The following is a 57,671-nucleotide window of genomic DNA, read 5'->3' on the forward strand; positions in this document are numbered from 1 at the left end:
GTTGGGGTCGTACGCGCCCGCGGGTGCGCTGTGCGGCAGCACCTGGGTCGGGTCGGCGGAGCCGTCGGCGCCCGGGACGGCCGCGGGGGCCGGGTCGGGGGTGAGGATGTGGCCGACGCCCTCGGCGGCGGCGATCTGCATCGAGTTCGCGTGCACGCCGGTGCCCTCGGCGACGATGCGGAGCGCACGCGCGAGGGACTGCGCCCCGGGGCGTTCGGCGGGGTTCTTGCGCAGGCAGCGCTCGATGACCGTCCACAGGGGTTCCGGGACGGTGGAGGGGCGGCGCGGTTCGGCGCTCAGATGCTGGTGGAGGACTTCGAGGGCGGATCCCCCGGCGAACGGCGGGCGGCCGGTGACCAGTTCGTACATCAGGATGCCGGCGCCGTAGATGTCCACCGCGGACGTCTGCGGGCGGCCCTCGGCGGACTCCGGCGCGACGTACGCGGGCGTGCCGACGAACTCGCTGGTGCGGGTGAGGCCCGGGGAGTCGGCGAGGCGGGCGATGCCGAAGTCGGTCAGCAGGGGGTGCATCTGGCCGTCGTACTGGCGCAGCAGGACGTTGGCGGGCTTGAGGTCGCGGTGGACCACGCCGTCCGCGTGGCTCGCCGCGAGCGCGTCGGCCACCTGCGCGGTCAGCAGGGCGGCGGCGACGGGGCTGAAGGGGCCGTTCTCGCGCAGGTAGCGGTGCAGGTCGGGGCCCTCGACGAGGTCCATGACCAGGGCCAGGAGGTCGCCCTCGACGACCAGGTCGCGGACCCGGACGATGTTCGGGTGGGTCAGGCGCAGCAGCACCGAGCGCTCGCGCAGGAACCGCATCACGATGTCCGGGTCGCTCGCCAGCTCCTCCTTGAGGACCTTGATGGCGACGGTCTCGCCGGGCTGTCCGGCGACGGCTGCCTCGGCACCCGCGGTCTCGCGCTGGCGGGCACGCCAGACGGTGCCCGTGGCGCCGCGTCCGAGCGGCTCCTCAAGCAAGTACTTGCTGCCGACTGGCCGCACGTCACGCGCTCCCTGGTGATTGCCGATGTGCCTGCATATGTTCCGACCACTGTAGTGCTGAGACCCGGTGACGGGGCTGTCGTCCGGCTATGGGTACGGGCGTCCTCCCGCGCGCGTTCGAGGGCCTGTCAACATCCTGACGCCGAATGACCGGGTAAGACCGGGAAGTCCTCCGGCTTCACCGGAAAGACGCGTTCCGCGGTCCGATGGTTGCCGGGCCCGAAACGTGACGGATCTCAAGTGATCATCGACGGACCGTCCGTCCGGCACTTTTGCGGGCAGAGCCGACCAATCAAGATCACTCGGCGGTCGGGGGCGGGCACGTTGTCAGTGACAGGTGCGAGGATGCCCCCAGTACTGGCCGACGCGCTCGTGCGGGGCGGGGGAAGCCCGCGCCCGGGGCAGAAGGGACCGCTGACGGCGATGCAGATCCGGCTGACCGTCGTAGACCCGCAGGCCCCGGTCTCCGAGGCCCGGGGCCGGACCGCGAGCAGCGACGTGCTGGTGACGGCACCGGCGGGCACGGCCCTGGCCGCGGTCGCCTCCGCGCTGGCGTCGGCCGTGACCGGCGAGGCCCCCGGAAGCGGGGCGGTCGTCCTGTACGCGGGCGAGCAGCGGCTGGACGCGACGCGTGCGACGCTCGGCGAGCCGCCCCTCACCGACGGCGCCGTCCTCTCCCTGGCCGTCCCGGCCGCTCCCGAGGCGCACCCCGAGATCGACGCCGCACCCGCGCGCCTGCACGTGGTCGCGGGGCCCGACGCGGGCGGGGTGCATCTCCTGCACGGCGGGCAGATCCGCGTCGGCCGCTCCACCGAGGCGGACGTCCCGCTCGACGACCCGGACGTCTCCCGCGTCCACTGCGCGGTCACCCTCTCCCCCGACGGCCTCGTCACCGTCACCGACCTCGGCTCCACCAACGGCACCACCCTCGACGGCACGCGCGTCACCGACCGCGCCGTCCACTTCCCGCCGGGCGCGCTCCTGCGCATCGGCGAGTCCGCCCTCCGGCTGGCTCCGCCCGGGGAGGCGGCGTCGCGGATGCCGACGACGCCGGACGGCGAGGGGCATGTGCGGGTCGCGCACGCGCGCGTGGAGGGCGAGCGCGGGACGGGGCACGCGTACGGGGATGTCGATCCGGCGTGGGGGTCCTCGCGCGCGGGGGCGGGGTCCCACGGAACGCCGGGCGGCGCTGAGGGTTCGGGAGGGGCCTCGCGCGCGGGGGCTTCGGTTCCGGGCCAAGGGGGTGCGCCGGGGATCGAGAGGCGTGCCGGGGGTGAGGGTCACGCGGGCGCCGAGAGGCGTCCGGCGGCCGAGGGACGGCGCGCCGAGTTCGACGGCACGCTGCCCAAGGGTGCACGGCCCGTCCTCAGGCCCGCCTCCGGCTCCTCCACCGAGACCCACGGCGGCCGTTCCGGCATCGGCTCCCCCACGACGTCCCCGGACGAAGCGGGGAACACGCGCGCGGGCGACGGTGTCCACGGCGCTCCCGAGGACGTCCCGCAGAGCGGCCGGCGGCGCGGTGGCCTCTCCGCGTGGGCGCGGCGGCTGACCGGGAACCGGAACACGCCGGGGGCGCAGGAGGAGGACGACGCCGAGGACCGTACGTCCGAGCGGGCGCCGTCGGTCGTCGCTCCGCCCGGCCCCGAGATCTGGCCCGACCCCGCCGCCCTGCTGCTGACGGCGCTGGGTCCCGGCCCGCGCCTGTGGGAGCGCGCCCCGGGGCACTCCGAGTTCCTGACGGTCCGCCTGGCGACCGCCGACCGTACGACGGCCGAGGGGTCCGTCCTGCCCGCCGTACCGGTCACCGCCGGTCTGCGCGAGGCGGGGGCGCTGGGGCTGGCCGGTCCCCGGCCTCGGCTGGCGGGGCTGGCGCGCGCGGTCCTCGCGCAGTTCGCCGCGCTGCACTCGCCGGACACCCTGGAGATCGTCCTCCTCACGACCGACCGCGCCCGCCCGCCGGCCGACCGCGCCGCCGAGTGGTCGTGGCTCGGCTGGCTGCCGCACGTGCGCCCGGCCCACTCCCAGGACTGCCGGCTCCTCCTGGCCCACGACCACGAACAGGCGACGGCCCGCGTGCAGGAGCTGCTGCACCGGCTGGACGAACGCGACGCCTCGCGGGCGGGCGGGCGGTCCGGCACCAGCCCCGCAGCGGGCGGCGCCGACACGCCCGCCGAGCCCGGCATGTCGCTCCCGGCCCAGTCCCGTGGCTCGCACCACGCCCACGCGTCCGCCGACGTCCCCGGGGAAACCGCCCGGTCCCGGCCCTCCTGGGCGCAGGAGGACCGCGCGCCCGTGTTCCCGGGCCCGTACACGGTGGTCGTCGTGGACGGCGACCCCGGCACGCCCGCGCTGCGTGAGGCGCTCGGGCGGCTGGTGCGGCGCGGGCCCGAGGTCGGGGTGCATGTGCTGGTGCTGTCGGAGACGGACCCGGGGTCGCTGACGCTGCCCGTGGCGGGGGCGTACGAGGCCGCGTGCGCGGTCGTGCCGCTGCTGCGGGAGTGCGGGGCGGTCGGGCTGCTCGGCGGGGACGTGGCGACGGTGCTGCGGCTCGTGCGGGTCGCGCCGGGCGGTGGTCCGGTGGGTGAGGGGACCGTGGGCGCGGTGGACGCCGTGTCCGCCGCGTGGGCCGAGCGGTTCGCGCGGGCGCTGGCGCCGCTGCGGCCGGACGCGGCCCCGGGCGAGGGGCACGCGCGCGTGGCGGTGCCCCTGCCGCAGTCCGCGCGCCTCCTGGACGAACTGGGCCTGGCGCGGGCCACCCCGGCCTCGCTGATGGCCCGCTGGGCGGACGCGGCGGACGACACCGACGCGGTCGGCGGGCGCGCGCTGGCCGTCCTCGGCGCGGGCGCGCGCGGGCCGGTCGTCGCCGACCTGGTCGCCGACGGCCCGCACCTGCTGATCGAGGGGCCGGACGGCAGCGGCCGTACGGAGCTGCTGCGGGCGATCGTCGCGTCGCTGGCGGCGGCCGAGCGCCCGGACCGGCTGAGCGTCGTCCTGATGGACGGCCGCGACAGCCTGGGCCGCTCCGGCGAGGGCCTGCGCGTGTGCACGGACCTCCCGCACGTCACGACGCACCTGACCGCCAACGACCCGGTGGTCATGCGGGAGTTCGCGCAGTCCCTGACGGCCGAGCTGAAGCGGCGCGCCGAACTCCTGGGCCGCACGGACTTCACGGACTGGCACACCCACCGCACGCTGTCCGGCCACCTGGTGAACCAGCGCGCGACGAGCCTCCAGGCCCCCGCGCGCCAGGCCGCCGCGCCGGGCCCGGCAGCCCAGCACGCCGCACCCGGCCACACCGTCCCCGCGCAGAGCGCCCCTGCGCACACCGGCGCGGTCCAGGCCGCCGCAGGCCCGGGCACCCCCGCTCCCCGAGGCACCGGCGGCACCCTGACCTCCCAGACCGCCACCCCGCCCCGGGGCACCGCGACGGACCCCGCCCCCGCGTTCACCCCCCACTCCCCCGGCGCCACCGACCTCGAAGCCCCGCCCAGCACCACCCTGCGCCTGCGCCCGAGCGCGGCGAAGTCCCGGCCCGAGGCGGACGCCGCGCCCCCGCTGCCGCGCCTGGTCGTCGTGGTCGACGACCTGGACGCACTGTTCTCGCCCGCCCTCGGCTCTCCCGGCCGCCCCTCGGCGGGGTCGGTCACGCGCGCGCTGGAGGCTGTCGCCCGGGAGGGCGCGCGGCTCGGCGTGCACCTGGTGGCGGCGGCCGGTCCGGGCGGCCGTACGGCGGAGTCGGAGCCCGCGCGCCGGGCGACGCTCAGGATCGTCCTGGAGGCGCCCGGGACGGCCGCTGACGGTCCGTCGGCGGGCCGGGGGCGGCTCGGCACGCCGGACGGCCGTACGGCGCCGTTCCAGGGCGGCAGGGTCACCGGCCGTATCCCGCGCACGGCGACGCTGCGGCCGACCGTCACGCCCCTGGAGTGGCACCGCATGGGTGACCCGCCGGCCCGCCGCCCCGTCCGCGAGTTGGGCAACGGGCCGACGGACCTGGCGCTGCTGGCGAGCGCGCTGGAGCGGGCGGCGAAGGAGGTGTCGGCGGCGGAGGTGCCCTCCCTGCTGGCGACCTGAGAGCACCCTCCGTCATCACGACGCCGTCACAATCACCCGCTTGACACCGTTTGCGCTCTTGCCGACCCCATCCACCCGGCGTAGACCCGTAGGACCAAAGTCCATGAGTCAGCAAACACACGGGACAACGCTCGACGTTCGACGACGAACGAAGAACGGGGCAGTGATGCGCAGCAGAACCGTGAAGACGGCCGCCACGACCTTTCTCGCGGGAGCCCTGACGCTCTCGCTCACCTCCTGCGGCGGCAGCGACGACAAGCCGTCCGGCGACGGCGGCAGCAGCGGGACGGAGACGACGGGCAGCGGTCTCACCCTGCCGAAGCTGGACGGCACCACGCTGGAGGTCGCCGCCGTCTGGTCGGGCGGCGAGCAGGCCAACTTCAAGAAGGTGCTGGCGGAGTTCGAGAAGCGGACCGGGGCGAAGGTGACGTTCGTCCCGGCGCAGGACCCCATCGTCAACTTCCTGGGGTCGAAGATCGCGGGCGGCAAGCCGCCGGACATCGCGCTGCTTCCCCAGCCGGGCGCGATCAAACAGGCGGTCGACAAGGGCTGGGCCAAGCCGGTGACGGGCCTGGCGCTCAAGGAGGTCCAGAAGAACTACTCGCAGGGCTGGCAGAACATCGGCAAGGTCAACGGCAAGCAGTACGGCGTCTATTACAAGGCCGCCAACAAATCGCTGGTCTGGTACAACGCGAAGGTCTTCGAGAACGCGGGCGCGACAGAGCCGAAGACCTGGACCGAACTCCTCGCCACCGCGCAGACGATCTACGACTCAGGGGTCACTCCGTTCTCGGTGCCCGGCGCGGACGGCTGGCCGCTCACCGACTGGTTCGAGAACGTCTACCTCTCGCAGGCGGGTCCGGAGAAGTACGACCAGCTCGCCAAGCACGAGATCAAGTGGACGGACCCGTCCGTGGCAACCGCGCTGAAAACGCTTGCACAAATCTGGGGGAAACAGGACTATCTGGCGGGCGGCGCGAGCGGCTCGCTCCAGCTCCAGTTCCCCAACTCGGTGACGCAGACGTTCACCGGCGGCGACCAGCCGAAGTCGGCGATGGTCTACGAGGGCGACTTCGTGCAGGTCAACATCGGCCAGACGAAGGCGAAGATCGGGACGGACGCGAAGGTGTTCCCGTTCCCGAAGGTCGGCGACACCGCGCCGGTCGTCTCGGGCGGTGATGCGGCGGTGGTCTTCAAGGACTCGCCGGGCGCACAGGCGCTCGCGGCGTTCCTCGCCTCGCCGGACGCGGCAACCATCCATGCGGGGCTGGGGGGTTACCTATCGCCGAACAAGAGCGTGCCGTTCTCGGCGTACCCGAACGACGTGCAGCGGACCATCGCCGAGGCGCTCATCAAGGCGGGGGACGACTTCCGCTTCGACATGTCCGACCAGACGCCGCAGGCGTTCGGCGGGACACCGGGGAAGGGCGAGTGGAAGGACCTCCAGGACTTCCTGATGAAACCGTCCGACGTGGCCGGGGCGCAGGCGAAGCTCGAAGCGAACGCCGCTGCGGCCTACGGGAGTTGACGCGGTGACGGCGCAGCCCGCCCCGTCGCCGGGAAAGAGCGTGACCGGCACCAGGAAAACGGTTGCGGCACTGTTTCTGCTGCCCGCCCTGGTGCTGCTCGGCGCGCTCGTGGTGTACCCGATCGGGTACTCGGTCGTCAGGAGTTTCTACGACCAGTCCGGCGATTCCTTCGCCGGCTTCGACAACTACAAGTCCCTGTTCTCGGACGACGGCATCCGAACCGCCCTGAAGAACAACGTCATCTGGGTGGTCTTCGCGCCGACCCTGACCACGGCGCTCGGTCTGGTCTTCGCGGTGCTGACCGAACGGGTGAGCTGGGGAACGGCGTTCAAGCTGGTCGTCTTCATGCCGATGGCGATCTCGATGCTGGCCGCCGGGATCATCTTCCGGCTGGTGTACGACCAGGACCCGGACAAGGGGGTCGCGAACGCGGTCTGGGTGGGGGTGCACGACACGTTCGCGCAGTCCTCCGCGTTCCCGAAGGCGCACCCCGGCCGGAACTCGCCGCTGACCGCGGACGGGGGCGGGTTCATCACCAAGTCCCCTGTACAGGCGGGCACTCCGGTCGCTCTCCCGCTGGTCGGCGTGGCTCCCGACCAGATGCCGGACGACGCGAAGGCGGCCGTTCTCAAGCCGTCGGCGCGGGGTGAGATCACCGGCACCGCCTGGCAGGACTTCACCCGCGGCAAGGGCGTCGGACGCCTCGGGAAGCCGGACGCCTCGGAGTTGGGGTACGCCGGCATGAAGATCGAGGCGGTGAAGGACGGCGAGGTCGTCGCCTCGGCCAAGGCGGGGGACGACGGCTCGTTCACGCTGCCGGCCTCCGCCGACGGTGCTCGACTCCGGCTCCCCGCAAGCAACTTCAAGGAGGCGTACAACGGACTCGACTGGCTGGGACCGTCGTTGGTGACCCCGGCCATCATCGGCTCGTACATCTGGATGTGGGCCGGGTTCGCGATGGTGCTGATCGCGGCCGGACTCGCCGGTGTGCCACGGGAGTTGCTGGAGGCGGCGCGCGTCGACGGCGCGAACGAGTGGCAGGTGTTCCGGCGGATCACCGTACCGATGCTCGCGCCGGTGCTCGCGGTCGTCACCGTCACGCTGATGATCAACGTGCTGAAGGTGTTCGACCTGGTGTTCATCATCGCGCCGGGCTCCTCGCAGGACGACGCGAACGTCCTCGCGCTGGAGCTGTACCGCAAGGGCTTCTCCGAGGACCAGCCGGGTGTCGCGAGCGCCATCGCGGTGTTCCTGCTGCTGCTCGTCATCCCGGTGATGTGGTTCAACGTACGGCGGCTGCGGCGGGAGGTGCGGCGGTGATCGCGAAACTGGTCGAGAAGGTCAACAGCGGTGCCGTACGCGTCTTCCTGATCGTCGTCGGGCTGTTCTGGCTCGTGCCGACGATCGGGCTGCTGCTGTCGTCGCTGCGGACGCCGGAGGAGATGAGCGCGAGCGGCTGGTGGAAGGTGTTCGCCGAGCCGTCCAAGCTCACCTTCTCCAGCTACCAGAAGCTGCTGGAGAACAGCGACATCACGAACTCGATCCTCAACACCGTGCTGATCACGGTGCCGGCGACCGTGCTGGTCGTCGTCATCGGGGCGCTCGCCGGGTACGCGTTCGCGTGGATGGAGTTCCCGGGGCGGGACTGGTGGTTCCTGGGCGTGGTCGGCCTGTTGGTCGTGCCCGTGCAGGTGGCGCTGATCCCGATCGCCGAACTCTTCGGGAAACTGGGCCTGTTCGGGTCGGTGTTCGGGGTGATCCTGTTCCACACGGGGTTCGGGCTGCCGTTCGCGGTGTTCCTGCTGCGCAACTTCTTCGCGGAGATCCCGCGCGAACTGCTGGAGGCCGCGCGGCTCGACGGCGCGGGTGAACTCCGGTTGTTCGCAAGGGTCGTGCTGCCGCTCGGCGGTCCGGCGATCGCGAGTCTCGGCATCTTCCAGTTCCTGTGGGTGTGGAACGACATGCTGATCGCGCTGGTCTTCACGGACGCCGACAGCCAGCCGATCACGGTCGCGCTCCAGACGCAGGTCAGGCAGTTCGGCAACAACATCGACGTGCTGGCGCCGGGCGCGTTCATCTCGATGGTGATCCCGCTGGTCGTGTTCTTCGCGTTCCAGCGGCAGTTCGTGTCGGGGGTGATGGCGGGGGCGGTGAAGTAGGCGGTGCCGGAAACAGGAGTGCAAACGGTTGCACAACAAACGGTGCAAGCGGTTGCACAACTTCGGGGGACGCGTCGGGCCGTTCGGGTGCGGCGTGTCCCCCAGATGCCGTAACCCTGCGTAACCATCGCACGTCGGGCCGCGTTGCCGGGCAGAACGCCCGCGCCGACCCATGGATGTCCCCGTTGCCCAGGTTCAGTGTCATCGTCCCCGCGTACAAGGTCCAGGCGTATCTCCACGAGTGCCTCGAATCCGTACTGTCCCAGTCGTACCGGGACTTCGAGCTGATCGCCGTGGACGACGGTTCGCCGGACGCCTGCGGCGAGATCATCGAGGAGTTCGCGGCCCGCGACGCCCGGGTGAGCGCGCTGCGGCTGCCGGAGAACACCGGTCTCGGCGCGGCCCGCAACGCCGGGATCGCGCGGGCGTCCGGCGACTACCTGGTCTTCCTCGACGGGGACGACACCCTCACCCCGGACGCGCTGCGGGCGATCGCCGACCGGCTGAAGGAGACGGGCGAGCCGGAGGTCCTGGTCTACGACTACGCGAGCGTCCACTGGAGCGGTGAGCGCGAGCGGGACACGTTCGCCGGGCAGCTCACCGAACTCGGCCCGGCGCCTTTCCGGTTGGCGGACCGGCCGGGCTTGCTGCGGGTCCTGATGGTCGCCTGGAACAAGGCGGTACGCCGCGACTTCGCCGCCCGCGAGGGCCTCGCCTTCCCGCCGGGCTACTACGAGGACACGCCCTGGACCTACCCGGCCCTGCTGGCGGCCGAGTCGATCGCGACGCTGGACCGGGTCTGCGTGCACTACCGCAGGCGCCGGCAGGGCAACATCCTCTCCACGACGAGCCGCAAGCACTTCGACGTCTTCGACCAGTACGACCGTGTCTTCGCGTTCATCGACCAGCGCCCTCAACTAGCGCACTGGCGGCCGGTGTTGTTCCGCCGCATGGTCGACCACCTCTCCACGGTGTTCACCCGGCCGGGCCGCCTCCCCGAGGAGGACCGCGCCGAGTTCCTGCGCAACGCCCGTACGTATTACCGCCGTTACCGCTCCCCGGGCGCCAAGATTCCGCTGCGCTCCCGGATGCGCCACTGCCTGGTCCGCTTCGGCCTGCACCGCACGTACCGCGCCGCCCAGTCGGCGATGGCCCTGCGCGGCCGTACCCGCGCCCTCTCGGCGCGGGCCCGGCGCGCGCTGCGGGCGGCCCTCCTCCAACTCCACTACCGCATCCAGCTGAAGCTCCCGCTGCGGCCCGACTCAGCGGTGTTCTCGGCGTATTGGGGACGCGGCTACGGCTGCAATCCGGGCGCGCTGGAGTCCGCGTTCCGGGTCTTCGCACCGCACGTCCGTACGGCGTGGATCGCCGACTCCGAGTACCAGCACACGATTCCGGCAGGTCCGCGCCGCATCGCCCCCGGCACGGCCGCCCACTGGACGGCGCTCGCGCGCTCCAAGTACCTCGTGAACAACGTCAACTTCGACCGCAGGCTCGTCAAACGGCCCGGCCAGGTCTTCGTGCAGACCCAGCACGGCACCCCGCTCAAGCACATGGGTCTCGACCTCCAGGACCATCCGGCGGCCGGCCGGGACGTGGACTTCGCGGAGCTGCTGCGGGGCGTCGACAAGTGGGACTACGTCGTCTCCGCGAACCGGCACACGACGCTGACGTGGGAGCGGGTCTACCCGGGCGGCTACGAGACGCTGGAGACCGGCTACCCGCGCAACGACCTTCTGCTGCAAGCCACTTCGGACGACGTCTCACGCATCCGCGCCTCGCTCGGCATCCCGCACGACACGGTCGCGATCCTCTATGCCCCCACCCACCGCGACTACCGGCGCTCGCAGCGCGTCTCCCTCGACCTGGAGCGCGTCCTCGCCCGGCTCGGCGAGGGGTTCACGGTCCTCGCGCGCGCCCACTACTGGCAGCCGGACGTCCTGCCGCGCGGGGGCCGGGTCATCGACGTGACCGACCATCCGAGCGTCGAGTCCCTGTGCCTCGCGGCGGACGCGCTCGTCACGGACTACTCGTCGATCATGTTCGACTACGCGGTCCTCGACCGGCCGATCGTCGTCCACGCGGACGACTGGGAGGCGTACGAGGCAGCGCGGGGAACCTACTTCGACCTGCGCGCCTTCCCGCCCGGCGCGGTCGCGCGCAGCGAGGACGAGCTGATCGACATCTTCGCGACCGGCCACTGGCGGGGCTCGCGCTCGGCCGAACTGCGGGCCGCGTTCCGGGAACGCTTCTGCCCGTACGACGACGGCCACGCCGCCGAACGCGTCGTACGGCGCGTGGTGCTGGGCGAGGAGCCCGCCGCGCTGCCGCCGGTCGTTCCGCTGGACCGGCGCACACCGGCGGCCTCGACCCGGTCGGGCATCCCGCGCCCGGCGGGCAGCAACTCCCTCTCTCCTCAGGGACGTTGACCTCTAAGGGTGTTGATCTGAGACGACGTCAGCCGCCTGCCCCGGTCGGCGGCGGCACGACCGCAGCACAGAAGGACCCGCATGCCCCGCTTCAGCGTCATCGTCCCGTCCCACGGCGTCGCGGGCCGGCTCGCCCTCGCGCTGGACTCCGTACTCGCCCAGCGCTTCCGGGACTTCGAGCTGATCCCGGTCTGCGACGGCCCCGACTGCCCAGCGGCTGCCGTGGCCGCCGGGTACGCCGAGCGGGACGCCCGGATCGTCCCGGTGCACTCGCCGCCGTCCGCCGGGCTGGCCGGAGCCCGCAACGCCGGTCTGCTGCGGGCGCGGGGCGTGTACGTCCTTTTCCTCGACGGGGACGACGAGTTGGCGCCGGACGCGCTCTCCGCCGTGGCCGCGCGGCTGAAGGAGACGGGCGAGCTGGACGTCCTGCACGTCGAGCACGAACGGCTGCCCTGGTGGGAGGGCGAGCCGGCCAACCCGGCCGCCAAGCTCCGGGCGCCGAAAGGGGTCTTCGCACCGGCGCGGGCTCCGCACCTCACCGGCGTACAGATGCCGGCGTGGAGTGCTGTGTACCGGCGCGGGTTTCTGAGTGAGCATCAGATCGTTTTCCCCGGCGGCCACTTCACCGATGTCGGGTTCGGTGGGCTGGTGGCTCTGCACGCCGAGCGGGTCGCGGTGTTGCGGAGGGTCGTCGTGCGGCATCTGCTGCGGCGGCAGGGCGGGCGGCTGAATCTGCCGGGTGAGCATCACCTCCACCTCCTCGACCAGGCCGAGCTGGTGCTGTGGCGGGCGGTGCAACTGAGGCTTCCCGCCGAGCGGTTGAGGCCGCTCTTCGGCCAGCTCTTCGCCGCCGTCCTCAAGACCGCCGCGCATCCCGACCGGTTGGCCGGGTGGCAGCGGCGGGCGTTCTTCCGGCGGGCGGGGCGGATGTACCGGCGCTACCGGCCCGCCGGGTTCCGCAGGCCGGGCGGAAGTCTCGGGGTGCAGCATCTGCTGCTGGCGGCGGGCGCGTTCACACTGTTCCGGGCGTTGCGGCGGGGGTACCGCAAGGCGGGGGCGTTCACACTCCCCCGCCGTTCCCCGTCGCCTCTCAAACTCCCGCTGGACCCCAACCTGGCGGTGTACTGCGCCTATTGGGGACGCGGCTACACCTGCAACCCGGCCGCGATCCACGCCAAGGCCCGTCAACTCGCCCCGCACATCAGGTCGGTGTTCCTCGTCGAGCCCGGCCGGGAGCGCACCGTCCCCGAGGGCGTCGAGCACGCGACGCTCGGCGGCCGGCGCGCCACGGAGCTGCTGGCCACCGCCACCTACCTGGTCAACAACGCCAACTTCCCGGCGGCCGTGGTGAAGCGCGAGGGCAGTGTCCACCTCCAGACCCAGCACGGCACCCCCCTGAAGACGATGGGCGTCGACCAGGCGAGGTACCCGGTGGTCGCCTCGGTCACCGGCAGCTACACCACCCTGATGCGCAAGGTGGACCGCTGGGACTTCAACCTCTCCGCCAACAGCCACTCCACCCAGATCTGGGAGCGCGCCTTCCCCGGCACGTACGAGCAGTTGGAGTACGGCTATCCGCGCAACGACGTCTTCTACACGGCGACCGCCAACGAAGTCGCCGCGATCCGGCGCGAGTTGGGTGTCCCGGACGACAAGACGGCCGTTCTGTACGCCCCGACATACCGTGACTACCGCTCCGGGTTCGAAACCGGCCTGGATCTCGCCGAGTTCTGCGCGACGGCCGGTGACGACGTCGTCGTCCTGCTGCGCGCGCACTACTACTACGACCAGGGTCCACGGCTGGAAGCCGGACGGGTCATCGACGTGACCGGGCATCCGTCGGCCGAGGAAGTCTGCCTGGCCGCCGACGTGTTGGTGACGGACTACTCGTCGATCATGTTCGACTACGCCAACCTGGACCGGCCGATCGTGGTGTACGTGCCCGACTGGGAGGTGTACGCCGAGACCAGGGGCGTGTACCTCGACCTGCCGGGGACGCCGCCGGGGCCGGTGGCGCGGACACCGGAGGAGCTGGCGCGGATCTTCGCCGAAAAGGCTTACGGGTCAAGGGAGTCGGCGGGGCTGCGGGCCGCGTTCCGGTCCCGTTTCTGCGAGTTCGACGACGGGATGGCCGCAGAGCGGGTCGTACGGCGGGTGTTGCTCGGGGAGCCGCCGGAGTCGCTGCCGCCGGTGGTCCCGCTGTCCGAACGCACCCCGGCCCCGGCCCTGAGGAGTTGACGTGCCTCGTTTCAGCGTCATCGTGCCCTGTTTCGACGTCCGGAGTTTCCTGCGCGAGTGTCTGGACTCGCTGCTCACGCAGTCGTTCCCGGACTTCGAGGTGATCGCCGTCGACGACTGCTCGCCGGACGACAGCGGGCGGATCCTCGACGAGTACGCGGCCCGCGACGAGCGGGTACGGGTGCTGCACCTGCCGGAGAACGTCGGCCTCGGCCCCGCGCGCAACGCCGGGGCGGCGCAGGCGTGCGGCGACTACCTGTTCTTCCTCGACAGCGATGACACGCTCACGCCGGGCGCGCTCGCGGCGATCGCGGACCGGCTCGCGGAGAGCGGCGATCCGGACGTCCTGGTCTTCGACTACGCGCGCTCCTACTGGTGGGGCGGGGTCCGCCGGAACGTTCTCGCGCAGGTGCTGGCGAGGACGGACGAGGTGTTCTCGGCGTCCCAACTCCCCGAAGTCCTCGACCTGATGATGGTGGCGTGGAACAAGGTGCAGCGCCGCGACTTCGTCGAGCGGCACGGTTTCGCGTTCCCGCCGGGCTACTACGAGGACACGCCGTGGACGTTCCCGGTGATGTTCAGCGCCGAGCGGATCGCGCTGCTCGACCGCGTCTGCGTGTTCTACCGCCAGCGCCGCCAGGGCAGCATCCTGTCCACCACGAGCCGCCGCCACTTCGAGGTCCACGAGCAGTACGGCCGGGTCTTCGCGTTCCTCGACTCCCGCCCGGACCTTGCCAGTTGGCGCCCCTTCCTGCACCGCAAGCTGGGCGAGCACTGCCTCGACATCCTCGGCAAGCCGAACCGGCTCCCGCCCGCCGACAAGGCCGAGTTCTTCCGCCGTACGGCCGAACTGTTCCGCGCGCACCGGCCGGACGAGGAATCGATTCCGCCGAACCTGCGGGTGCTATACGGGAGTTGGGCGGCCTATCTGGCCCGGCAGCGCGTGGAGGCCGTCCGGAAGCGGCTGCGCGGGGCGGCCGTGCCCCGCGCCCGCCGGACCGCCGCCAAGGCACGCTCGAACCGGCCGCTGGATCCCGACTTGGTGCTGTACTCGGCGTTTTCGCACCGGGGTGTCCTCGGCGACCCCGCCGCGATCTATTACGCGGCGCGTGAGATCGCCCCGCACCTGCGCGGCGTGTGGGTCGTGCGGGACGAGGTGACGGGCGTCCCCGACGACGTGGAACGCGTCCTGCCCGACTCCCGCGCCTACCGCCAACTCGCGGCCAGGGCCTCGTACTTCGTCAACAACGTCACCTGGCCCGGCGCTCTCGTGAAACGTCCCGGGAGCACGCACATCCACACCCACCAGGGCACCCCGCTCAAGTACATGGCCGCCGACCTCCTCACCAAACCCGGCGCCCGCTACGGACTCGACGTACCGCGCATGCTGCGCCGGGCCGACCGCTGGGACCACAGCCTGGTCGCCAACCTGCACTCGGAGCTGGTGTGGGAGCGGGCGTACCCGTGCCACTTCGCCTCGGCGCGCACCGGCAGTCCCCGCAACGACGTCCTGGTAACCGCCTCTCCCGACAGGAGAGTCGAGGTGCGCGAGCGGCTCGGCATCCCCGCCGGGGACACCGTCGTCCTGTACGCGCCGACCCGCCGCGACCATGTCCGGGGCGGGCACGCCGACCGGATCGACCTCGCCCGGTTCGCCGCCGGCCTCGGCGAGGGCCACACCCTCGTCGTGCGGCTGCACCCCTCGCTCGCGGCGGGGCCCGTGCGCGGGATGGGGCTCGCAGAGCTGCACCGGCGCGGGGTGCTGGTCGACGCGACGGACGAACTCCACGTGGAGGAGGTCATGTTGGCGTCCGACGTCCTCGTCACCGACTACTCGGCCCTGATGTTCGACTACGCCAACCTGGACCGGCCGATCGTCGTCCACGCCGACGACCTCGCCACGTACACCGCCGCGCGGGGACTGTACTTCGACGTCACCGCCGAGCCGCCCGGCCATGTCACGCGCGGTCAGGGGGAGTTGGCGGAGCTGTTCGCCTCGGGTCGCTGGCGGGACGAGGAATCCGCCCTGCTGCGCAAGGAGTTCAGGGCGCGGTTCTGTGCGTTCGACGACGGACACGCCGCCGAGCGCGTCGTACGGACCCTGCTGCTCGGCGAGCCGGCGGCGGGCGGGTGAGGGCTCGGGCGTGGGCGTGGGTGCTGGCGGCGCTGTTCGCCGTGTGCCAACTCGCGGGCGTGACCGGGCGGGACACGCCCGACTCCAAGAACTACCTGTCGTACGCGCTGTCGTTGCGCGGCGACGGGAAGCGGGCCGCGGCCTCGGCGACGATCGACTACGTGTGCGCCGGGCGGGGGTCGATCGCCGCTCGGCGGCAGGGTGTTGATGTCACGCGGTTCCGTGGGCCCAGTCCTCGTGCGCGTGTTGTCGCCGCGTGTCGGGCGAAGGAGTGGCGGGGTGTCGAGGCGCGGCTCCGGGGCGGTCAGGTCGAGGGCCGTACCGTGCCGTTCGCGTCCGCGCGGTTCATGCGGATCTTCGAGGCGCGGCCCGGGTATCCGGCGTATCTCGTGCCGTTCCTCGCGGTGTTCGGGGTGACGTGGGGGGTGTGGGCGGCGAGTGTGAGCGTCGCCGTGCTCGGTGGGGTGCTGGTCTTTCTGATCCTGCGGACGCTGCGCGCGCCGCCTGTCGCGTGTCTGACGGGGCAGGTCCTGTACTACGTCCTGCCGGTCGGGACGACCGCGATGCGGCCGATGGCCGAGGGGTTGATGCTGGCGCTCACGCTGGCGGCGTTGTGGGGGTGCGCGCTGGTCGTGGAGCGTGGCCGGGTCGGCGCCGGTGTCGCTCTGATCGGCTGCGCGCTGGCCGCGTTGTTCGCCGTCAAGCACTCGCAGGCGCTGTTCCTGGCGCTGTGTCTGGCTGTTGCTGCAACCGGTTTCTGTTTTTTGCGGCCCCGGTGCGGGGTGGGCGCGATCGCGGGCGTGAGTTTCGGTGGGGTGCTGGGGGTGGTGCTGCTGGCCCGGGTGCTGCACTTCCCGTCGGCCTCCGAGAGTGTTCAGGATCTGCTGACCGGGCATTTCGCGTATCCCGACCGGGCGCGGCCGTGGGGCGAGCTGCTGCGGCTGGAGGCGCGGTTCTGGGTGGAGTGGCTGCGGCGGCAGTTGTGGGAGCCGTTGCTGCTCGTTTCTGTCGCCGCCGGGGTGTGGGGGGTGGGGCGGCGGCGGGGGTTCGGGGTGTTCGCGGTGGCCGTCGCGTGTACGGGGGTGGTGACGCAGGCGGGGCATCCGGACATCGGGATCTGGGGCGGGCGGCTGGTGGTGCTGGTGTGGGTGCTGCCGGTGGTGGGGGTGCCGCTGCTGCTGGAGCGGGTGGGGTGGGTGCCGGGGCCTTCTGGTGAGGCGGCCTCGGCGGAGGTGCGGCCCGTACCGGAGGGCAGGTGGAGCGGAGGGCGTTCCCGCCGGAGGCCGTTCGTGTGATCACCCGACCGGGTGATCAGCAGTAAAGCCGCCCGTCCGGCCGGGAAGATACCCGGAATGCCGCTGATCCCCCTCTTGTCCCCCGCCCGGTGAGCGCCGGCGCCCTGACCCGTCGTCCCGCGCGCGGGGTGACGGCGTTGCGTGGTGGCCGTGTGTGGCGGCCGAGCCCCTATCAGGTGGTCGGATTCGGGTTCTTCCTGGTGATGACGCTGGCGTGCTGGCGGGTGCCCCCGTGCTGCGACGCCGGGCAGCACGCGGCGGTGATCGAGCGGCTGAAGGCGAACCTGCTGGAGCCCCGGCACCCCACCGCCGATCTGCCGGGTGCGGGGAGCCCGTACTACTCGCCGTACGCGCTCGCGCAGGCCGTGTTCGCGCGGGTGACCGGGCTGACGGGGTGGGAGGTGCTGCGGCTCGCCGCCCCGGTGAACCTGCTGGTGCTGCTCACCGGGGTCGGGCGGTTCGTGCGGGTGCTGACGCCGCGCCCCTGGGCGCCGGTTCTCGCGCTGGCCGCGATGACGCTCCTGTGGGGGACGGACCGCGCCTGGTGGAGCGGCTATCTCGGGCTGATGTCGATGACCGGGACCCTGCCCTATCCGTCCGCGTTCGCCGCCGGGCTGACGTTCTGGGCGTGGGCTCTGACCGGCGCACGCGCGCGGGATGCCCGCCGGGTGCGTTTCGTCGGCCCGCGCGGGATGCGCGGTTTCGCCGGGTACGCCGCGCTGGGCGCCCTCTACGGGGTGATCCTTCTGGTGCATCCGATCACCTCTGTGGCCGCGTTCCTCGGGGGTGCCGCTTTCGTCCTCGGGTGGGAGCGGGGGTGGCGGGACGGCGCGCTCGCGCGGTGGGTGACGGCCGGGGTCGTCGCGGTCGCCGTCGCGGGGAGCTGGCCGTACTTCGACGTGTTCGCGCTCGCCGGGGACACCGGGGTCGACGGTATGCACCGGCGCCTGTACCTCGATCTGTGGGGACACTTCTGGCTCGCGCTGCTCGGCGTGCCGGCCCTCTACGCGCGTGCGCGGCGCTCCGCCCGGGATCCGCTGGTGCTGCTGTTCGTCCTGGAGTGCGGGGTGGTGGCGTACGGGTGGGTGAGCGGGCACTACACGTACGGGCGCGTGTTCGGGCTCGCCCTGGTTCCCCTCCAGTTCGCGCTCGCCGTGGAGTTGTCGGCTCCCCGGCCCTGGGCGTCCGGTCGCCGGGTCCTCGCGGGGTGTGCCGCTGTCGCCGCGTGCCTGGGGTTCTGGACCGTCCAGGCCGGTGCCGTCGTCCCGCGCGCGCTGGATCCCGTCGGCTTCGACCAGCCGCCCGACTGGCCCTCGTACGACTGGGCCGCCCGTCACATCCGTCCCGGCGAGGTCGTCATCACCGACGGGTACCACGCGGTCCATGCGATCGCCGGGTACGGGGCGAACCTTGCCGCGCCCGCGTGGCCGGACGCGTCGGTGGCGGAGGGGGTGCGCAGCGCGCGGCTCGCGGATGTGCGCGCGTACCTGTCGCCTGCGGCGGGTCCCGCCGAACGGGCCCTGCTGGGACGCCGGTACCGGGTGCGGTGGCTGCTGCTGACCCGGTGGCATCGGGTGCCGGAGGAGGCGGTGGTGGTGGCCTGGAGCCGGCGGACGGGGGAGGTGCTGGCTCGGGTGCGGTACTAGGCGGGCCGGGTGGCGACACGCCGACGGCCCCTCAGGCCGCCTGGAGGGCCGTTCCGCCCAGCCGGGGGTAGCGGGGGCGGAACGAACCCACCGGACGGCCCGAGGGGCCGCTGGGGGTGTTTGCGGGGCCTTCGGGGGTCCCGGGCGGGGTGAGGCCGATGGGTCACCCTTGGGTGAAACGGTTACTCGACGATGAGGTCGACCTCGATGTTGCCGCGGGTCGCGTTGGAGTAGGGGCAGACCTGGTGGGCCGTCTCGACGAGCTTGCGGCCCGTGGCCTCGTCGACCGTGTCGGGGAGTTCGACGCGGAGGGTGACCTTGAGGCCGAAGCCCTCGCCCTGCTTGCCGATGCCGACCTCGGCGGTGACGGCGGCGTCGCTGACGTCGACCTTGGCGTTGCGGCCGACGAGGCCGAGCGCGCTGCCGAAGCAGGCGGCGTAACCGGCGGCGAAGAGCTGCTCCGGGTTGGTGCCCTCGCCGTTGCCGCCGAGCTCGGTCGGCAGGGCCAGCGCGACGTCGATCTTGCCGTCGTTCGTGTAGGCCCGGCCGTCGCGGCCGTGCGTGGCGGTGGCGACTGCGGTGTAGATCGCGTCCATGGTTCGAACCATCCCTCTTGGAGAGTCGTGACGGGGGTGGCCGGTCCTTTCGCGCCTGCGCTCCGGGACCGCCTCACGGAGATGATTAGAGCACACAATTGAATTGTGCACAACTGAATGGCCCGCAAGAGCTACCCTGGTGCCATGAGCCCGACGACGCCGACGCCCGCCGCAGCCGAGGAGAACTGGCTGCGCCTGGACCACCAGATCTGCTTCTCCCTGCACGCCGCCTCGCGCGCCTTCAACGGCGTCTACCGAGCGATCCTCAAGGACCTCGGCCTGACCTACCCCCAGTACCTGGTGATGCTGGTCCTGTGGGAGGAGGGCACCCTCCCGGTCAAGAAGCTGGGCGAGCACCTGCGCCTGGACTCCGGCACCCTCTCCCCCCTCCTCAAACGCCTGGAGGCGGCCGGCCTGGTCCGCCGCGAGCGCAGCGCGCGCGACGAGCGCTCGGTCGAGATCCGCCTCACCGACGAGGGCACCGCCCTGCGCGCGCAGGCGCTCCAGGTCCCCCGCCGGATCGTCTCCGCGACCAGCTTCGACCTGGAGGGGATCCGCGCCCTGAAGGGCCAGCTGGACACGCTCACCGCGGCCCTGGACGAGGCGGCGCTGGAGGAGCGGCGCCCCTAGGAGGCCCGGTCCTTGCGCACGTACAGCCGGACCACCGTCCCGCGCAGGACGGCGACCTGGCGGGGCTGCGCCGCGACGAAGTCGTCCTTGACGATCTCCAGCTTGGCCTTCTCGACCGGGTCGGAGGGCGACCACGTGCTGCCCTTCCACAGGACGTACGACTGGGAGACGACCCAGAGGCGGTCGACGTCCTGGAGGTTGCGGCGCACCCGCGCGGGCGACAGCTCCGTCCCGTAGAGGGTCCCGGACTCGGGTCCGGGGACGTCCAGCGTCATGTCGCGGGTGCCCCGGAAGTCGGCCGGGTAGGTGACCGCGGGGCGCCGGGCGATCGCCGGCAGGTACATCACGGCGTCCCCGGGCCGCATCATCCGTGCGGCGGCGGAGGCGGTCTCGGCGAGGTTGTCCCCGCGCGAGGCGGTCGTCCGCTCGAAGCGCTGGACCGGCAGCTGGAAGGCGAAGGCCCCGGCGACCGCCAGCGCGCCCGCGAGGGCGACGGCCCCCCGCAAGGCCGTACGCCCGCGCGCACGCTCCGGCGAACTCCCCGCCGCGGGCGCCCCGGTGGGCGTCTCCAAGGGGGTCTCCGGTACGAAGGCCAGGCCGCCCCCGTCGGATTCGCCGCGCCCGCCCGCGGGGACGGCGTCGAGCCGCAGGGCCAGGGTCTGCGCGTCCACGCGCGCGGGCGGAGTCCCGACGGCGTCGCCCTCCGCCTCCGCGCGCGGGGAGATCTTCCGGGCTGCGAGGGACAGTCCCCGCAGTATTCGGTCACCGCCCGCGGCGGCGAGCAGCGGCGCGCCCGCGAGCGCGTACAGCACGTACCGGTCGTCGTACATGGGCCGCTCCTGCGACGCGAGCAGCAGCACGGCGGGCGGGACGACCAGCAGGGGGGCCGCGAGCGTCGCGACGGACAGCCGGCGCCGGCTCGGGAGGGCGATCACGGCGAGCAGGACGCAGGTCCAGAAGACGGCGCCGTACTCGCCCATGAACAGGTGCGCCAGGTTCTCGACGCGCTTCATGTCGGGCCGGGTCAGCCAGGACACCTGCTTGGACTGGCCGTTGGAGACGTAGACGAGCGGCAGCAGGACCAGGACAGCGGCGCCGGACGACGCGATCCAGCGCGTCCAGGCCCGTCTGGAGGCGCCGCACAGGACCAGGGTGACGCCGTGGGCGAGCAGGACCAGGACGGCGAACTCGTGCAGCAGGCAGGTGACGGCGACGGCGAGGCCGTAGGGCCACCAGGGGCGGCCGTCCAGGGCCCGCAGCAGCAGGAGGGTCGCCACGAGCGCGCCGGCCGTCACAAGGGCGTACGAGCGGCCTTCCTGGGCGTAGTGGGAGACCATCGGCGTGCAGGCGAACAGCAGGCCCGCCCAGAGGCCGACGCGCGGCCGGGCGAGCCGGGTGCCTATCGCGGCGACCGCTCCGGCCGCGACCGCGGCGCCGACGACGGACGGCAGCCGCAGGGTGACCTCGCTCGCATGCACGGACAGCACGACGTGCATGAACAGGTAGTACAGACCGTGCACGGCGTCGACCTCGTGCAGCAGCTTCCAGATCTGCGGCAGCGACCGCTGCCCCACCTCGTAGGTCACCGCCTCGTCGCGCCACATGCCGCCACGGTCGATGTGCCACAGCCCGAGAGCGAGCATGACCACGACAGGGACAGCCACGGCGAGGGTGGCGGGAACACGTGCGCGCGCGAAACGAGTGGTCGTCACGGGCCGATTCTGCGGCATCTGAGCCATAGGGGCGGTCTTACCTGCGCTTCACTGTGTTTTAGATGTCCATTAGTGCAGGAACGGGAAACAAGCCGCTTACGATCCGGCAAATGCCCCTTCCTTCCTCCCGCCCTCCGGACGGTGTGAAGAAACGTCACCGCCTCCACCGCCTCCTCCTTCTCGCCGCCGGCTGGCTCGGTACGCGCGCGCTGATGCTCTGGCTGCTCACGCACGCGGACTCGCGCTGGCTCGGCGAGGGCGACGTCACGCGCGAGGTGTGGCGGCTCTACCACGACTGGTACCTGGTCCTCGCGCACGGCACGTTCCCCACCCACGACGCGCTCTGGCAGTACCCGCCGGGCGCGGGCGCGGTGATGCTCTCCCCCGCGCTGCTGCCGTTCCTGTCGTACTTCCAGGCGTTCGTCGTCCTCACCCTGGTCTGCGACGCGGTGACGACGGCCGCCCTCGCGCGCGCGGGGTCGGCGCCGGGCCGTTCGCTGGCCGGCGCGGCCCTGTGGGTGTGCGGTCTGCCGCTGCTGCTGCACACCCCGCTGGCCCGCTACGACGTCCAGGTCACCATGCTCGGCGTGCTCTCCCTGGTGACCATGGCCCGGCGCCCGCGCGTGGCAGGTGCCTTCGCGGCGCTGGGGGCGCTGGTGAAGGTGTGGCCGGCGCTGCTGCTCCTGGGCGCGCCGAAGGGCCGTGCCACGCGCGCGGCGTGGGCGGGGGCGACCGTCACGGCGGTCACCGTCCTCGCCGTCCTGGCGGCGGCCTTCGACCACCCGTTCTCGTTCCTGCGCGAACAGGGCGGGCGGGGCGTGCAGATCGAGTCCCTGGGCGGCACGGTCCTGCTGTTCGCCACGCACGCGGGCTGGCCGGGCGCGGTCCGCTACCAGTACGGCGCCATAGAGTTCGTCGGCCCGTACGTCGCCGACGTCGCCGACGCCTCCCTGGCGCTGACGGCCGTCGCGTTCGCGCTGCTCCTGCTGTGGCGGCTGCGCTCGCGCCGGCACACGCCCGCGACGCCGTTCGACGCGGCCCTGTGCGCGGTCCTGCTGTTCACCGTCACCAGCAGGGTCATCAGCCCCCAGTACATGATCTGGCTGGTCGGCCTGTCGGCGGTGTGCCTGACCTCCCGGCACACCGTCCAGCGGCCGGTCACCGCGCTGGTCCTGGCGGCGACGGCGGTCAGCGCGGTCGTGTACCCCGGTCTGTACGGCCAGGTCACCGCCTGCACCTGGCTCGGCTGCGCCCTGATGCTGCTGCGCAACGGCCTGCTGCTGACGGCCGCGGTGCTGTCCTTCGTCCGCCTGTGGCGCACGACCACGGGCCGTGCCGAGGGTGGCACGGGGAGTTATCCACAGGCTCGGCGGCGGGAGCCGGCACCTGCTTGACTGGGGGTGCAGCGAGGACGGGACGTGGAGGGGAAGGCCGTACATGACGTGGCTGATCACGGGGGGCGCCGGGTACATCGGGGCGCATGTCGTGCGGGCGATGGCCGGGGCGGGCGAGCGGGTGGTGGTGTACGACGACCTGTCGTCGGGCATCGCCGGGCGGATCCCGGCGGAGGTGCCGCTGGTGGAGGGCTCGACGCTGGACGCGGAGCGGCTCGCGGGGACGATCGCCGGGCACGGGGTGACGGGCGTGGTGCATCTGGCGGCGAAGAAGCAGGTCGGCGAGTCGGTGGAGCGCCCGCTGCACTACTACCGGGAGAACGTGGAGGGGCTGCGCGTCCTGCTGGAGGAGGTGACGAAGGCGGGCGTGGGGTCGTTCGTGTTCTCCTCGTCGGCCGCCGTGTACGGGATGCCGGACGTGGACCTGGTCACGGAGGAGACGCCGTGCCTGCCGATGTCGCCCTACGGGGAGACGAAGCTGGCGGGCGAGTGGCTGGTCAGCGCGACCGCGCGGGCCACAGGGCTGTCGGCGGCGTCCCTGCGCTACTTCAACGTCGCGGGCGCGGCTGCTCCCGCCCTCGCCGACGTGGGCGTGTACAACCTGGTCCCCATGGTGTTCGAGCGCCTCACGGCCGGTGAGGCGCCGCGCGTCTTCGGCGCCGACTACCCGACGCCGGACGGCACATGCGTGCGGGACTACATCCACGTCGTCGACCTCGCCGACGCCCATGTCGCGACGGCCCGCGCGCTGCGGGCGTCCCCCGGGCGCACCCTGACCCTCAACATCGGGCGGGGCGAGGGGGTGTCCGTGCGCGAGATGATCGACCGCATCGCCGCCGTCACCGGCTACGACCTCCCGCCGACCGTCGAACCCCGTCGCGCCGGCGACCCCCCGAGCGTGGTCGCCTCCGCCGAGCGGATCGCGACGGAGCTGGGCTGGAAGGCGAAGCACGACGTGCAGGACATGATCGCGTCCGCGTGGGAGGGGTGGCTGAGGCTGCACCCCGAGGCGGGGCGAAGGTAAGACCTCGTCTCCCGGGGGCGGGCGGCGGACGGGATTGCAGGAGAACGGTAGGAAGAACGGGGGGATTCGATGCCGGCTCAGCAGACGGCCTCGCGACTGTCCCGCGCCATCGGCGCCGTCCTCGGATCGGCCGTCGGTGACGCCTTGGGCGCGCCCTTCGAGTTCGGCCCCGAGGGAGCGTTCTCCGCGCGGTTCCCTGCGGGCGCCCCGGCCGAGGAGATGTGCGGCGGCGGAGGCTGGGATCCCGGCGAGGCCACGGACGACACGCAGATGGCCGTCCTGGTCGGGGAGTCCCTCCTGGAGCGTGGCGGCCTCGACCTGGCGGACGTGTTCGGCCGCTTCCGGCGCTGGGCGGCGGCCGACCCCAAGGACATCGGGCTCCAGACCGAGGCGGTGCTCACGAGCGGGGACCCCTGGGACAGTGCCGCCGCGATCCACTTCCAGGTGAGCCAGCGGGCCGCCGGGAACGGGGCGTTGATGCGGGCGGCGACCTCTGCGGTGTACTTCGCGGGCCAGGGGCAGGGGGTCACCCTCGACGCCGCCCGGCGGCTCTCCGCGCTCACCCACGGCGACGCCGCCGCCTGGGAGGGCACCGCCGCCCTGCACGAGCTGATCCGGGCCGCCCTCGCCGGGGACGACCCCCTGAGCGCCGTACCGCGCACGCTGGGTCTCCTGGACGCCGGCCACCGCGCGCGGTACGCCAGCGTCCTCGACCCCGGCTGGCATCCCGACCTGGCGACCGAGTTCAACGGCGCCGTCTGGCCCTGTCTCGGTTCCGCCGTGTGGGCGCTGCGGACGACCGGCACGTTCGCGGGCGCGCTGCGGGCGGCCGTCGACCTCGGGGGTGACACGGACACGGTGGCTGCCGTCACGGGGGCACTGGCGGGGGCCGTGTACGGGATGGAGGCGGTGCCGGAGCGGTGGGCACGGGCGGTGCGCGTGCCGTTGCCGGGGTTCGGGGGGCGGGTGCTGGGGGCGGGGGAACTGGTCGAGTTGGCGCGGCGGTTGGAGGCTCAGGGACGCCGGGAGGGGGTGGCGCCGTCCTCGGCGCGCGGGGCGGCGCACGGTGGGGGCGGGGCTTGAGGGGCAGCGCCTCGGGGACTGCCGGAAGAGGTCTCCCAGAGCCTGGCCTCTCGGCCCGCCTGCCGGGAGGAGGGCAACCGGCTGTCGGGCGCAGTCGGGAAGTTCGAGAACTTCACGGCCCAGGACAGCCGACCGCTCGCCCTCGGGCAGCCGGTCGCACGAAGCTCGCGCGGGAGGCCCGGCGCCCACAGCCCTACCCCGACTGCCGCGTGCCGCCCCCTCACCTGTTGTTCAAGTACGCCAGTACCGCCAGCACCCGGCGATGTCCGCTGTCGCTCTGTGGCAGGCCCAGTTTCAGGAACACGTTTCCGATGTGCTTGCTCACCGCGCGCTCGGTGACGACCAGCGTGCGTGCGATGGTCGTGTTGTCGCGGCCCTCCGCCATCAGCTTGAGCACCTCGCGCTCGCGCGGGGTCAGCTGGTCCAGCGGGGAGTCGCGGCGCCGGGTCATCAGCTCGGTGATGACCTCGGGGTCCAGCGCGGTGCCGCCGGAGGCGACCCGGTCCAGCGCGTCGAGGAACTCGTCGACGCGGCCCACCCGGTCCTTGAGGAGGTAGCCGACGCCGCTCGCGCCCCCGCCGAGGAGTTCGGCGGCGTACGACTCCTCGACGTACTGCGAGAGCACCAGGACCGGCAGCCCCGGGATCTTCTCGCGGGCCTGGAGCGCGGCCACGAGCCCCTCGTCACGGAAGTTCGGCGGCATCCGGACGTCGAGCACGGCGATGTCCGGCCGGTGCTCCAGCAGCGCGGGCAGAATCTCGGGCCCGCTCCCGGCGACCGCGACGACCTCGTGCCCGGCGGACGCCAGCAACAGGACCATGCCCTCCCGGAGCAGAGCGTTGTCCTCGGCGATCACGACTCTCACGCGGCCACACACCTCACAGCAGACCCGCCCCGCCCGGCACCCACGCTCCGCATGGCGACCACAGCCCTCTCGACGCCCACTCCCCTCACACCAGCCACCACTTGCTCCCCGGCCACACCCCTCTCTGCGGACCCACCCCTCACGCCGGACACGAACCTCACAGCACCCATGCCCCGCATGGCAACCGCACCCCTCACAGCGCCCGCGCCTCGCATGACGGCCACCGCCCGCTCCCCGACAGGCCCGCCCCTCACCCCGGACCCGAACCCCACAGCACCCGCCACTCTCGCGCCAACCGCACCCCACACGCCGCCCTCCGCCCCCAACCCCCTCACAGCGCCCTCAACCCCGCCGCCGTAGCCCGCGCCAGCTCCGCCTGATACTTCTTGTCCACGCCCTGCCGGACAACCAGCGCCCGCCAGTACATCGGCCCGGAGACCAGGTCGAGCGCCAGCTCGTCGTCGAAGTCGCGGCCGATCTCACCCCGCTCCACCGCGGCCGACAGGATCTTGTTCGCGACCCCCTGCTGCCCGTCCCGCAGAGCCTTCTGCACGGCCGCCGCGATCTCCGCGTTGCGTGCCGACTCGGCCTGGAGGTCGGGGACGATCTGCGAGACGACGGGGTGGCGCAGCGCCCGGGACATGAACTCGTACAGGATCCGCAGATCGCCCTCCAGGCTCCCCGTGTCCGGCACCGGCAGCCCCTGCACCGCGACGGCCGAGACGATCTCCAGGACCAGGTGCAGCTTGGACTTCCAGCGCCGGTACACCGCCGTCTTGCCGACCCCGGCGCGCCGCGCGATCCCCTCGATCGACATGCGCGCGTAGCCGACGGACGCCAGCTCCTCGAAGACGGCCGCCCTGATGGCCTCCGTCACGTCCTCACGGAGCACCGCGGCCCCGGCCGGTGCCCTACGGCGCGTACGTGCCCCGGCACCCTCGGCGTTCGTCGTCATGCGCCCCAGCATAGAGCGTCACGACGATACGGTCCCGTCCCCACGCTGATCGTCACGACGAAACCGTACCGTCGCAACGCCACCGGCACATCGACGCCACCTCACATCGACCCCGCCACCCCATCAACACCACTCCCGTCACCTCAACGACGCCACGGCCACGTATCGACGTACCCGTCACGACGAAACGCCCCCGTCCGACGCACCAGCCGCACCCTCCCCGCCAACACCCGCCCAACACCCCGCACACACCCTGTAAACGCCCGGCCAAACCCCGCCGGCACCCGCCAACTCCCCGCGACCCTACCGCCCCCTGCCCCACCCCCAACGCCACGACGATACGGTTGCGTTCCGACGCCCCCACGCCCTACGCTCGCGTTGCGACGATACGGTTCCGTCCCGTCGTAAGGAAACATCAAGAGAACCGTAAGAAAACACGGCTCCCCGGACGTTCCCCCAGCGTGGACGGCGACAGTGAACGAACCCCGCGCCCGGATCGCGCACCCCCACCCCCGAAAGAAAGCAGCGGATGTGAGCCAGGCACTCGACACACCGCCCCGGACCACCCCCACCCCGCCCCCGAACCTGAGGGCGCTGGCCGAGCGCCACGGGCTGTCGGTGAGCGGGGCGCGTCCGTCGCTGCCGCAGTACGTCCGTGACCTGTGGGCGCGCCGGCACTTCATCACCGCGTTCGCCACGGCGAAGCTGACCGCGCAGTACAGCCAGGCGAAGCTGGGCCAGGTCTGGCAGGTGATGACGCCGCTGCTGAACGCGGCCGTGTACTACCTGATCTTCGGCGTGCTGATGGGCACGAAGAAGGGCGTACCGGACTACATCCCGTTCCTGGTGACGGGCGTGTTCGTGTGGACGTTCACGCAGAGCTCGATCCTGGCGGGCACCCGCGCGATCTCCGGCAACCTGGGCCTGGTGCGGGCCCTGCACTTCCCGCGCGCCGCGCTGCCCGTGTCGTTCTGCCTCCAGCAGCTCCAGCAGCTGCTGTTCTCGATGGCGGCGCTCGTGCTGATCCTGCTGGCGGTGGGGGTGCCGCCGGCCCTGTCGTGGTTCCTGGTGATCCCGGCGCTGGCGCTCCAGTTCGTGTTCAACACGGGCGTCTCGATGGTCATGGCGAGGCTCGGCGCGAAGACGCCGGACATCGCGCAGCTCATGCCGTTCGTGCTGCGCACGTGGATGTACGTCTCGGGCGTCATGTGGAGCATCGACCAGCTGGTCAGGAAGCACCACAACTGGCCGTCCTGGGCCGGCCACGTGCTCCAGGCCAACCCGGCCTCCGTCTACATCGACCTGATGCGCTACGCGCTGATCGACAGCTTCCACTCCAGCCAGCTCCCCCCGCACGTGTGGGCTCTGGCCACGGGCTGGGCACTCGTCGCGGGCGTCGGCGGTTTCATCTACTTCTGGAAGGCTGAGGAGACGTACGGCCGTGGCTGAGAACCCCGCGAACACGAACCCGAACCCGGCGAACCCGAACCCGAACACGAACCCGAACCCGGCGAACCCGAACCCGAACCCGAACCCGACGAACACAAACCCCGCGAACCCGACCCCGGCGAGCGCCAACCCGACCCCCGCCCTCGCGAACACCCCCGCCCCCGGCACGACCCTCACCGACAAAACGCCCGCACCCGACGACCGCATCCCCACCGTCGTGGCCGACGCCGTCGACATCGTCTACCGCGTCAACGGCGTAGGCGGCCGAGGCTCCGCGACCGCCGCCCTGAACCGCATGCTGCGCCGCGGAAACGCGGAGAAGGCGGCCGGCACCCGCCTCGTACACGCCGTCAAGAACGTCTCCTTCGTCGCCTACAAGGGCGAGGCCATCGGCCTCATCGGCACGAACGGCTCCGGCAAGTCGACGCTGCTCAAGGCGGTCGCGGGCCTGCTCCCCGTGGAGAACGGCCGGATCTACACGGACGGCCAGCCCTCCCTCCTCGGCGTCAACGCGGCCCTCATGGGCGACCTCACCGGTGAGCGCAACGTCTTCCTCGGCGGCCTCGCGATGGGCATGTCCCGCGAGCAGATCAGGGACCGCTACCAGGAGATCGTCGACTTCTCCGGCATCAACGAGAAGGGCGACTTCATCTCGCTCCCCATGCGGACGTACTCCTCGGGTATGGGCTCCCGCCTGCGCTTCTCCATCGCCGCCGCCAAGGACCACGACGTCCTCCTCATCGACGAGGCCCTCGCGACCGGCGACGCGAAGTTCCAGCGCCGCTCCGAGGAACGCATCCGCGAGATGCGCCGCCACGCGGGCACGGTGTTCCTGGTCAGCCACAACAACAAGTCGATCCGGGACACCTGCGAGCGGGTGCTGTGGCTGGAGCGGGGCGAGCTGCGGATGGACGGCCCGACGGAAGAGGTCATGAAGGAGTACGAGGAGTTCACGAGCGGCAAGAAGAAGGCGGCGTAAGCGGACAGTCCGCTTATACGACTTCACCGCACCCCACCGCACCCCACCGCGCCCCTCCGCGCCCACTACACCCCTCCGCACCACGCCGCCCCACACCGACCACCCCCTACGCACACAAGGGCGCCCCCAGCCAACCAACTGGGGGCGCCCTCATCCACGTACACCTACGAATGCGTACGCAACATCGACCGCATAGTCCGCATAGCCACCGACAGATTCGCCAGGTCGAACGAGTCCGACCCCTGAATCTCGTCCAGCGTCACCCGGGCCCGCCCCAGCAGCGCGGCGTTCTTCTCCTCCCATGCCTTGAACCGCTGCTCAGGAGTGGACGTCCCGTTCCCCACGGCCAGCACATCGGACGTCAGTGACGCGTGAGCGGCGTACAGGTCCTCCCGGATCGACGCACGGGCCATCGACTGCCACCGGTCCGCACGCGGCAGATCGATGATCCGGTCCATCAGCTGAGTGATCCGCAGCCGGTCGGCGAGGTCGTAGTACACGTCGGCGACGTCGAGCGGGTCCTTCCCGCTGCGGTCCGCGATGGACACGATGTCCAGCGTCGGGAACGCGGACGAGAACCCGGCGACCCGGGTCGCGCACTCGTCCGGCACCCCCGCCCCCGTCAGCTCGTCGTGGATCTTCTGGTACCACTCCAGATCGCCCCCCCGCAGCAGCTTGGGCAGCTGCGACCACACCAGCTCCACCCGCTCGGCGAAGAATTCGACCGCCTCGGCGAGCTGGAGCGGCTGCGGCCGGTTGTTGAGCAGCCACCGCGTCCCGCGCTCGACGAGCCGCCGCGAGTGCAGCCGGATCCGCGTGAGGACATCGGCCTGGACCCGGTTGTCGAGGGACTCGACCGCGTCCCACACCTCCGCCGACCGGAAGATCGTCCGCGCGGCGGTCTGCGCGCGCACGATCTCCTCCAGCGAGGCCCCCGTCTCCTCGCGCAGCCGGTGCAGATAGGTCGTCCCGCCGGTGTTGACGGTGTCGTTGACCAGCACGGTCGTGATGATCTCGCGCCGCAGCGGGTGGCTGTCGATCTGCTCGGCGAACGTCGTGCGCAGCGCGCTGGGGAAGTACGCGTGGAGCAGTCCGCGCAGGTAGGGGTCGTCGGGGAGCCCGGTGTGGAGCAGCTCGTCCGAGACGGTGATCTTCGTGTACGCGAGGAGTACGGCGGTCTCGGGGCTGGTCAGCCCCTGCCCGGCGGCGAGCCGTTCGCGGATCTGCCGGTCGGTCGGCAGGAACTCCAGCGCCCGGTCGAGGTGCCGCTCGCGGACGAGGTGCTTCATGAACCGCTGCTGCGCGTGGAGCATGTCGCCGGACTGGGCGAGCGCGTTGGCCAGCGCGGTGTTCTGCGCGTAGTTGTTGCGCAGGACCAGGTGGCCGACCTCGTCGGTCATCTCGGCGAGGATCTTGTTGCGCTGCTTGACGGTCATGTCGCCCTCGGTGACGAGCCCGTTGAGCAGGATCTTGATGTTGACCTCGTGGTCGGAGGTGTCGACCCCGGCGCTGTTGTCGATCGCGTCCGTGTTGATCTTCCCGCCGGCCAGCGCGAACTCGATGCGCCCGAGCTGGGTGAGCCCGAGGTTGCCGCCCTCGCCGACGACCTTGACCCGCAGGTCGGCGCCGTCGACGCGGATGGCGTCGTTGCCCTTGTCGCCGACGTCGGCCTGGGACTCCGTACTGGACTTGACGTACGTCCCGATGCCGCCGTTCCACAGCAGGTCGACCGGCGCTTGCAGGATCGCCTTCATCAGGTCGGCCGGCGTCACCTTGCCCACGCCCGCCTCGATGCCGAGGGCCTCGCGGATGTGCCCGTTGAGCTGGATGGCCTTCGCGCTGCGCGGGAAGATCCCGCCCCCGGCGGAGATCAGGTCGACGTTGTAGTCGCCCCAGCTGGAGCGGGGCAGCTCGAACAGCCGCCGCCGCTCGGCGTAACCGACGGCCGCGTCCGGGTTCGGGTCGATGAAGATGTGCCGGTGGTCGAAGGCGGCCACCAGCCGGATGTGCTCGGACAGCAGCATCCCGTTCCCGAACACGTCCCCGGACATGTCGCCGATCCCGACGACGGTGAAGTCCTCGGTCTGCGTGTCGACGCCCAGCTCCCTGAAGTGCCGTTTCACCGACTCCCAGGCACCGCGCGCGGTGATCCCCATGCCCTTGTGGTCGTACCCGGCGGACCCGCCGGACGCGAAGGCGTCCCCGAGCCAGAAGTCGTACGACTCGGCGACGGCGTTGGCGATGTCGGAGAACGTCGCCGTCCCCTTGTCGGCCGCGACGACGAGGTACGTGTCGTCCTCGTCGTGCCGCACGACATCGCGCGGCGGTACGACCTCGCCGCCCGCGAGGTTGTCCGTGATGTCCAGCAGCGCCGAGATGAACGTCTTGTAGCTGGCGATCCCCTCCGCGAGCCACGCGTCCCGGTCCACGTTCGGATCGGGCAGCTGCTTCGCGACGAACCCGCCCTTCGCGCCGACCGGCACGATCACGGTGTTCTTGACCATCTGCGCCTTGACCAGCCCGAGGATCTCGGTACGGAAGTCCTCGCGCCGGTCCGACCAGCGCAGCCCCCCGCGCGCGACCTTCCCGAACCGCAGGTGGACGCCCTCGACGCGCGGCGAGTACACCCAGATCTCGAACGCCGGTCGCGGCGCGGGCAGGTCGGGGATGGCCTGCGGGTCGAACTTCATCGACACGTACGCGTGCGGGGTGCCGTCGGCCGTGGTCTGGAAGAAGTTGGTGCGCAGGGTCGCCTTGATGACCGTCAGGAACGAGCGCAGGATGCGGTCCTCGTCGAGCGAGGCGACCTGGTCGAGCGCGGCGTCCAGCTCTTCGAGCAGCGCGTCGACGATCTCGCGCCCGGCGCTCTGCCGCCCGGGTGCCATCCGCGCCTCGAACAGGGAGACCAGCAGCCGGGTGGTGTGGACGTTCGTGCGGAGGGTGTCCTCCATGTAGTCCTGGCTGAACGTGGACCCGGCCTGGCGCAGGTACTTGGCGTACGCGCGCAGCACCATCGCCTGCCGCCAGGTCAGCCCGGCGCCCAGCACCAGCGCGTTGAAGCCGTCGTTCTCGGCGGCGCCGGTCCAGGTCGCGGCGAACGCCTCCTGGAACCGCTCGCGCCCGTCGTCGCCCAACTGCTCGACGCTGTCCGGGACCCGGAGCCCGAAGTCGTAGATCCAGGAGGACGAGGACCGGTCGGCGTTGCGCAGCTCGTACGGCCGCTCGTCGACGACCTCGACGCCGAGGCGGTTGAGCACCGGCAGCACGGCCGAGAGGGAGACCGGCTCGCCGTTGCGGTAGATCTTGAAGCGGCGCTCGTCGGGCGCGGCGCCCACGGGCTCGTACAGGCTGAGCTCGAAGTCCTGCTGCTCGCCGAGGTGTTCGAGGTGGACGAGGTCGGCGACGGCCGCGCGCGGGGTGTGGTCGGCCTTGTACCCCTCGGGGAACGCGGTGCCGTAGCGGCGCAGCAGTTCGGCGGCGCGCTCCTCACCGCACTCGGCGGTCAGCGCCTCCGCGAACGCGTCCGCCCAGGACCGCGCGGCCTCGACGAGCCGCGCCTCGATGCGGTCCTTGTCGGCGTCGGAGAGCTGCGGAAGCACGGTCCCCTGCGGAACACGGATCACGAAGTGCAGCCGGGACAGGATGGATTCGGTGTTCCAGGCGGTGAAGTCGACGTTGATGCCGCCGAGTTCCTCGCGCAGGATGTCGATGATCCGCAGCCGTACGCCCGTTGTGTACCGGTCGCGTGGGAGGTACACCAGCGCGGAGTAGTAGCGGCCGTACTCGTCCTGGCGCAGGTAGAGCCGCAGCCGTCGGCGCTCTTGCAGGTAGAGGACGCTGGTGACGATCGTGCGCAGCTCGTCCACCGGGATCTGGAACAGCTCGTCGCGCGGGTACGTCTCCATGATCTGGAGGAGGTCGCGGCCGTCGTGGCTGTTGCGGGTGAACCCGGCGCCGGTCAGCACCTCGTCGACCTTGCGGCGGATCACGGGGACCCGCAGCACCGACTCCGTGTACGCGGCCGACGAGAACAGTCCGAGGAAGCGCCGCTCGCCGACGACGTTGCCGTCCGCGTCGAACTTCTTCACACCGACGTAGTCCAGGTACGACCGCCGGTGTACGGTCGCCTGGCTGTTGGCCTTGGTCAGCACGAGGAGCTTGTGCTCGCGGGCCTTGGCGCGCGCGTCCGCCGGGAGCCGCTCGAAGGACGGGCTCACCGGGTGGGACTCGTCGGTGGCGTGGTGCGGATCGGAGCGCAGGATGCCGAGGCCGGTCCCGGGTACGGCGGTCAGCGAGTCGTCCTCGCGCAGCTCGTACTCGCGGAAGCCCAGGAACGTGAAGTGGTCGGCGGCCAGCCAGCGCAGCAGTTCGCGGGCCTCCACGACCTCCGGCGAGGGCAGGTCGCCCGGCACGGACTCGGCGGGCAGCTCGTCGGCGATCCTCAGCGCCGCGTCGCGCATCTTCTCCCAGTCCTCGACGGCCTCCCGTACGTCCGACAGGACGCGCAGCAGGTCGGCGGTGATCTGCTTCAGGTCGGCGCGGTCGGTCTCGCGGTCGGCCTCGACGTGGATCCAGGACTCGACGTGCGCGTCGTGCGGCAGGTCGTCGGCCGAGGGCAGGATCTCGATCAGCTTGCCGGTGACGTCACGCCGTACGACCACCTGGGGGTGGATGACGAGGTGGATGCCGCGCGACTGGCGGGACAGCTCGTTGGTGACCGAGTCGACCAGGAACGGCATGTCGTCGGTGACGACCTCGACGACCGAGTGGCTGCACGTCCAGCCGTTCTCCTCGACGGTCGGGGTGTGCACGCGGACGTTCGCCGTGCCCTGGGGGCGGTTCTCGGCCAGCCGGAAGTGCGAGTAGGCGGCGCCGAAGACGTCGACCGGGTCGCGGTCGCCGAGGTCCTCCGGGGCCGTGTGCCGGTAGTACCGCTGAAGGAAGGAGAGAACGGTGTCGTGGTCCGGGGGCGATACGTCCGACCCGTCCGGATCACCGTCGGTGCCCTCCGCGGTCGTCCCGGTCGGTAGGTGCCCTCCGACCGGGCTGTTCTCAGCGACCCGCGCCGCCCTTTCGAGCAGCTCGGCCTTGGCTTCGTCCAGCTTGGTCTGCATTGTCCTCTGGCTCCTGTCGCGCGCCGTTGCGTGACGTAGAAGGAAGTTCGGTCTCTTCCCCTGGCACGGGACGCCTCGGCGCGGGGTGTCCGGTCTGCTTCGACGCTATGCCGCGGGGGGAGACGGACGAGGGGATATTCGTCCCCCGGAGGTGTGACACCGCTCTCGGCGGCGCCGTCCGGGGTGGATACGACGTCCACGAAACCGTCGGTTTTCCGCCTCGCCCGCGAAGACCAGCGACCGCCGCCCGGTGCCGGACATCGTCCGTGCCGACCGGGCGCAGGGCAGGGGAAAACGCACCCCCGCGAGATATCGCGCTGATCACGGGACCAGGCTATCGCTCCTCACCGGGGGCCCGTCATGAGCCGCATGTGTACAAACCAGAGCACTGATCTTCGACATCCTGCACAGGGCGGCCACGAAATGCCCCCCATGCTCCCCCCGTCCGCCCCCTTGCCCCGGCGCGCCACCCTGCTCAACGGGGCTTCGGGGGGCGGCCTTTCCTACTCTCCTCTCACCTTCGCCCCGGCCATCCCCGGCGGCCGGGCCCCGAGCACCTCCACCCGCCCTACGCCACCATCCGCTCGGCCGTCTCCACCGCCTCCGCCAGCGTGTCCACCACCGGCACGCCGACCTCCTCAAGGCTGGTACGGCTGTGGGAGCCCCCGGTGTAGAGAACGGCGCGGGCGCCGACGTGCAGGGCGGCGCGGGCGTCGTCGGACGCGTCCCCGATGACGACCGTGCGCCGGGGATCGACCTCGCCGAGCGCCTTCAGATGCCGCACCATGTGCTCGGCCTTGCTCCCGCCCGACGGCCCCACCCGCCCCTCGACCCGGACGAAGTGCGCCTCGATCCCGAACCCCCGGACGAGGGGGACGAGTTCGTCATGCCCGTACATGCTCAGGATGGACTGACTGCGCCCCGCGCTCCGCCACTGCCCGAGCAGCTCGGCCACCCCCGAGGTGAGCGAACACCCCCCGCTGTGCTCGGCGTAGTACCGATGGAAGAGGACGTCCATCACCTCCCACTCCGCCTCGGTGGGCAGCCGCCCCATCAACCGCTCGTAGAACCGAGGCACCGGAACGGTGTACAGCTCCCGGTACCGCTCCATGCTGATCGGCGCCAGCCCCACTTCGGCGAACGCCGCATTGGTAGCCCCGATGACCGCCTCGTTGTCGTGGAACAGGGTCCCGTTCCAGTCCCAGACGATATGCGCACCAGCCGTCTTCCCCATGCCCCCAAACGTACCCGGCCCCACTGACAACCCAACCTCGGGGCTACAACACCGCAGGTCAGAGGAGCACCTCAGGCCGAACCGGGGTTCACCCCCCGAGCCCCACCAACCCCGGGATCTCCTGCGTCGCGAACCACAGCAGCTCGTGGTCCTCGGCCCCGTCCACCACGAACTGCGCGTCGTCGTCACCGCCGTCCGCCGCGGCCAGCGCCGAGGCCGCCGCGGTGACGTCGGCCTCCGCGTCGGACGCGTCGACGTGGACGGCCGCGGCCTTGGCGAGCGGTACGGCGCCGGAGACGCGGACCTCGCCCACCGCGGAGGCGTCCAGCGCCCGGTCGGGGTCGGCGGCGGCACGGCCGTCGGGTACGTCCACGGCGACGACGACCCGGCGCCGGGGCGCTCCGGAGTCCGCGGCGAGCTGCCGCAGGGACGCGAGCGCCGCACGGCTGAGCGCGGCGTACTCCAGCTCCTCGATGTCGTCCGACAGGTACCACTCGCGCAACGCGGGCGTCACGGCGTACGCGATCAGCGGCCCGCTGCCCAGTTCCCCCGTCTTGTACGACTCGGCGAGCCCGGTAAGGGTCAGGGGGACGTAGACGCGCATGGACGGCCGCTTTCCTGCTCGGAGACTCCGCTTGATTCCCCCCGAGGATACGTGCGCCGGTCCCCTTTCGAGTCCCCCAGTACCTTCGCGAACCCGTCAACCACACGAAAAAACCAGCTCATCGCACCCCCGCCCGACCAGCGCTCCCGTACCCCGGTTCACCCGTAACGGTTGACTTTCCCCCCTCCCCACCCCGCTTCCCGCTCTCCTTGCCATCTCCGATCACTCCCCGTAAAAGATCCACAACGGAAAGTTACCAACCGGTACGCGGCCCACCACCGCACCGAGAAACGGGGAGCCCCATGCGCAAGGTCATGACGAGGACCCAGAACCGCACCCAGCTCACCACAGCCCCCGAACCCCGCACCGCCACCACCCTCAGCGCCCCCGGCACCCCAGGAGGCCGCCCGCCCGGCACCACCCCTCGCACCGCACCCCCCGCCGGCCGCCCCCCGGGCAGCGGCCCCACCTCCCGCACCCGCCCCACCGACAACCGCCCTCCCGCGACCCGCGCCTCCCGAACGACCCGCACCCCTCTCCCGGACGCGACCCGAGTCCCCGCCCAGACCCCCCGCAGGCCGATCGCCCAGCCCCACCCCGCGGACCTCTTCGCGGAACGCCTCCTCGCCGTCCTCACCGGCCGCCACCCGGTCCACGCCATGCTCCGCCACACCCTCGGCGAGGCATACGACGACCTGGCGCACCTGGCGGAACACGGCCCCCTCCGCACGCCCCGAGGCACCACCCCGGTCCTCCGCGACCTCGGCTACGACATCCCCCGCCCCGGCGCGATCGAGGCATTCGCCCGCATCTCCACAGGCCCCCGCCTGCGCGCGATGGCCTTCCGCCTGGAACTCGGCCCGGACCACCGCTGGCGCTGCACAGCGGTGGAACTGGACAGCGAAACCCCCTGAACGCCCCCGCCGACCGCCCCGCACCCGCACCCGCACCCGCACCCGCACCCGCACCCCGGCAAGCCGAAGGGCCGGACACCCGAAAGTGTCCAGCCCTTCCCAGCTCCCGGCGTACTTACTTCCGGCGCCGCTTCGCACCCTTCGCCTGCTTGCGCCGCTCCGCACGGGTCAGCCCGTCCGCCTCGGACCGCACCGGCTCGTCGTCCTCGTCGAAGTCGCCCTCGATCGTGCCGCCCTCGCCGTCCACGGTCGGCGCGGAGAAGTGCAGCCGCTGCCGCTGCGGCGCGTCGAGACCCTTCGCCCGGATCTCGGGACGGGCACCGGTCTGCGCGGGAACCGCGTCCTGCTTCTCCAGGTCGGTCACCGCGTCGGAGACGGGCACCTCCTCGACCTGCTGCTCGACCTGGACCTCCAGGTTGAACAGGTAGCCGACGGACTCCTCCTTGATCCCGTCCATCATGGCCGTGAACATGTCGAAGCCCTCGCGCTGGTACTCGACCAGCGGGTCCTTCTGCGCCATGGCCCGCAGCCCGATGCCCTCCTGGAGATAGTCCATCTCGTAGAGGTGCTCACGCCACTTGCGGTCGAGGACGGACAGCACGACCCGCCGCTCCAGCTCCCGCATAATCTCGGAGCCGAGCTGCGTCTCCCGGTCCTCGTACTGCGCGTGGATGTCGTCCTTGATGGACTCGGCGAGGAACTCGGCGGTGAGCCCGGCCCGGTCGCCCGCGGCGTCCTCCAGCTCCTCGACGGTGATCTTCACCGGGTAGAGCTGCTTGAACGCGCCCCACAGCCGGTCGAGATCCCAGTCCTCGGCGAAGCCCTCGGCCGTCTCGGCGGAGACGTACGCGTCGATCGTGTCGTCCATGAAGTGCACGACCTGCTCCTGAAGGTCCTCGCCCTCAAGAACGCGCCGCCGCTCGCCGTAGATGACCTCGCGCTGCCGGTTGAGCACCTCGTCGTACTTCAGGACGTTCTTACGCGTCTCGAAGTTCTGCTGCTCGACCTGCGACTGCGCGGACGCGATCGCGCGGGTGACCATCTTGTTCTCGATCGGCACGTCGTCCGGCACGTTCGCCATGGACATCACACGCTCGACCATCTGCGCCTTGAACAGCCGCATCAGGTCGTCGCCGAGGGAGAGGTAGAACCGCGACTCACCGGGGTCGCCCTGACGCCCGGAACGACCGCGGAGCTGGTTGTCGATACGACGCGACTCGTGCCGCTCGGTGCCCAGCACGTAGAGGCCGCCGGCCGACTCGACCTCGTCCTTCTCGGCCTTGACCGCCAGCGTGGCCTTCTCCAGCGCGGCGGGCAGCGCCTGCGCCCACTCCTCGATGTGCTCCTCGGGGTCGAGGCCGCGCTGGCGCAGCTCCGCCTCGGCGAGGTCCTCGGGGTTGCCGCCGAGCTTGATGTCGGTACCGCGGCCGGCCATGTTCGTCGCGACCGTGACGGCGCCCTTGCGGCCGGCCTGCGCGACGATCGACGCCTCGCGCTCGTGGTGCTTCGCGTTCAGCACCTCGTGCTGGATACCGCGCTTGGAGAGCTGCTGCGAGAGGTACTCGGACTTCTCGACCGAGGTCGTGCCGACCAGGATCGGCTGGCCCTTCTCGTGCTTCTCCGCGATGTCGTCGACGACCGCCTCGAACTTGGCGACCTCGGTGCGGTAGATCAGGTCGGACTGGTCCTTGCGGACCATCGGCCTGTTCGTCGGGATCGGGACGACGCCGAGCTTGTAGATCTGGTGGAACTCGGCGGCCTCGGTCATCGCCGTACCCGTCATGCCCGACAGGCCGGGGACGTCCTTGCCGTTGTGGTCGGCGCGCTTGTAGAGGCGGAAGAAGTTCTGGAGGGTGATCGTGGCGAGCGTCTGGTTCTCGTCCTTGATGTCCACCCCCTCCTTCGCCTCGATCGCCTGGTGCATGCCCTCGTTGTAGCGGCGGCCGGCGAGGATACGGCCGGTGTGCTCGTCGACGATCATGACTTCGCCGTCCATGACGACGTAGTCCTTGTCCTTCTTGAAGAGCTCCTTCGCCTTGATGGCGTTGTTCAGGTAGCCCACCAGAGGGGTGTTCACCGACTCGTAGAGGTTGTCGATGCCCAGCCAGTCCTCGACCTTGGCGACGCCGGACTCGTGGATCGCGACCGTGCGCTTCTTCTCGTCGACCTCGTAGTCGCCGGTCTCCTCCAGGCCCTTCAGCGGGTTGCCCGCCTCGCCCTTCTTCAAACGGAGTACGAGCTTGGCGAAGTCGCCGTACCACTTCGTCGCCTGGTCGGCCGGGCCGGAGATGATCAGCGGCGTACGGGCCTCGTCGACCAGGATCGAGTCGACCTCGTCGACGATCGCGAAGTTGTGGCCGCGCTGGACCAGCTCGTCCTGCGACCACGCCATGTTGTCGCGCAGGTAGTCGAAGCCGAACTCGTTGTTCGTGCCGTACGTGATGTCGCAGGCGTACTGCTCGCGGCGCTGCGCCGGCGTCATGTTCGCCAGGATGCAGCCGACCTCAAGGCCGAGGAAGCGGTGCACCCGGCCCATCATCTCGGAGTCGCGCTCGGCCAGGTAGTCGTTGACCGTGATGAGGTGCACGCCCTTGCCGGACAGCGCGTTCAGATACGCGGGCAGCGTGCCGACCAGCGTCTTGCCCTCGCCGGTCTTCATCTCCGCGACGTACCCCATGTGCAGCGCGGCGCCGCCCATGATCTGTACGTCGTAATGCCGCTGGCCGAGGACGCGCTTGGCGGCCTCGCGCACGGTGGCGAACGCCTCGGGCATCAGGTCGTCCAGGCTCTCACCATCGGCGTACCGCTGCTTGTACTCGTCCGTGAGGGCGCGCAGATCGGCGTCGGAGAGGTCGACGAAGTCCTCTTCGATGGAGTTGACCTGGTCCGCGATGCGGTGCAGCTTGCGCAGGATCTTGCCTTCGCCTGCACGCATGAGCTTCGAGAGGACGGACACGGGGGTTGGTCTCCTTGCCGGTCGGGCCTGGGACGGTCGGGTGGTTCCTTATGCATTGCTGAGCAACGGCCATCGTATGCGAGGACCCCACCACGCCGGGAGGCCCGCCGTGACACAGCCCACCCGCCGCCCCACAACTCCTACACCCCCACAACGTCCGGCCCCCACGGATAGTGCCACCCCGGCGGGAAATTGACGCCCCCCGCACGCGCCCGCGCAGAATCACCCGATGCAGCCCGTCACCCTCACCTCGGCCCGCCTGATCCTGCGCCCCGTGGGCCCCGAGGACACCGAAGCGGTCCACGCAGCCGCCCAGGACCCCGAGATCCAGCGCTGGACGACCATCCCCTCCCCCTACCTCCCCGAACACGCCCACGCGTTCACCACGGACATCGCCCCCACGGGCTGGGCGACGAACACGATGTACACATTCGGCGTCCACCTCCGCCAGGGCCCCCTGACCGGCATGCTGAGCCTCACCCCCCGCACCCCCGGCATCACGGAGATCGGCTTCTGGACCGCCAGACCCCACCGCTCCCAGGGCTACACCACCGAAGCCACCCTCACCGCCGCCCACTGGTCCTTCACCCACCTGTCCACCGCCCGCCTCGAATGGCGAGCAGAGGTGGGCAACACATCCTCCAGAGCGGTGGCCCAGAACGCAGGCTTCACCTTCGAAGGCACCCTCCGCGCAGCAATCGAAAACAAGGGCACACGCAAGGACTGCTGGCTGGCTTCCCTACTCCCCCAGGACCTCAGCCACTGACCCCGCAGACGACAGACGGCTACCCCGCCCCAACACGCACATCCCACCCGCCCCGCCCCATCCCAGCCCGTCCGGCGCTTAAGGACAAGGCCCGTCCAGGGCCACCCTCCACCCACAACCAGCACCTCACCCCCCACCCCAACCCCCCACTTCCAGCCCGTCCGGCGCTTAAGGACAAGGCCCCTTCAGGGCCGGCCCCACCCACCCTCCGTCGGCCCGGGGTCGAAGGGGCGGAGCCCCTGGGGATGGGACGGGTAGGGGCGGCGGGGGCGAGAAAACCCCAGGTCAGCCCCCACTGTCAGACCCACCCCCTATCGTGCGAAGACATGACGCCCCTCCCGCCCCCAACCACCACCCTCACCCCCGACGAAGCCCGCCGCATCATCCTCAAGGCACAGGGCCTCCTAGGCACCCCGGACCGCAGATCCGGCGTCCGAGGCGCCCTCCGCCACCTGGGCGCGGTCCAACTGGACACGATCTCCGTCCTGGCCCGCTCCCACGAACTCATCCCGTACGCCCGCCTGGGCGCGGTGGGCCGCAAGACGGTGGAATCCGCGTACTGGACCCCGACCACCCCCACCACACCCCCGCACGCGTTCGAGTACTGGTCCCACGCGGCCTGCATCCTCCCGATCGAGGAATGGCCCCACTTCGCGTTCCGCCGCCGCGCATACAGAAACCGCCCCCACTGGAATCACACACTCCCGGACGGCGTCTACGACCAGGTGATCAAACAGCTCCGCACGGAGGGCCCGCTGACGGCCACGGAGCTGGGCGGCGCGAAGAGGACGAGCGACTGGTGGGACTGGTCGGGCACAAAGGTCGCGGTGGAACGCGCACTGATGTACGGCGAGGTCGTCTGCGTGGACCGCAGAAGCTGGAAACGCGTCTACGACCTGGCGGAACGAGCAATCCCGGCAGACCTCCTGCACGACGACCTGCCGGACAGGGAATGCGTACGCCGCCTGGTCCGCCTGGCCGGCGAGGCCCTGGGCGTGGGCACGAGATCGGACATCGCGGACTACCACCGCCTGAGAGCGGACCAGGTCGACGAGGTGATCGAGGACTCGGGCCTGACCCCGGTGACGGTGACGGGCTGGGGCAAACCGGCATGGGCGGACCCGAAGGCCCTGGAGAGCCCCCCGAGGGGCCGCCACCGTACGACGCTGCTCTCCCCGTTCGACTCGCTGATCTGGGAACGAGCAAGGACGGAACGGGTCTTCGGCGTCACCCACCGCCTGGAGGCGTACGTCCCGAAGCCCAAGCGCGTACACGGCTATTTCGCGATGCCGGTCCTGGCGGGTGGCCACCTGGTCGGCAGGGTGGACCCGGCGCGAGAGGGCGCCACGCTGGTGGCGAAGCAGGTCTCGCTGGACGGCCCGAAGGCGGTCCCGGCGGTGGCGCAGGCACTGGTGGAAGCGGCGAGTTGGGTGGACTGCACGGACATCAGGGTGGAGCGGGTGACCACCCCGGACCTCCAGGAGGCCCTGGCGAAGGAGACGAGGAGGGCCCTGACCGCAGCCCTACGCTGAGCGCGGCCCTACGCCAGGAAACCGCGGCTCACCGGATCTCCAGGATCTTCTCCCGCATCGCGTAGACCACGGCCTCCATCCTGGAGTGCAGCTGAAGCTTCTCCAGGATGTTGCGTACATGGTTCTTCACGGTGTTCTCGGAGATGAACAGCTCCTTGGCGATGTCCCGGTTGTTCATCCCGGTGGCGACGAGCTTGAGCACTTCGAGTTCCCGGTCGGTGAGCCGCGGCGCGGGCACGAGCCGCCGCTCGTCGGTCCGCTGGATCATCGATTTGAACTCGGTGAGCAGTTTGGACGCCATGGAGGGGCTGATCTGGGACTGCCCGTCGGCGACGGCACGGATCGCGGTGGCGACCTCGTCGGTGGAGATCTCTTTGAGCAGGTACCCGGTGGCCCCCGCCTTGATCGCGTCGTAGAGGTCGGCTTCCTCGTCGCTTATGGTCAGCATGATGATCTTCGCGCTGGGCGCCACCTCCTTGATGGAGGTGCATGCCTCGATGCCCCCGCGCTTGGGCATCCGTACGTCCATCAGCACGATGTCGGGCAGCAGATCCGCGGCCTTGTCGACCGCCTCGGCCCCGTCCCCAGCCTCCCCGACGACCTGGATGTCCTCCTCGGCCGCGAGCACGATCTCCAGTCCCCGGCGGAACAGCGCGTGGTCGTCGACGACCAGCACTCTGATCGGCTCCCCCCGCGGGGTGCCCGCGTCCGGGCCCATGCCGACGACGCCGTCGCGTGCGTCCTCGTCCCGCATCGGTCCGAAGCTGTCCGCCATCGTTCCTCCCCCTGAGGCTGGGGCCGTTGGTCCTGTGCCATTGCCAACCCGAGGCAACGGCCCACTCGTTGAGCCGCCCTGGCCATGATTCCATGCCCTGACGACAATGCGGTGACGGAGCAAGGCCTGAAGTGGTCGCACGCGGGTGCCCCTGGGGGCGCACACGCGCTCCAGGGGCACCCTGAGGGTCATCGCCGGCGCGGTCAGCCGCCGAGCGTGCCGCCGGGTTCGCCGCCGTGCGCCTGCGCGGTGACCATCGTGTCGGTCTGGAGGTGGATCACGCCGTAGTCGTACGCGTGCCGCCGGTAGACGACGCTGGATTCCTTGGTCTCGGAGTCGACGAAGAGGTAGAAGTCGTGTCCGACCAGTTCCATCTCGTAGAGCGCCTGGTCGAGGGTCATCGGGGCCGCGACGTGGGTCTTCTCCCGGACGACGAGGGGACCGTCGCCCTGCACCTCCAGCGAGCCCATCTTCTTCGTGGGTACGCCGCCGTCGCGGTCGGCGTCGACCGGCTCGCCGTCGCCGCCGTTGAGAGTGGCCACGCCCGGGACGTGGTCGGGGACCTCCGCCGCCGTCAGCCGGCGGGAGCCGCGCCTGGTGTAGCGCTTGTCGTGCTGCTTGCGCAGCTGTGCGTCGAGCTTCTCCGCCGCCAGGTCGAGTGCCGCGTACGGGTCGCTGGCCGCCGCTTCCGCCCGGATCACCGGGCCGCGGGAACGCAGCGTGATCTCCACCCGGTCCCGGTGGTCGGCCTGTCGGGGGTTCGGCTCCTTGGACACCTCGACGTCCAGGCTGATCACCTTGCCGTCGAGCTTCTGGATCTTCTCCACGTTCAGCTTCTCGGCCACGTGCTTGCGGAACCGCTCGGCCACTTCGGTCTTACGGCCCTTGACGACGATGTCCACGCAGAACTCCGTTCCCGGATCGCTCCGCTCCATCGCGGAGCATCTCCCTTTCGCACCAGATTCCGGTGAGCCCCGGAACCTTCCTGCTCGGTGACGTCCACCTCCTCCTCAGAAGGAGAGATCCACATCCTGGGCGGTGCGGGTCTTTTCCCGAAACCGCGCACGGCATTTCGGATTCGAGAGATGCGGCCTGCGGCTTTCTCTCTCCGAACCGAACATATCTCGCCCGGACGGATGTCGTCACCCTCTACTCCCGCATACCTCCGTTCCACTGAATTGTGCCTCTCACCAGCTGCAACGAAGCGCCTTCTCGATCAGTTCCGGTTTATTTCAAAAGAATCCGGTGATCCCGCGACCACGGCCGCGCACAGCACCCCTCGTCGCCTCCTCTCCACCGGGTGAGGCCCTTCCCGGGCGACTTCACCGGACACTTCTTCACCTCCCCCCTCACACGCCTCCCCAACCACCCGCGCGGCCTCCGCGAGCGACGCCCCGGTAGTGACGATGTCGTCGACCAGCACCACATCCCTCCCCCGCAGTACCCGCACCCCCGCCGGACTCACCCGCAACGCCCCGTCCAGGTTCTCCCGCCGCTCCCAGAACCCCAGCCCGGCCTGATCCCGCACCCCCGCCCGCTGCCGCACCACAGAAGCGACCCGCACCTCCACCCCGCCCCGCCGCAGCACCCCCGCAGCGGCCAAGGCCACCCGCCGCACAGGATCATGCCCCCGAGCCCGCACAGCCCCCCGCCCGGACGGCACAGGCACGAGCAACACCTCACCGCCCACAGCCACCCCGCCCCTCACAACTGGCCCATCGCCCAGGGACGCCCCTCTCGTCACCGCTGCCCCGCCTCCTTCCAGCCCCAGCCCCACCCCAACAGCCCGAGCCAGCCCCGCCCCCAGCGCCCCCACCAGCCCCAACGCTCCCCGCTCCTTGTGCGCCAGCAACACCTCCCGCACCGCTCCCGCGTACGGCCCCGCCGCACACACCGGCGGCAACCCGGCCTGCCGCCCCCTGATCCGCACCCACCGCGCCCCCTCTCCGCTCAACGCCTCCCGGCACTGCGCGCAGAGCACCGTACGAGCCCGCCCGCACCCCGCGCACTCCCCCGGCAACACCAGGTCACCGAGGTCCCTCCAGTACCGCCGTACACCGTTCACACACTCCACTGTGCCCACGCCGCCGCCCAGCCGCCACCCCTGTGGAAAACTCCTGACGCGCACCCGTCACCCCAGCCGGAACCCCTCGAACACCCCGGTCTCCCCTGGTCCCGCACCGACCCCGGCACCGGGCCTGCCACTACCCCCCGACCCCGGTGGCAGACCCCCGAGTTCACCCCGGATAGAACGCCACCGAAGCCGTCGGCTTCAGCGTCCGCCACCCGCTCCCACCCGGCAGCCACAGCAACCCGTCCTTGGACGTGGCGAACAACGGCGCCTCGCTGTCCTCGGACGCGGCGATGCTCTGCACCTCGGTGAGCCCCGGCAGCGCACCGGTCTCCGGCACCGACCCGTCGCACTGGACGTACTGCACCTGCTCGACCCCGCCGGTCTCCTTGCCGACCACGACGAGCCGGCTGTCGGAGGCCCAGGACACAGCGGTCACCTGCTCCAACTCGGGCGTGGCGGACCGCAGTTCCTGCACGGACACGGTCTCGCGGCCATCACTGCCCTCGTCCCGCTCGACCCGCCCGACGAGCAGCGACTGCCGCCCCCCGGACTCGACGACGAGCGCGACCCGCACCCCGTCGGCCGCCATCCGCACCGCGTTGATCCGCCCCACGAGACCCGGCGTGCTCACCACGACGGGCGTGTCGTCGCCCTTGGCGAGCAGGTAGAGCCGGGGCGTCAGGAGGTTGCGGTCGGCGACCCACAGATCGCCCTGCGCGTCCCAGGTGGGCGTGGTGAACCGGTCCTTCTCGGTCGCGCCCGCGCTGGCCAGCACGGGGTTGCCGAGCTGGCTGCCGGACGCCAGCGAGGTGACGTACAGCTGCTTGCCGTCGAGCGTGACCCCGGCGGCCTCGTGCTCGTCGCGGGACACGGCCACGGACCGCAGCGCCTTGCCGCCGTCCCCGAACGCGCCGGGCACGGACTCGGGCGCGGCGTCGTTGCCGTCGGCCGCCATCCACTGGAGGCGGTGCTCACCGTCGATGAAGTACAGGTGCCCGGGGCTCTGCGCGGACCCGCGCGCGGCGATCCCGGTCGAGCGCCCCGCACCGAGCGAGCACAGCCGCCGTCCGTCGGCCTGCAACTCGACCTCGTCGACGACCGGGGTGAGGCTCTGGAGGGTGAACAGGATCTGCGCGGCCATCTCGTCGCACTTGCCCTGCTTCACGCCCGCGGCCTTGCCGTCGAGCGGCACGGTGAGCTTGTTCTGGTCGTTCGGCACGAGCGGCCCGGCGTCGTCCGCGAGGGCCACACCCGTGGGGAAGCCCGACCGGACGACGGGCCGCAGCCAGTTCGTGGGCCCGTCGAGCAGGGAGCGCACCATCTGGGTCGTCGGGTCGACGCGCTTGCGCACGTACACGGGGTCCGCGACGGCAGCGGGCACGGTCCCCACGCGCGCGCGGGAGGCGAAGTAGTACTTGTTGACGGACGTGTAGTTGCGCGCGAAGTCCGACCGCCCCATGACGACGCCCTGGGGCAGTTCGTCGATCCGCCACTGCTCCTTGTCGTCCTGCACGAGGTGCAGGGTCTGCCGGTACTTGCCCACCTGAGGCGTGTACGACTGCTGCGCGTCCAGAGCGGCCACGCGCTCGCCGTCGAGGGTGATCGACATGTCCGCACCGCCCTCACGCCCGCCCGGGCGCTCCTGCATCGGCTGCGGGCCGACGTCCAGGACCGTCGTCGAGCTCTCCGGGTCCCAAGTCTTGGCGGCCTTGCCGATCAGGTACTTACGGGCCGTCGCGTAGTCCGGATCGTCGCTGGTCAGCGCTTCGAGGAAGCCCTGGACGATCGCCCCGGGCGTCGCCCCCTCCTGCGGCGGCATCGCGAACACCCGCACCTGCGTGTCCTGCCGGGGCGTCGACTCCACCCCGCGCAGATCCCCGTGGTCGGGCATCGAGGCACACCCGCTCAGCAGAACGGCCCCACAGACGACGTACGCGGCAACCCGCCCCGGCACCCGCCGGACACCCCCCTCACCGCCCACGAGCGGCCTCCCCTTCCTCGCTGGACAGGCCGGAAGCACCGCCCAGCCGCACCTCTGCCGAAGCCGGCTCCTCCACCGAAACCGGCCCTCCCGCGCGCGGTATGACCCGCGCCCCGCTCCCCGGCAACGCCGTCGGATCCGCCGTGGCGGCGACAGCGCCCACGCGCGGAAGCCGGTCGCCACTCTGCTGCACCGGCACGGTCGCGCTCTTCACGCGCGAGCGAGAGGCACCGTCCGCCCCCCGGTTCCTGCGCGAGTCCTTCGGCTCCAGCGGTATCGGCGACCCGCGCAGCGGCTCGTCGGCCGTACGGGGAAGCGTCAGCCGGAACTGCGAGCCGCCCCCGGGCTCGCCCCACGCCTGGAGCCACCCGCCGTGCAGGCGCGCGTCCTCCAGGGCGATCGACAGCCCGAGCCCGGTCCCACCGGTCGTCCTCGCGCGCGCGGGGTCGGCCCGCCAGAACCGGCTGAACACGCGCGTGGCCTCACCGGGCTTCAGCCCGACGCCGTAGTCGCGCACGGCGACGGCGACGGCCCCCCCGGCGGCGGCCAGCTTCACCACGACGTCCCGCCCCTCACCGTGCTCCACGGCGTTGACGACAAGGTTGCGCAGCACCCGCTCCACGCGCCGCGCGTCGGCCTCGGCGACGACGGGCTGCTGATCGCCGACGACGCGTACGGCCGTCCCCTTGCGCTCGGCGAGCGGCGCGGCCCCGTCGACGACCCGCCGTACGACCTCCCGGAGGTCTATCGGCTCGGCCTCCAGCGCCGCAGCGCCCGCGTCGAACCTGCTGATCTCCAGCAGGTCGGCGAGGAGCGTCTCGAACCGGTCCAGCTGGTCGGCGAGAAGCTCGGCGGAGCGCGCGGTCATCGGATCGAAGTCCTCGCGCGCGTCGTGGATGACGTCGGCGGCCATCCGTACGGTCGTCAGGGGGGTGCGCAGTTCGTGCGACACGTCGGACACGAACCGGCGCTGCATCCGCGAGAGGTCCTCCAGCTGCTGGATCTTCAGCTGGAGGTTCTGCGCCATCTTGTTGAACGCCTCGCCCAGGCGCGCGATGTCGTCCTCGCCGGTGACCTTCATCCGTTCCTGCAACCGCCCGGCGGACAGCCGTTCGGCGATCCCGGCGGCCATCCGCACGGGCGTGACGACCTGCCGTACGACGAGCCAGGCGATCGCCCCGAGGAGGACGACGACGAAGAGCCCGGCGGTCGCCAGGGTGCCCTTGACGAGGCTGAGGGACTTCTCCTCCTGGGTGAGCGGGAAGAGGTAGTACAGCTCGTAGGCGGCGCCGTTGGGGTCGCTGAGCCGCTTGCCGATGACCAGCGCGGGCTGCGACTCCTTGCCGCTGTCGTAGCGGATGCGGGTGTAGCTCTGGGCGGCGGAGGTGGAGTCGTTCACCCGCGCGCGCAGGGCGTCCGGCACGCTCGCGGTGGGGCTCACGCCCCCGGAGGCACGCGGCCCCGGCCCGCCCTCACCGCCGCCGATGGGCAGCGTGACGACGTCGAAGGCACCCTGGCCGCCGCTGGAGAGCGACGACACGAGGACGCTGAGCCACGGGCTGACGTTCTGCGCGGAGCGGTCGGTGGAGGAGGCCGGCCCGTCGCCGGCGGCCTCCGTGTCGGCCTGCTGCTTGGCGACGGCGAACCCGCCGGTGGCCTGGCTCTGCGAGGCGCGCACCTTGGCGTCCAGCAGGCCGTTGCGGACCTGCCCGATGACGACGAACCCGAGCAGCAGGACGACGCCCAGGGACATCAGCAAGGTGGTGACGACCACCTTGAGCTGGATGTTGCGCCGCCACAGCCGCATCACCGGCAGCAGCGGACGCCGTACCCAGCGCAGCAGCAGCCGCAGCACTGGGCTGCCCTGCACGCCGCCCTGGAGCAGTCCGCCGTCCAGGAGCCGCCCGAAGCGGTCCTTGGCCGTCCTGGGGCCCTTCAGGGCCCTCAGAGCCTGATCGCTCTCCCGGCCGACAGGCCGCTGCGGCCGGGCCCCTGACCGGCCTGGCGCCGAAGCGGCACTGTCCCCGGACATGTCAGCTCGGCCCGGCCTTGTAACCGACACCGCGGACGGTCACGACGATCTCCGGCCGCTCCGGGTCCTTCTCGACCTTGGAGCGCAGCCGCTGCACGTGCACGTTGACCAGGCGGGTGTCGGCGGCGTGCCGGTAGCCCCACACCTGTTCGAGGAGCACCTCGCGGGTGAAGACCTGCCACGGCTTGCGCGCGAGCGCGACCAGCAGGTCGAACTCCAGCGGCGTCAGCGCGATCGACTGCCCGTCACGCTTGACCGAGTGCCCGGCGACGTCGATGACCAGGTCGCCTATCGTCAGCTGCTCCGGCGCCGGCTCCTCGGACCGCCGCAGGCGCGCGCGGATCCTCGCGACCAGCTCCTTCGGCTTGAACGGCTTGACGATGTAGTCGTCGGCCCCGGACTCCAGGCCCACCACCACGTCGACGGTGTCGCTCTTCGCCGTGAGCATCACGATCGGCACTCCGGACTCCGCCCGGATCAGCCGGCACACCTCGATGCCGTCCCTTCCGGGCAGCATCAGATCCAGCAGCACCAGATCCGGCTTGGCCTCCCGGAAAGCAGCCAGCGCCTTGTCACCGTCGGCTACGAAAGACGGCTCAAAACCCTCACCACGCAGCACGATGCCGAGCATCTCGGCCAGTGCGGTGTCGTCGTCGACGACAAGGACTCGTCCCTTCATAAACGACATCATCCCATTCTCATAACGGTGCCTGGAGCGCAGGTGAGGCAGGTCACTGACCCGTGACCATAGCCGCACCGACCGGTCACTGTCTGCCCAGGCCCCCTCCCACCCGCGCCCACGCACCCGCGTACGGCTAGATCGTCACCCGCCGTGACCTCGCGCACAGCCCGGCGATCGCCTCCGCGGTCACCGGCGAGACGGCCCCCTCCTCGGTGACGACGGCCGTCACCAGCTCGGGCGGCGTCACGTCGAAAGCCGGGTTGTACGCCTGGGTGCCGAGCGGCGCGACGGGAATCCCGCCGCCCGATCCGACGACCGGCGCCTGCGGTACGACGGCCTCCGTCACCTCGTACCCGGGCCGCTGCTCGACCTCGATCGACGCTCCGTCGGGCGTCGCCAGATCGATCGTCGTCACCGGCGCGACCACGACGAACGGCACGTGGTGGTAGCGCGCGAGGACCGCCAGCGGATAGCTCCCTATCTTGTTCGCCACCGACCCGTCGGCCGCGATCCGGTCCGCCCCGATCAGCACCGCGTCGACCTCCCCGGCCGCGAACAGCGACCCCGCCGCGTTGTCGGTGAGCAGCGTGTACGCCATCCCGCTGCGCGCCGCCTCGTACGCCGTGAGCCGCGCCCCCTGGAGCAGCGGGCGCGTCTCGTCCACCCACAGCCTGCGCAGCCGCCCCGCTCGGTGCGCGGCCAGCGCCACCGCGAACGCCGTCCCCTCCCCGCCGGACACCAGCGAACCGGTGTTGCAGTGGGTGAGGATCCGGTGCCCGCCGCCCGGCAGCAGCTCGTCGAGGAGCGTGAGCCCGTGCCGCGCCATCCCGGCGCTGGCCTCGGCGTCCTCCTGGTGCAGCCGCCGCGCCGCCGCCAGCGCAGCCTGCGCGGCCCGCTTCTCGTCCCCGCCCTCACCGAGCGCGGCCCGGTGCGCGTCCAGGGCCCGCGTCACGCCGACGGAGAGGTTCACGGCGGTCGGGCGCGCGCCCGCGAGAGCCGCCGCCGCCTCCTGGGCGTCGAACCCGCGCGCGGCGGCGAGCGCGACCCCGTACGCCCCGGCGATGCCCAGCAGCGGCGCCCCGCGCACGGCGAGCGATCTGATCGCCTCCACCAGCACGGACGCGTCCGTGCACACCAGCTCGACCTCATCGGCGGGCAGTCTCGTCTGGTCGAGAAGGACCAGAACGGGTCCTTCCGGCAGCTCCTCCCATCGGATCACCGGTATCCCGGTGGGGTGGTTGTCGTCTCCCGTGCGCGTGTACGGATCAGCCATGCGGTGAGTCTGCCCAGGATCCGCCGGACCATGGAAGGTTCGCGGTCCCCCACCTCGGCCGGTCCCGCTGTCGGTGCCCCATGACACGATGGCACCCAACCTGCCGCCGCGACCGCGGACCGGCGCCGTGAAGGAGCGACGATGAACGACACTCCGGGCTGGGCCTCGCCCGGATCGGCCCCCGAGGGCCCCGAAGGACAGGAGTCCACCCCGCCCTCGGACCAGCGGGACGGCCGACCGTCCGACTCCGGCACGCAGTGGTCCGAGAAACAGCCGCCCGCCGGCCAGTGGACCGCGCCCACGCGCCAGACGCCCGGCCAGACGCCCCCGCCGCCCCCACCGGGCCCGGGCGCCCCCACGGGCTGGAACGCCCCGACGACCCACCCCGGCGGCGCCTACGGGACCGGCGGCTGGGGCACCGGCTGGGGAGGCCCCCCGCCCGCCGCCAAGCCCGGCATCATCCCGCTGCGCCCCCTGGGCGTCGGCGAGATCCTCGACGGCGCGGTCTCCACCATGCGCACGTACTGGCGCACGGTCCTCGGCATCTCCCTGGCCGTCGCCGTCGTCGTGGAGATCATCACCGTCCTCGTCCAGGGCCTGCTCCTGGACGACGCGAGCACGGACGCCATCGGCGACCCGAACGCGAGCTTCGACGAGGTCAGCCGCGCCCTGGGCGACTCGATGACCGCCTCGACGGTCGTCTACGCGGTCTCCCTGATCGGCACGATCATCGCGACGGCCCTGCTCACCACCGTCGTCAGCCGCGCGATCCTCGGCAAGGCCGTCTCGCCCGGCGAAGCCTGGCGCGACGCCCTGCCGCGCCTGCCGCGCCTGTTCGCGCTGATCCTGCTGATGATGGTCCTCGTGGTCGGCACGATGGTCGTCGGCGCCCTGCCCGGCATCCTCCTGGCCGCCGCGGGCGGCGCCACGGCGGCCGGCGTCGCCCTGGCCCTCGTCGGCATCTTCGCCGGGCTCGCCGTCGCCATCTGGCTCGGCGTCCGCTTCTCTCTCGCGCCGCCCGCGCTGATGCTGGAGAAGCAGGGCATCAAGCAGGCGCTGGGCCGCTCCGTCAAGCTGGTGCGCGGCTCCTGGTGGCGGGTCTTCGGCATCCAGCTGCTCGGGACGATCATCTCCAACATCCTCGCGATGATCGTCGTCGTCCCGTTCGCCCTGGTCGGCGCCGCCCTCGGGGACGGCGGCCTGAACGGCTTCGTCACCGACCCCGCCGTCACCTACGGCTGGACGTACCTGATCATCAGCGGCATCGGCGCCGTCATCGGCTACATGATCACGTTCCCGATCACCGCGGGCGTCTCCGTGCTCCTGTACGTCGACCAGCGCATCCGGCGCGAGGCCCTCGACCTCGAACTCGCCCGCGCCGCCGGCCTCCAGGACTACGGCACCACCGGCGCCACCCCCGGGAGCTGACGGCGTGCACCGGACGGGGGGAACGGTCAGGGCCCTGTGGTCGGCGGCGGCCTCGGACGACACACCGCCGCTGACCACACCCCGCGATCCCGCGCGGGAGGCGGCCCGCCGCGAACTGTCCAGGCGGCTGTACCACGAGAACGACCCCAACCTCGTCCAGCGCGCCCTAAACGCCTTCTGGAAGTGGCTGGGCGACCTCTTCGACACGGCGTCCGGCGCCACCCCGGGCGGCCCGCTCGGCCTCGCCGTCATCGCCCTGGCCGTCATCGCCGTCGCAGCCGCCCTGTGGTGGCGCCTGGGCATCCCCCGCCGTACGCCCGTCTCCCCGTCCGACGCCCTCTTCGGCGCCCGCACCCGCAGCGCCGCCGACCACCGCGCCGCCGCCGAGGAGCACGCCGCCCACGGCCACTGGAACGAGGCCGTCCAGGAGCGGATGCGCGCCATCGTCCGCGCCCTGGAGGAGCGTGCCCTCCTCGACGCCCGCCCCGGCCGCACCGCCGACGAGGCCGCCGCCGAAGCCGCCCGCGCCCTCCCCGACCACGCCGACGGCCTGCACGCAGCCGCCCGCGCCTTCGACGACGTCACGTACGGCGGCCGGTCCGCGAGCGAACAGTCGTACCGGCGCATCGCCGGCCTCGACGAGACCGTCGACCGTACGAAGCCCCGGCTCACGGCCCGCCAGGGGGCCGCCCGATGACCACCTCGGCCTCCCCCACCGCCCGCCACCTGTGGACCCGCGCGCGGGGCGTCGCCCTCGCCGCCGCCCTCCTCCTCGTCACGGGCGTCACCGTCGCCGCGCTCCAGTCCGACACCCACCACGGCGAACTCGACCCGCGCTCCGCCGACCCCTACGGCAGCCGCGCGATCGCCGAACTCCTCACCGACCGGGGCGTCACCACGCGCGTGGTGACCACGCTGGCCGCCGCGCGCGCGGCGGCAGGCCCCGACAGCACCCTCCTGGTCGCCGTCCCCGACCTGCTGACCGAACGCCAGCAGAGCGACCTGCGCGCCACGACCGCCGGCTCCGGCGGCCGTACCGTCCTCGTCGCCCCCGGCAGCTGGTCCGTCCAGACCCTCGCCCCCGGGGTCGTCGCCGACCCGGCGACCAGCCGCGACACCACCCTCGACCCCGGCTGCGCGCTCCCCGAGGCCCACCGCGCGGGCGCCGCCGACACCGGCGGCCACCGCTACACCGTCACCCGCCAGGGCATCGACGAGTGCTACCCGAGCCGCCGCCTCGCCACCCTCCTGCGCGTCCCCGCCGACTCCGGGGACGGCGACACGATCGTCCTCGGCGCCCCCGACATCCTCCTCAACGACCGCCTCGACGAGCAGGGCAACGCCTCCCTCGCCCTCCAACTCCTCGGCTCCCGCCCGCATCTGGTCTGGTACCTCCCCTCGCTCTCCGACGCCACCGCCGCCCCGCAGGAGGAGAAGAGCCTCCTCGACCTGCTCCCCTCCGGCTGGCTGTGGGGCACCCTGCAACTCTTCGTCGCCGCCGCGCTCGCCGCCCTGTGGCGCGCCCGCCGCTTCGGCCCGCTCGTCCCCGAACGCCTCCCGGTCGCGATCCGCGCCTCCGAGACTGTCGAAGGCCGCGCCCGCCTCTACCGCAGGGCCGACGCCCGCGACCGCGCCGCCGACGCCCTGCGCTCCGCCACCCGCATCCGCCTCGCCCCTCTCCTCGGCATCCCCGCCGCCCGGGCCCACACGCCCGAGACCCTGATCCCCGCCCTGTCCGACCGGCTCGGCGCCGACGGACAGACCCTGCACCCCCTCCTCTTCGGCCCCCCGCCAGGCGACGACACGGCCCTGACCGCCCTCGCCGACCGACTCGACGCCCTCGAAAGTGAGGTACGCCGTCCATGATGGACCCGACCACTGACAACGCCGGGAACACCGGCGACCCGAGCGCCGCCCGCGCCTCCCTGGAGGCCCTGCGCGCCGAGATCGCCAAGGCCGTGGTCGGCCAGGACCCCGCCGTCACGGGCGTCGTCGTCGCCCTCCTGTGCCGGGGCCACGTCCTGCTCGAAGGCGTCCCCGGCGTCGCCAAGACCCTCCTGGTCCGCGCCCTGGCCGCCGCCCTCGACCTCGACACCAAGCGCGTCCAGTTCACCCCCGACCTCATGCCGAGCGACGTGACGGGCTCCCTCGTCTACGACACCCGCAGCGCCGAGTTCTCCTTCCAGCCCGGCCCGGTCTTCACCAACCTCCTCCTGGCCGACGAGATCAACCGCACCCCGCCGAAGACCCAGTCGTCCCTCCTGGAGGCCATGGAGGAGCGCCAGGTCACCGTCGACGGCACCCCGCGCCCCCTCCCCGACCCGTTCCTGGTCGCCGCGACCCAGAACCCCGTCGAGTACGAGGGCACCTACCCCCTCCCCGAGGCCCAACTCGACCGCTTCCTCCTCAAACTGACGATCCCCCTGCCCTCCCGCCAGGACGAGATCGGCATCCTCACCCGCCACGCGGAGGGCTTCGACCCCCGCGACCTGCGCGCCGCCGGCGTACGCCCCGTGGCAACCGCCGCCGACCTCGAAGCAGCCCGCGCGGCCGTCGCCAAGACCACCGTCTCCCCCGAGATCACCGCGTACGTCGTCGACATCTGCCGCGCCACCCGCGAATCCCCGTCGCTGACCCTCGGCGTCTCCCCGCGCGGAGCGACCGCTCTGCTGGCGGCCTCCCGCGCGTGGGCGTGGCTCACGGGCCGCGACTACGTCATCCCGGACGACGTGAAGGCCCTCGCCCTGCCGACGCTCAGGCATCGCGTCCAGCTCCGCCCCGAGGCCGAGATGGAGGGCGTCACCGCCGACTCCGTCATCACTTCTGTCCTCGCCCACGTCCCCGTCCCCCGCTGATGGCGCTCACCGGCCGCGCCGCCCTCATCGCCGCCCTCGGCTCCCTCCCGGTCGGCCTCTGGGACCCGAGCTGGACAGGCATCCTGGCCGTCAACGCCCCCTTGGCGCTGGCCTGCGCCTGCGACTTCGCCCTCGCGGCCCCCGTACGACGACTTTCCCTGACCCGCTCCGGCGACACAACTACCCGCCTGGGTGAGCCCGCAGACGTCACGTTGACGGTCACCAACCCGTCCCGCCGCCCCCTCAAGGCAGACCTCCGCGACGCCTGGCCTCCCAGCACGGCCCCGGAGACCGACCGCCACCCCGTTACGATCCCCACCGGCGAGCGCCGCCGCGTCATCACCCGCCTACGACCGACCCGCCGCGGCGACCACCAGGCCGACCGCGTCACGATCCGCTCGTACGGCCCCCTCGGCCTCTTCACCCGCCAGGGCACCCACAAGGTCCCCTGGACGGTCCGCGCTCTCCCCCCGTTCACCAGCCGCAAACACCTCCCCGCCAAACTGGCCCGCCTCAGGGAGCTCGACGGCCGGACCAGCGTCCTCACGCGCGGGGAGGGCACCGAGTTCGACAGCCTCCGCGAGTACGTCCCCGGCGACGACACCCGCTCCATCGACTGGCGCGCCACCGCCCGCCAGACCACCGTCGCCCTGCGCACGTGGCGCCCCGAGCGCGACCGCCGCATCCTCCTGGTCCTCGACACCGGCCGCACCTCCGCAGGCCGCGTGGACGACGCACCGCGCCTCGACGCCGCGATGGACGCCGCCCTCCTGCTGGCAGCCCTCGCCTCCCGCGCCGGCGACCGCGTCGACCTTCTCGCCCACGACCGCCGCACCCGCGCCCTGGTCCAGGGCCGCACCGCCCGGGACGTCCTACCCTCCCTGGTCAACGCCATGGCAACCCTGGAAGCGGAACTGGTAGAAACAGACGCCCGCGCCCTCACCTCGACGATCCTCCGTACAGCGCCCCGCCGCACGTTGCTCGTCCTGCTGACGACACTCGACGCGGCCCCCGTCGAAGAGGGCCTCCTCCCCGTCCTCCCTCAGCTCACCCAGCGCCACACGGTCCTCGTCGCCTCCGTCGCCGACCCCCACATCGCCCGCATGGCAGCGGCCCGAGGCAATGTCGACGCGGTCTACGAAGCGGCAGCAGCAGCCCAGGCCCAGTCGGAACGCCACCGTACGGCCGAACAGCTCCGGCGCCATGGAGTCGCCGTCGTCGACGCAACGCCCGAGGAACTGGCGCCCACGTTGGCCGACGCATATCTGGCACTGAAGGCGGCAGGGCGCTTGTAGAAAACAGAAAAGCCCCTCCGGAGGAAAGGGCTTAAAAGAGGGGCTCAAAAACAAGAAACCCCGCACCGAAGTGCGGGGTTTCTCCAAAAATTGTTCGGCGGCGTCCTACTCTCCCACAGGGTCCCCCCTGCAGTACCATCGGCGCTGTAAGGCTTAGCTTCCGGGTTCGGAATGTAACCGGGCGTTTCCCTCACGCTATAACCACCGAAACACTATGAAACACATCAACCGCACCACACCATGAACCATGGCATGGGGTTGTTCGTGGTTTCAGAACCAACACAGTGGACGCGAGCAACTGAGGACAAGCCCTCGGCCTATTAGTACCAGTCACCTCCACCCCTTACAGGGCTTCCAGATCTGGCCTATCAACCCAGTCGTCTACTGGGAGCCTTACCCTCTCAAGGAGGTGGGAACACTCATCTCGAAGCAGGCTTCCCGCTTAGATGCTTTCAGCGGTTATCCCTCCCGAACGTAGCCAACCAGCCATGCCCTTGGCAGAACAACTGGCACACCAGAGGTTCGTCCGTCCCGGTCCTCTCGTACTAGGGACAGCCCTTCTCAATGTTCCTGCGCGCGCAGCGGATAGGGACCGAACTGTCTCACGACGTTCTAAACCCAGCTCGCGTACCGCTTTAATGGGCGAACAGCCCAACCCTTGGGACCGACTCCAGCCCCAGGATGCGACGAGCCGACATCGAGGTGCCAAACCATCCCGTCGATATGGACTCTTGGGGAAGATCAGCCTGTTATCCCCGGGGTACCTTTTATCCGTTGAGCGACGGCGCTTCCACAAGCCACCGCCGGATCACTAGTCCCGACTTTCGTCCCTGCTCGACCCGTCGGTCTCACAGTCAAGCTCCCTTGTGCACTTACACTCAACACCTGATTACCAACCAGGCTGAGGGAACCTTTGGGCGCCTCCGTTACTCTTTAGGAGGCAACCGCCCCAGTTAAACTACCCATCAG

39 protein-coding genes and 2 rRNA genes (2 of these 41 running past the window's edge) are annotated in these 57,671 nt (G+C 71.6%); 23 read left to right on the plus strand and 18 right to left on the minus strand.

Going from position 1 to position 57,671, the window contains the following annotated elements; translation table 11 throughout:
- A protein-coding gene (locus ACQCO7_RS16350; RefSeq protein ID WP_464072520.1) for a serine/threonine-protein kinase crosses the window boundary here: on the minus strand, positions 1-999 show its 5' portion. The gene continues 702 nt to the left of window position 1, outside the view; only the first 999 of its 1,701 coding nucleotides appear in the window; its start codon is at positions 997-999; the stop codon falls past the left edge of the window.
- Positions 1,000-1,422: 423 nt separating this feature from the next.
- Here ACQCO7_RS16350 and ACQCO7_RS16355 point away from each other — a divergent pair, with 423 nt between their 5' ends.
- The 9 genes from ACQCO7_RS16355 (at position 1,423) to ACQCO7_RS16395 (ending at position 18,500) form a co-directional block, all read left to right on the plus strand.
- Positions 1,423-5,070 carry an FHA domain-containing protein gene (locus tag ACQCO7_RS16355; RefSeq protein ID WP_464077216.1) on the plus strand — a complete coding sequence of 1,216 codons (3,648 nt, stop codon included), beginning with the start codon at positions 1,423-1,425 and terminating at the stop codon, positions 5,068-5,070.
- A gap of 166 nt (positions 5,071-5,236) precedes the next feature.
- Positions 5,237-6,598 carry an ABC transporter substrate-binding protein gene (locus tag ACQCO7_RS16360; RefSeq protein ID WP_464072521.1) on the plus strand — a complete coding sequence of 454 codons (1,362 nt, stop codon included), beginning with the start codon at positions 5,237-5,239 and terminating at the stop codon, positions 6,596-6,598.
- Between the two features lie 40 nt (positions 6,599-6,638).
- Positions 6,639-7,919, plus strand: a complete 1,281-nt coding sequence (locus ACQCO7_RS16365; RefSeq protein ID WP_464072522.1) for a carbohydrate ABC transporter permease — start codon at positions 6,639-6,641, stop codon at positions 7,917-7,919.
- The gene (locus ACQCO7_RS16370; protein ID WP_464072523.1) at positions 7,916-8,758 is read left to right on the plus strand and encodes a carbohydrate ABC transporter permease; all 843 of its coding nucleotides are present in this window, start codon (positions 7,916-7,918) and stop codon (positions 8,756-8,758) included. Before ACQCO7_RS16365 ends, ACQCO7_RS16370 begins: the two co-directional genes overlap by 4 nt.
- A gap of 185 nt (positions 8,759-8,943) precedes the next feature.
- Positions 8,944-11,187 (plus strand): bifunctional glycosyltransferase/CDP-glycerol:glycerophosphate glycerophosphotransferase, encoded by a 2,244-nt coding sequence (locus ACQCO7_RS16375; RefSeq protein ID WP_464072524.1) that lies wholly within the window; start codon positions 8,944-8,946, stop codon positions 11,185-11,187.
- An 81-nt stretch (positions 11,188-11,268) separates the two neighbouring features.
- Entirely contained in the window at positions 11,269-13,425 is a 2,157-nt protein-coding gene (locus tag ACQCO7_RS16380; protein WP_464072525.1) for a bifunctional glycosyltransferase/CDP-glycerol:glycerophosphate glycerophosphotransferase, read from the plus strand.
- A gap of 1 nt (position 13,426) precedes the next feature.
- On the plus strand, positions 13,427-15,559 hold the full coding sequence (locus tag ACQCO7_RS16385) for a bifunctional glycosyltransferase/CDP-glycerol:glycerophosphate glycerophosphotransferase (RefSeq protein WP_464072526.1): 2,133 nt from the start codon (positions 13,427-13,429) through the stop codon (positions 15,557-15,559).
- Entirely contained in the window at positions 15,556-16,854 is a 1,299-nt protein-coding gene (locus ACQCO7_RS16390; RefSeq protein ID WP_464072527.1) for a hypothetical protein, read from the plus strand. Before ACQCO7_RS16385 ends, ACQCO7_RS16390 begins: the two co-directional genes overlap by 4 nt.
- An 89-nt stretch (positions 16,855-16,943) precedes the next feature.
- On the plus strand, positions 16,944-18,500 hold the full coding sequence (locus ACQCO7_RS16395; protein WP_464072528.1) for a hypothetical protein: 1,557 nt from the start codon (positions 16,944-16,946) through the stop codon (positions 18,498-18,500).
- Between the two features lie 182 nt (positions 18,501-18,682).
- Here the strand turns inward: ACQCO7_RS16395 and ACQCO7_RS16400 are convergent, their stop codons facing one another.
- Positions 18,683-19,096 (minus strand): organic hydroperoxide resistance protein, encoded by a 414-nt coding sequence (locus tag ACQCO7_RS16400; RefSeq protein WP_010360380.1) that lies wholly within the window; start codon positions 19,094-19,096, stop codon positions 18,683-18,685.
- Positions 19,097-19,240: 144 nt separating this feature from the next.
- On the opposite strand from ACQCO7_RS16400, the gene ACQCO7_RS16405 reads away from it, so the two are divergent.
- A complete protein-coding gene (locus ACQCO7_RS16405) occupies positions 19,241-19,726 on the plus strand; it encodes a MarR family winged helix-turn-helix transcriptional regulator (RefSeq protein WP_464072529.1) in 486 nt (161 codons plus the stop codon).
- On the opposite strand, the gene ACQCO7_RS16410 is transcribed toward ACQCO7_RS16405, so the two are convergent.
- On the minus strand, positions 19,723-21,438 hold the full coding sequence (locus ACQCO7_RS16410; RefSeq protein WP_464072530.1) for a glycosyltransferase family 39 protein: 1,716 nt from the start codon (positions 21,436-21,438) through the stop codon (positions 19,723-19,725). The two genes, ACQCO7_RS16405 and ACQCO7_RS16410, sit on opposite strands and share 4 nt — an antisense overlap.
- Before the next feature lie 110 nt (positions 21,439-21,548).
- Here ACQCO7_RS16410 and ACQCO7_RS16415 point away from each other — a divergent pair, with 110 nt between their 5' ends.
- From ACQCO7_RS16415 to ACQCO7_RS16425, 3 genes are all read left to right on the plus strand, one after another.
- Positions 21,549-22,832 carry a glycosyltransferase 87 family protein gene (locus ACQCO7_RS16415; protein WP_464072531.1) on the plus strand — a complete coding sequence of 428 codons (1,284 nt, stop codon included), beginning with the start codon at positions 21,549-21,551 and terminating at the stop codon, positions 22,830-22,832.
- Between the two features lie 43 nt (positions 22,833-22,875).
- On the plus strand, positions 22,876-23,856 hold the full coding sequence (gene galE / locus ACQCO7_RS16420; protein ID WP_464072532.1) for a UDP-glucose 4-epimerase GalE: 981 nt from the start codon (positions 22,876-22,878) through the stop codon (positions 23,854-23,856).
- A 69-nt stretch (positions 23,857-23,925) separates the two neighbouring features.
- Positions 23,926-24,939: an ADP-ribosylglycohydrolase family protein gene (locus ACQCO7_RS16425; protein ID WP_464072533.1), complete on the plus strand. Its 1,014-nt coding sequence runs from the start codon at positions 23,926-23,928 to the stop codon at positions 24,937-24,939.
- A gap of 220 nt (positions 24,940-25,159) precedes the next feature.
- On the opposite strand, the gene ACQCO7_RS16430 is transcribed toward ACQCO7_RS16425, so the two are convergent.
- Both ACQCO7_RS16430 and ACQCO7_RS16435 read right to left on the minus strand, forming a co-directional pair.
- Positions 25,160-25,804, minus strand: coding sequence for a response regulator transcription factor (locus ACQCO7_RS16430; RefSeq protein WP_464072534.1), 645 nt, complete (start codon positions 25,802-25,804; stop codon positions 25,160-25,162).
- A gap of 331 nt (positions 25,805-26,135) precedes the next feature.
- Complete coding sequence (locus tag ACQCO7_RS16435) at positions 26,136-26,759, minus strand: TetR/AcrR family transcriptional regulator (protein ID WP_464072535.1); 624 nt, start codon at positions 26,757-26,759, stop codon at positions 26,136-26,138.
- Positions 26,760-27,290: 531 nt separating this feature from the next.
- Between ACQCO7_RS16435 and ACQCO7_RS16440 the strand changes: the two genes are divergently transcribed.
- Both ACQCO7_RS16440 and ACQCO7_RS16445 read left to right on the plus strand, forming a co-directional pair.
- Entirely contained in the window at positions 27,291-28,208 is a 918-nt protein-coding gene (locus ACQCO7_RS16440; protein ID WP_464072536.1) for an ABC transporter permease, read from the plus strand.
- Between the two features lie 205 nt (positions 28,209-28,413).
- Entirely contained in the window at positions 28,414-29,187 is a 774-nt protein-coding gene (locus ACQCO7_RS16445; RefSeq protein ID WP_464077217.1) for an ABC transporter ATP-binding protein, read from the plus strand.
- A gap of 164 nt (positions 29,188-29,351) precedes the next feature.
- On the opposite strand, the gene ACQCO7_RS16450 is transcribed toward ACQCO7_RS16445, so the two are convergent.
- The 3 genes from ACQCO7_RS16450 to ACQCO7_RS16460 form a co-directional block, all read right to left on the minus strand.
- Entirely contained in the window at positions 29,352-34,301 is a 4,950-nt protein-coding gene (locus tag ACQCO7_RS16450) for an NAD-glutamate dehydrogenase (protein WP_464072537.1), read from the minus strand.
- Positions 34,302-34,869: 568 nt separating this feature from the next.
- Positions 34,870-35,535 (minus strand): HAD family hydrolase, encoded by a 666-nt coding sequence (locus ACQCO7_RS16455; RefSeq protein WP_464072538.1) that lies wholly within the window; start codon positions 35,533-35,535, stop codon positions 34,870-34,872.
- An 88-nt stretch (positions 35,536-35,623) separates the two neighbouring features.
- Positions 35,624-36,139: a DUF6912 family protein gene (locus tag ACQCO7_RS16460; protein ID WP_464072539.1), complete on the minus strand. Its 516-nt coding sequence runs from the start codon at positions 36,137-36,139 to the stop codon at positions 35,624-35,626.
- A 302-nt stretch (positions 36,140-36,441) separates the two neighbouring features.
- Here ACQCO7_RS16460 and ACQCO7_RS16465 point away from each other — a divergent pair, with 302 nt between their 5' ends.
- Positions 36,442-37,053, plus strand: a complete 612-nt coding sequence (locus ACQCO7_RS16465; RefSeq protein ID WP_464072540.1) for an Rv3235 family protein — start codon at positions 36,442-36,444, stop codon at positions 37,051-37,053.
- 115 nt (positions 37,054-37,168) lie between these two features.
- Here ACQCO7_RS16465 and secA read toward each other — a convergent pair whose 3' ends face one another.
- The gene (secA, locus tag ACQCO7_RS16470; protein WP_464072541.1) at positions 37,169-40,009 is read right to left on the minus strand and encodes a preprotein translocase subunit SecA; all 2,841 of its coding nucleotides are present in this window, start codon (positions 40,007-40,009) and stop codon (positions 37,169-37,171) included.
- Between the two features lie 229 nt (positions 40,010-40,238).
- On the opposite strand from secA, the gene ACQCO7_RS16475 reads away from it, so the two are divergent.
- On the plus strand, positions 40,239-40,775 hold the full coding sequence (locus ACQCO7_RS16475; protein ID WP_464072542.1) for a GNAT family N-acetyltransferase: 537 nt from the start codon (positions 40,239-40,241) through the stop codon (positions 40,773-40,775).
- Positions 40,776-41,101: 326 nt separating this feature from the next.
- Positions 41,102-42,307 carry a winged helix-turn-helix domain-containing protein gene (locus tag ACQCO7_RS16480; protein ID WP_464072543.1) on the plus strand — a complete coding sequence of 402 codons (1,206 nt, stop codon included), beginning with the start codon at positions 41,102-41,104 and terminating at the stop codon, positions 42,305-42,307.
- 28 nt (positions 42,308-42,335) lie between these two features.
- Here ACQCO7_RS16480 and ACQCO7_RS16485 read toward each other — a convergent pair whose 3' ends face one another.
- From ACQCO7_RS16485 to mtnA, 7 genes are all read right to left on the minus strand, one after another.
- Positions 42,336-43,082 carry a response regulator gene (locus ACQCO7_RS16485; protein WP_464072544.1) on the minus strand — a complete coding sequence of 249 codons (747 nt, stop codon included), beginning with the start codon at positions 43,080-43,082 and terminating at the stop codon, positions 42,336-42,338.
- A gap of 203 nt (positions 43,083-43,285) precedes the next feature.
- Entirely contained in the window at positions 43,286-43,984 is a 699-nt protein-coding gene (gene hpf / locus ACQCO7_RS16490; protein ID WP_010356951.1) for a ribosome hibernation-promoting factor, HPF/YfiA family, read from the minus strand.
- Positions 43,985-44,298: 314 nt separating this feature from the next.
- Positions 44,299-45,147 (minus strand): ComF family protein, encoded by an 849-nt coding sequence (locus ACQCO7_RS16495; protein ID WP_464072545.1) that lies wholly within the window; start codon positions 45,145-45,147, stop codon positions 44,299-44,301.
- 172 nt (positions 45,148-45,319) lie between these two features.
- The gene (locus tag ACQCO7_RS16500) at positions 45,320-47,137 is read right to left on the minus strand and encodes an LpqB family beta-propeller domain-containing protein (RefSeq protein WP_464072546.1); all 1,818 of its coding nucleotides are present in this window, start codon (positions 47,135-47,137) and stop codon (positions 45,320-45,322) included.
- Complete coding sequence (gene mtrB, locus ACQCO7_RS16505) at positions 47,127-49,169, minus strand: MtrAB system histidine kinase MtrB (protein WP_464072547.1); 2,043 nt, start codon at positions 49,167-49,169, stop codon at positions 47,127-47,129. The genes ACQCO7_RS16500 and mtrB overlap by 11 nt, the downstream gene beginning before the upstream one ends.
- Position 49,170: 1 nt before the next feature.
- Positions 49,171-49,860, minus strand: coding sequence for a two-component system response regulator MtrA (gene mtrA, locus ACQCO7_RS16510; RefSeq protein ID WP_005316841.1), 690 nt, complete (start codon positions 49,858-49,860; stop codon positions 49,171-49,173).
- Positions 49,861-49,984: 124 nt separating this feature from the next.
- Complete coding sequence (mtnA, locus tag ACQCO7_RS16515) at positions 49,985-51,124, minus strand: S-methyl-5-thioribose-1-phosphate isomerase (RefSeq protein WP_464072548.1); 1,140 nt, start codon at positions 51,122-51,124, stop codon at positions 49,985-49,987.
- A gap of 141 nt (positions 51,125-51,265) precedes the next feature.
- Between mtnA and ACQCO7_RS16520 the strand changes: the two genes are divergently transcribed.
- The 5 genes from ACQCO7_RS16520 to ACQCO7_RS16540 are packed head-to-tail and all read left to right on the plus strand — an operon-like array spanning position 51,266 to position 56,702.
- Positions 51,266-52,552, plus strand: a complete 1,287-nt coding sequence (locus ACQCO7_RS16520; RefSeq protein ID WP_464072549.1) for a DUF7847 domain-containing protein — start codon at positions 51,266-51,268, stop codon at positions 52,550-52,552.
- 4 nt (positions 52,553-52,556) lie between these two features.
- Positions 52,557-53,249, plus strand: a complete 693-nt coding sequence (locus tag ACQCO7_RS16525; protein WP_464072550.1) for a DUF4129 domain-containing protein — start codon at positions 52,557-52,559, stop codon at positions 53,247-53,249.
- Positions 53,246-54,418: a DUF4350 domain-containing protein gene (locus ACQCO7_RS16530; RefSeq protein WP_464072551.1), complete on the plus strand. Its 1,173-nt coding sequence runs from the start codon at positions 53,246-53,248 to the stop codon at positions 54,416-54,418. Before ACQCO7_RS16525 ends, ACQCO7_RS16530 begins: the two co-directional genes overlap by 4 nt.
- Positions 54,418-55,407: an AAA family ATPase gene (locus tag ACQCO7_RS16535; RefSeq protein ID WP_464072552.1), complete on the plus strand. Its 990-nt coding sequence runs from the start codon at positions 54,418-54,420 to the stop codon at positions 55,405-55,407. Before ACQCO7_RS16530 ends, ACQCO7_RS16535 begins: the two co-directional genes overlap by 1 nt.
- Positions 55,407-56,702 carry a DUF58 domain-containing protein gene (locus ACQCO7_RS16540; protein ID WP_464072553.1) on the plus strand — a complete coding sequence of 432 codons (1,296 nt, stop codon included), beginning with the start codon at positions 55,407-55,409 and terminating at the stop codon, positions 56,700-56,702. Before ACQCO7_RS16535 ends, ACQCO7_RS16540 begins: the two co-directional genes overlap by 1 nt.
- A 92-nt stretch (positions 56,703-56,794) precedes the next feature.
- Here the strand turns inward: ACQCO7_RS16540 and rrf are convergent.
- Both rrf and ACQCO7_RS16550 read right to left on the minus strand, forming a co-directional pair.
- Positions 56,795-56,911, minus strand: a 5S ribosomal RNA gene (gene rrf / locus ACQCO7_RS16545).
- Positions 56,912-57,002: 91 nt separating this feature from the next.
- Positions 57,003-57,671 (minus strand): 23S ribosomal RNA (locus tag ACQCO7_RS16550) (it continues 2,455 nt past the right edge of the window).

The sequence above is a fragment of the Streptomyces saintjeani genome (genome assembly GCF_055409605.1).

What these genes read in the sequence shown, in the direction of transcription:
- ACQCO7_RS16355 (WP_464077216.1), top strand. Translation starts at nt 1,423, where the DNA reads ATGCAGATCCGGCTGACCGTCGTAGACCCGCAGGCCCCGGTCTCCGAG.
- ACQCO7_RS16360 (WP_464072521.1), top strand. Translation starts at nt 5,237, where the DNA reads ATGCGCAGCAGAACCGTGAAGACGGCCGCCACGACCTTTCTCGCGGGA.
- ACQCO7_RS16380 (WP_464072525.1), top strand. Translation starts at nt 11,269, where the DNA reads ATGCCCCGCTTCAGCGTCATCGTCCCGTCCCACGGCGTCGCGGGCCGG.
- ACQCO7_RS16400 (WP_010360380.1), bottom strand. Translation starts at nt 19,096, where the DNA reads ATGGACGCGATCTACACCGCAGTCGCCACCGCCACGCACGGCCGCGAC.
- ACQCO7_RS16405 (WP_464072529.1), top strand. Translation starts at nt 19,241, where the DNA reads ATGAGCCCGACGACGCCGACGCCCGCCGCAGCCGAGGAGAACTGGCTG.
- ACQCO7_RS16415 (WP_464072531.1), top strand. Translation starts at nt 21,549, where the DNA reads ATGCCCCTTCCTTCCTCCCGCCCTCCGGACGGTGTGAAGAAACGTCAC.
- galE (WP_464072532.1), top strand. Translation starts at nt 22,876, where the DNA reads ATGACGTGGCTGATCACGGGGGGCGCCGGGTACATCGGGGCGCATGTC.
- ACQCO7_RS16425 (WP_464072533.1), top strand. Translation starts at nt 23,926, where the DNA reads ATGCCGGCTCAGCAGACGGCCTCGCGACTGTCCCGCGCCATCGGCGCC.
- ACQCO7_RS16435 (WP_464072535.1), bottom strand. Translation starts at nt 26,759, where the DNA reads ATGACGACGAACGCCGAGGGTGCCGGGGCACGTACGCGCCGTAGGGCA.
- ACQCO7_RS16450 (WP_464072537.1), bottom strand. Translation starts at nt 34,301, where the DNA reads ATGCAGACCAAGCTGGACGAAGCCAAGGCCGAGCTGCTCGAAAGGGCG.
- ACQCO7_RS16455 (WP_464072538.1), bottom strand. Translation starts at nt 35,535, where the DNA reads ATGGGGAAGACGGCTGGTGCGCATATCGTCTGGGACTGGAACGGGACC.
- ACQCO7_RS16460 (WP_464072539.1), bottom strand. Translation starts at nt 36,139, where the DNA reads ATGCGCGTCTACGTCCCCCTGACCCTTACCGGGCTCGCCGAGTCGTAC.
- ACQCO7_RS16465 (WP_464072540.1), top strand. Translation starts at nt 36,442, where the DNA reads ATGCGCAAGGTCATGACGAGGACCCAGAACCGCACCCAGCTCACCACA.
- ACQCO7_RS16475 (WP_464072542.1), top strand. Translation starts at nt 40,239, where the DNA reads ATGCAGCCCGTCACCCTCACCTCGGCCCGCCTGATCCTGCGCCCCGTG.
- ACQCO7_RS16480 (WP_464072543.1), top strand. Translation starts at nt 41,102, where the DNA reads ATGACGCCCCTCCCGCCCCCAACCACCACCCTCACCCCCGACGAAGCC.
- ACQCO7_RS16485 (WP_464072544.1), bottom strand. Translation starts at nt 43,082, where the DNA reads ATGGCGGACAGCTTCGGACCGATGCGGGACGAGGACGCACGCGACGGC.
- mtrB (WP_464072547.1), bottom strand. Translation starts at nt 49,169, where the DNA reads ATGTCCGGGGACAGTGCCGCTTCGGCGCCAGGCCGGTCAGGGGCCCGG.
- mtrA (WP_005316841.1), bottom strand. Translation starts at nt 49,860, where the DNA reads ATGATGTCGTTTATGAAGGGACGAGTCCTTGTCGTCGACGACGACACC.
- mtnA (WP_464072548.1), bottom strand. Translation starts at nt 51,124, where the DNA reads ATGGCTGATCCGTACACGCGCACGGGAGACGACAACCACCCCACCGGG.
- ACQCO7_RS16520 (WP_464072549.1), top strand. Translation starts at nt 51,266, where the DNA reads ATGAACGACACTCCGGGCTGGGCCTCGCCCGGATCGGCCCCCGAGGGC.
- ACQCO7_RS16530 (WP_464072551.1), top strand. Translation starts at nt 53,246, where the DNA reads ATGACCACCTCGGCCTCCCCCACCGCCCGCCACCTGTGGACCCGCGCG.
- ACQCO7_RS16535 (WP_464072552.1), top strand. Translation starts at nt 54,418, where the DNA reads ATGGACCCGACCACTGACAACGCCGGGAACACCGGCGACCCGAGCGCC.
- ACQCO7_RS16540 (WP_464072553.1), top strand. Translation starts at nt 55,407, where the DNA reads ATGGCGCTCACCGGCCGCGCCGCCCTCATCGCCGCCCTCGGCTCCCTC.